The 45,951-nt window shown below is 64.1% G+C and carries 41 protein-coding genes; 18 read left to right on the forward strand and 23 right to left on the reverse strand.

The window, feature by feature from the left end; all coding sequences use genetic code 11:
- Window positions 1-161: 161 nt before the first annotated feature.
- Window positions 162-1,031, reverse strand: coding sequence for a helix-turn-helix domain-containing protein (locus LB538_RS27575; protein WP_224532412.1), 870 nt, complete (start codon window positions 1,029-1,031; stop codon window positions 162-164).
- Between the two features lie 106 nt (window positions 1,032-1,137).
- Between LB538_RS27575 and LB538_RS27580 the strand changes: the two genes are divergently transcribed.
- The 5 genes from LB538_RS27580 (at window position 1,138) to LB538_RS27600 (ending at window position 7,519) form a co-directional block, all read left to right on the forward strand.
- Entirely contained in the window at window positions 1,138-2,406 is a 1,269-nt protein-coding gene (locus LB538_RS27580) for an ABC transporter substrate-binding protein (protein ID WP_224532413.1), read from the forward strand.
- Window positions 2,407-2,588: 182 nt separating this feature from the next.
- The gene (locus LB538_RS27585; RefSeq protein ID WP_224532414.1) at window positions 2,589-3,449 is read left to right on the forward strand and encodes a carbohydrate ABC transporter permease; all 861 of its coding nucleotides are present in this window, start codon (window positions 2,589-2,591) and stop codon (window positions 3,447-3,449) included.
- The gene (locus LB538_RS27590) at window positions 3,446-4,282 is read left to right on the forward strand and encodes a carbohydrate ABC transporter permease (RefSeq protein ID WP_224532415.1); all 837 of its coding nucleotides are present in this window, start codon (window positions 3,446-3,448) and stop codon (window positions 4,280-4,282) included. The genes LB538_RS27585 and LB538_RS27590 overlap by 4 nt, the downstream gene beginning before the upstream one ends.
- Window positions 4,283-4,348: 66 nt before the next feature.
- Window positions 4,349-5,434, forward strand: a complete 1,086-nt coding sequence (locus LB538_RS27595; RefSeq protein WP_224551775.1) for an ABC transporter ATP-binding protein — start codon at window positions 4,349-4,351, stop codon at window positions 5,432-5,434.
- 57 nt (window positions 5,435-5,491) lie between these two features.
- Window positions 5,492-7,519 carry an aldo/keto reductase gene (locus LB538_RS27600; RefSeq protein ID WP_224532417.1) on the forward strand — a complete coding sequence of 676 codons (2,028 nt, stop codon included), beginning with the start codon at window positions 5,492-5,494 and terminating at the stop codon, window positions 7,517-7,519.
- A 168-nt stretch (window positions 7,520-7,687) separates the two neighbouring features.
- Here LB538_RS27600 and LB538_RS27605 read toward each other — a convergent pair whose 3' ends face one another.
- Complete coding sequence (locus tag LB538_RS27605; protein ID WP_224532418.1) at window positions 7,688-7,975, reverse strand: GIY-YIG nuclease family protein; 288 nt, start codon at window positions 7,973-7,975, stop codon at window positions 7,688-7,690.
- A 207-nt stretch (window positions 7,976-8,182) separates the two neighbouring features.
- Window positions 8,183-8,611, reverse strand: coding sequence for an Lrp/AsnC family transcriptional regulator (locus tag LB538_RS27610; RefSeq protein WP_095769876.1), 429 nt, complete (start codon window positions 8,609-8,611; stop codon window positions 8,183-8,185).
- Between the two features lie 128 nt (window positions 8,612-8,739).
- On the opposite strand from LB538_RS27610, the gene LB538_RS27615 reads away from it, so the two are divergent.
- Window positions 8,740-9,843 carry a saccharopine dehydrogenase family protein gene (locus tag LB538_RS27615; RefSeq protein ID WP_224532419.1) on the forward strand — a complete coding sequence of 368 codons (1,104 nt, stop codon included), beginning with the start codon at window positions 8,740-8,742 and terminating at the stop codon, window positions 9,841-9,843.
- A gap of 158 nt (window positions 9,844-10,001) precedes the next feature.
- Here LB538_RS27615 and lpdA read toward each other — a convergent pair whose 3' ends face one another.
- The 4 genes from lpdA to LB538_RS27635 form a co-directional block, all read right to left on the reverse strand.
- Window positions 10,002-11,399 (reverse strand): dihydrolipoyl dehydrogenase, encoded by a 1,398-nt coding sequence (gene lpdA, locus LB538_RS27620; protein WP_224532420.1) that lies wholly within the window; start codon window positions 11,397-11,399, stop codon window positions 10,002-10,004.
- Window positions 11,400-11,634: 235 nt separating this feature from the next.
- Window positions 11,635-13,002, reverse strand: a complete 1,368-nt coding sequence (locus tag LB538_RS27625) for a dihydrolipoamide acetyltransferase family protein (protein WP_224532421.1) — start codon at window positions 13,000-13,002, stop codon at window positions 11,635-11,637.
- 16 nt (window positions 13,003-13,018) lie between these two features.
- A complete protein-coding gene (locus LB538_RS27630; protein ID WP_140845359.1) occupies window positions 13,019-14,032 on the reverse strand; it encodes an alpha-ketoacid dehydrogenase subunit beta in 1,014 nt (337 codons plus the stop codon).
- A gap of 2 nt (window positions 14,033-14,034) precedes the next feature.
- A complete protein-coding gene (locus LB538_RS27635) occupies window positions 14,035-15,267 on the reverse strand; it encodes a 3-methyl-2-oxobutanoate dehydrogenase (2-methylpropanoyl-transferring) subunit alpha (protein WP_095769878.1) in 1,233 nt (410 codons plus the stop codon).
- A 464-nt stretch (window positions 15,268-15,731) separates the two neighbouring features.
- Here LB538_RS27635 and holA point away from each other — a divergent pair, with 464 nt between their 5' ends.
- Window positions 15,732-16,775: a DNA polymerase III subunit delta gene (gene holA / locus LB538_RS27640; RefSeq protein ID WP_224532422.1), complete on the forward strand. Its 1,044-nt coding sequence runs from the start codon at window positions 15,732-15,734 to the stop codon at window positions 16,773-16,775.
- A gap of 14 nt (window positions 16,776-16,789) precedes the next feature.
- On the opposite strand, the gene LB538_RS27645 is transcribed toward holA, so the two are convergent.
- Together LB538_RS27645 and LB538_RS27650 are read right to left on the reverse strand one after the other, a co-directional pair.
- Entirely contained in the window at window positions 16,790-17,575 is a 786-nt protein-coding gene (locus tag LB538_RS27645; RefSeq protein ID WP_224532423.1) for a DUF2182 domain-containing protein, read from the reverse strand.
- Window positions 17,576-17,606: 31 nt separating this feature from the next.
- Complete coding sequence (locus LB538_RS27650; protein WP_224532424.1) at window positions 17,607-18,233, reverse strand: DUF1326 domain-containing protein; 627 nt, start codon at window positions 18,231-18,233, stop codon at window positions 17,607-17,609.
- A 369-nt stretch (window positions 18,234-18,602) separates the two neighbouring features.
- Between LB538_RS27650 and LB538_RS27655 the strand changes: the two genes are divergently transcribed.
- Window positions 18,603-18,887, forward strand: a complete 285-nt coding sequence (locus tag LB538_RS27655; RefSeq protein WP_224532425.1) for a GIY-YIG nuclease family protein — start codon at window positions 18,603-18,605, stop codon at window positions 18,885-18,887.
- A gap of 275 nt (window positions 18,888-19,162) precedes the next feature.
- Here LB538_RS27655 and LB538_RS27660 read toward each other — a convergent pair whose 3' ends face one another.
- The 5 genes from LB538_RS27660 to mnmE all read right to left on the reverse strand — a co-directional run bounded on the left by LB538_RS27660 (window position 19,163) and on the right by mnmE (window position 24,955).
- Window positions 19,163-20,056, reverse strand: a complete 894-nt coding sequence (locus LB538_RS27660) for a ParB/RepB/Spo0J family partition protein (RefSeq protein WP_224532426.1) — start codon at window positions 20,054-20,056, stop codon at window positions 19,163-19,165.
- Between the two features lie 64 nt (window positions 20,057-20,120).
- A complete protein-coding gene (locus LB538_RS27665) occupies window positions 20,121-20,918 on the reverse strand; it encodes a ParA family protein (RefSeq protein WP_095769880.1) in 798 nt (265 codons plus the stop codon).
- A gap of 17 nt (window positions 20,919-20,935) precedes the next feature.
- The gene (rsmG, locus tag LB538_RS27670; RefSeq protein WP_224532427.1) at window positions 20,936-21,577 is read right to left on the reverse strand and encodes a 16S rRNA (guanine(527)-N(7))-methyltransferase RsmG; all 642 of its coding nucleotides are present in this window, start codon (window positions 21,575-21,577) and stop codon (window positions 20,936-20,938) included.
- Window positions 21,574-23,448, reverse strand: a complete 1,875-nt coding sequence (mnmG, locus tag LB538_RS27675; protein ID WP_224532428.1) for a tRNA uridine-5-carboxymethylaminomethyl(34) synthesis enzyme MnmG — start codon at window positions 23,446-23,448, stop codon at window positions 21,574-21,576. Before mnmG ends, rsmG begins: the two co-directional genes overlap by 4 nt.
- A gap of 199 nt (window positions 23,449-23,647) precedes the next feature.
- Window positions 23,648-24,955 carry a tRNA uridine-5-carboxymethylaminomethyl(34) synthesis GTPase MnmE gene (gene mnmE, locus LB538_RS27680; RefSeq protein WP_224532429.1) on the reverse strand — a complete coding sequence of 436 codons (1,308 nt, stop codon included), beginning with the start codon at window positions 24,953-24,955 and terminating at the stop codon, window positions 23,648-23,650.
- A 129-nt stretch (window positions 24,956-25,084) separates the two neighbouring features.
- Between mnmE and LB538_RS27685 the strand changes: the two genes are divergently transcribed.
- The gene (locus LB538_RS27685) at window positions 25,085-27,100 is read left to right on the forward strand and encodes a thioredoxin domain-containing protein (protein WP_224532430.1); all 2,016 of its coding nucleotides are present in this window, start codon (window positions 25,085-25,087) and stop codon (window positions 27,098-27,100) included.
- 171 nt (window positions 27,101-27,271) lie between these two features.
- Here the strand turns inward: LB538_RS27685 and rho are convergent, their stop codons facing one another.
- From rho to hemE, 3 genes are all read right to left on the reverse strand, one after another.
- Window positions 27,272-28,537 carry a transcription termination factor Rho gene (gene rho / locus LB538_RS27690; RefSeq protein WP_095769513.1) on the reverse strand — a complete coding sequence of 422 codons (1,266 nt, stop codon included), beginning with the start codon at window positions 28,535-28,537 and terminating at the stop codon, window positions 27,272-27,274.
- Window positions 28,538-28,714: 177 nt separating this feature from the next.
- Window positions 28,715-29,251, reverse strand: a complete 537-nt coding sequence (gene hemJ / locus LB538_RS27695; RefSeq protein WP_224532431.1) for a protoporphyrinogen oxidase HemJ — start codon at window positions 29,249-29,251, stop codon at window positions 28,715-28,717.
- Window positions 29,248-30,276 (reverse strand): uroporphyrinogen decarboxylase, encoded by a 1,029-nt coding sequence (gene hemE / locus LB538_RS27700; RefSeq protein WP_224532432.1) that lies wholly within the window; start codon window positions 30,274-30,276, stop codon window positions 29,248-29,250. Before hemE ends, hemJ begins: the two co-directional genes overlap by 4 nt.
- Window positions 30,277-30,770: 494 nt before the next feature.
- Between hemE and LB538_RS27705 the strand changes: the two genes are divergently transcribed.
- The 7 genes from LB538_RS27705 to yihA all read left to right on the forward strand — a co-directional run bounded on the left by LB538_RS27705 (window position 30,771) and on the right by yihA (window position 36,227).
- Window positions 30,771-31,592 (forward strand): pyruvate, water dikinase regulatory protein, encoded by an 822-nt coding sequence (locus LB538_RS27705; protein WP_224532433.1) that lies wholly within the window; start codon window positions 30,771-30,773, stop codon window positions 31,590-31,592.
- A 242-nt stretch (window positions 31,593-31,834) separates the two neighbouring features.
- Complete coding sequence (locus tag LB538_RS27710) at window positions 31,835-32,434, forward strand: Maf-like protein (RefSeq protein WP_224532434.1); 600 nt, start codon at window positions 31,835-31,837, stop codon at window positions 32,432-32,434.
- Entirely contained in the window at window positions 32,427-33,260 is an 834-nt protein-coding gene (locus LB538_RS27715) for a shikimate dehydrogenase (protein WP_224532435.1), read from the forward strand. Before LB538_RS27710 ends, LB538_RS27715 begins: the two co-directional genes overlap by 8 nt.
- On the forward strand, window positions 33,260-33,853 hold the full coding sequence (gene coaE, locus LB538_RS27720; protein ID WP_224532436.1) for a dephospho-CoA kinase: 594 nt from the start codon (window positions 33,260-33,262) through the stop codon (window positions 33,851-33,853). The genes LB538_RS27715 and coaE overlap by 1 nt, the downstream gene beginning before the upstream one ends.
- 193 nt (window positions 33,854-34,046) lie before the next feature.
- Complete coding sequence (gene dnaQ, locus LB538_RS27725; protein ID WP_140546255.1) at window positions 34,047-34,751, forward strand: DNA polymerase III subunit epsilon; 705 nt, start codon at window positions 34,047-34,049, stop codon at window positions 34,749-34,751.
- A 154-nt stretch (window positions 34,752-34,905) separates the two neighbouring features.
- A complete protein-coding gene (locus LB538_RS27730) occupies window positions 34,906-35,544 on the forward strand; it encodes a CatB-related O-acetyltransferase (protein ID WP_140845343.1) in 639 nt (212 codons plus the stop codon).
- Window positions 35,545-35,558: 14 nt separating this feature from the next.
- Window positions 35,559-36,227, forward strand: coding sequence for a ribosome biogenesis GTP-binding protein YihA/YsxC (yihA, locus tag LB538_RS27735; protein WP_224532437.1), 669 nt, complete (start codon window positions 35,559-35,561; stop codon window positions 36,225-36,227).
- Window positions 36,228-36,257: 30 nt separating this feature from the next.
- Here the strand turns inward: yihA and LB538_RS27740 are convergent, their stop codons facing one another.
- The gene (locus LB538_RS27740) at window positions 36,258-38,615 is read right to left on the reverse strand and encodes a DNA translocase FtsK (RefSeq protein WP_411909066.1); all 2,358 of its coding nucleotides are present in this window, start codon (window positions 38,613-38,615) and stop codon (window positions 36,258-36,260) included.
- A gap of 344 nt (window positions 38,616-38,959) precedes the next feature.
- Window positions 38,960-39,658 carry a TetR/AcrR family transcriptional regulator gene (locus LB538_RS27745; RefSeq protein ID WP_095769503.1) on the reverse strand — a complete coding sequence of 233 codons (699 nt, stop codon included), beginning with the start codon at window positions 39,656-39,658 and terminating at the stop codon, window positions 38,960-38,962.
- 132 nt (window positions 39,659-39,790) lie between these two features.
- Between LB538_RS27745 and LB538_RS27750 the strand changes: the two genes are divergently transcribed.
- Both LB538_RS27750 and LB538_RS27755 read left to right on the forward strand, forming a co-directional pair.
- Window positions 39,791-40,984: an HlyD family secretion protein gene (locus LB538_RS27750; RefSeq protein WP_224532439.1), complete on the forward strand. Its 1,194-nt coding sequence runs from the start codon at window positions 39,791-39,793 to the stop codon at window positions 40,982-40,984.
- A 116-nt stretch (window positions 40,985-41,100) separates the two neighbouring features.
- The gene (locus LB538_RS27755; protein ID WP_411909067.1) at window positions 41,101-42,714 is read left to right on the forward strand and encodes a DHA2 family efflux MFS transporter permease subunit; all 1,614 of its coding nucleotides are present in this window, start codon (window positions 41,101-41,103) and stop codon (window positions 42,712-42,714) included.
- 239 nt (window positions 42,715-42,953) lie between these two features.
- Here LB538_RS27755 and msrB read toward each other — a convergent pair whose 3' ends face one another.
- The 4 genes from msrB to LB538_RS27775 form a co-directional block, all read right to left on the reverse strand.
- Complete coding sequence (gene msrB / locus LB538_RS27760) at window positions 42,954-43,457, reverse strand: peptide-methionine (R)-S-oxide reductase MsrB (protein WP_095769500.1); 504 nt, start codon at window positions 43,455-43,457, stop codon at window positions 42,954-42,956.
- A 233-nt stretch (window positions 43,458-43,690) separates the two neighbouring features.
- Entirely contained in the window at window positions 43,691-44,248 is a 558-nt protein-coding gene (locus LB538_RS27765; RefSeq protein ID WP_224532440.1) for a fasciclin domain-containing protein, read from the reverse strand.
- Window positions 44,249-44,453: 205 nt separating this feature from the next.
- The gene (locus LB538_RS27770; protein ID WP_224532441.1) at window positions 44,454-45,170 is read right to left on the reverse strand and encodes an anti-sigma factor domain-containing protein; all 717 of its coding nucleotides are present in this window, start codon (window positions 45,168-45,170) and stop codon (window positions 44,454-44,456) included.
- Window positions 45,167-45,706 carry a sigma-70 family RNA polymerase sigma factor gene (locus LB538_RS27775; protein WP_095769497.1) on the reverse strand — a complete coding sequence of 180 codons (540 nt, stop codon included), beginning with the start codon at window positions 45,704-45,706 and terminating at the stop codon, window positions 45,167-45,169. Before LB538_RS27775 ends, LB538_RS27770 begins: the two co-directional genes overlap by 4 nt.
- Window positions 45,707-45,951 lie beyond the last annotated feature (245 nt).

A 45,951-nucleotide genomic window follows, 5' to 3' on the forward strand; every position in this document is an offset into this window, starting at 1 on the left:
CCGAAAGGACGACCAGGATTCATTCGGTCTCCTTCCCACTTCAACCATACACCAGAACCAACACACAGGATTCTAGGTCTACGCGGTGCGCTTCGCTTCCCGCTCCGCCCTAGAATGACGATCGCGATGGGCGACGACGGGTGGGCGACCGTCGGCCATTTTTACCGCGCCCCGCCCGCCCGGCGGAAATCGGAAGGCGACATGCCGGCGAGCTTGCGGAACGATTTGTTGAAGGCGCTGAGCGAGCCGAAGCCCGAGTCCATGGCGACCCTCAGCACATTGGCGTCCTCATGCATCAGCAGCGCCTGGGCGTAGCTCAACCGCAGCAGGTTGACATATTCGTTGAGCGTCATGCCGGTCGATTTCTTGAACAGGCTCATTGCGTATTTGGGATGGATATCGGCGGCCGCGGCGATGGTCACGCAGTCGATGTCGTAGAGGAAATTCTCGGCGATGAAATCGCACATGCGCCCGACATTGCGGGAGGACTGCTGGTCAAAGGCATTGCCGGCGCCTTGGCCAGCCACCCTTTCCGGAACCAGCCGGTAAGGCTCGAAGCGTACCCGCTCGAGCCGCAGCAGCAGCTCGTTGACGGCATGCTCGGCCTTGGCCGGATCGCCCGAGCGCGCATATTCGTTCCAGCGCTTGAAATTGTCGTTGTCCGACTGGTCGGTCGCATTGGTCACCAGCGTCGCGCCGGTCATCAGCCGATGGCGTATGTCGGCCGGCAGATGCAGACGGAAGAAATGCACCAGCGGCAGATGCGCGCCGGCATAGACGGCGTCGTCGGAAAGATCGTCCATCTGGTGCGGCAGGCCGCCCCAGAACAGGCACATCTCGCCCGCCGAAAGCGAAATCTCATGCTCGGCCATGCGGTAATGCACGCGGCCCTGCACGATGAAATTCACCTCGACCTGGGCGTGCCAGTGCGGTTTCAGCATCACCAACGGGTGGTTGTAAAACATCTGCAGCACGAGCGGCAGTCCTTCGACGCTGCTCGCGCCAGGCTGGTAGAACGGACGCTCCGGCATCTTACTTTCCGCCAACTTCTCATTCCCTTCGACGGGGACAAGCCTTCCGCGCCGCATAGTCTAGCCACGCTCACAGTGAGAGAGCAAATGAAATGGGAGGATTTCAATGCGCACTACACTGACCTGCGCCGCGCTTATGCTTGCCCTGGGCTCCGGCCCGGCGCTGGCGCAGTCCGGCGAGATCACCATCTGGAGCTGGAACATCGCCGCCTCGTCGTTGAAGGCGACGGTCGAGGGCTTCAACAAGAAATACCCCGACATCAAGGTCACGGTTCAGGATCTCGGCAACCAGCCCACCTATGACAAATCGATCGCCGGCTGCGCCGCCGGCGGCGTCGGCCTGCCCGATATCGTCTCGATCGAGAACGGCGAGGCGGAGAATTACTGGAGCCAGTTCCCGGACTGCTTCGTCGACTTGCACACGCTGGGCTACACGGCGGAAGACCAGAAGAAATTCCCCGACTTCAAGCGCACCGAGCTCGAAGTCGGCGACAAGGCCTATGCCATGCCCTGGGATTCCGGCCCGGTGGCCGTCTTCTACCGCCGCGACTTCTACGAGAAGGCAGGCGTCGACCCGGCCTCGATCAAGACCTGGGACGATTTCATCGCCGCCGGCAAAAAGATCCAGGACGCCAATCCGGGCGTGTCGATGACCAATGCCGATTTCAACGGCGACACCGAATTCTTCCGCATGATCTCCAACGAGCAGGGTTGCGCCTATTTCGCCGAGGATGGCCAGTCGATCACCGTGGCCGAGCCGAAATGCGTCGACGCCATGACCAAGGTCAAGGAGATGAAGGACGCCGGCATCGTGTCGTCGGCCGACTGGTCGACCAAGATCACCAACAACACCGCCGGCACCGTTGCCAGCCAGGTCTATGGCGGCTGGTATGAGGGCACGATCCGCACCGAATCGCCGAAGGAGAGCGGCAAATGGGGCGTCTACCTGATGCCGAGCCTGACCGCCGACGGCCCGCGCGCCGCCAATCTCGGCGGCTCGTCACTGGCCATCACCTCGGCCTCGAAGAACAAGGAAGCGGCTTACGCCTATCTGAAATACACGCTTGAGACCAATGACGGCCAGATCACCATGCTGAAGGATTTCGGCCTGGTGCCGTCGCTGATCTCGGCGCTCGACGATCCTTACGTCTCGCAGCCGCAGCCCTATTGGGGCGGCCAGGCGGTGTGGAAGGATATCCTGGCGACGCTGCCCAAGGTGGTGCCGAGCCGCGGCACGCAATTCCAGAGCGACGCCGAGATCATCGTCCGCGCCGTGCAGACCAAATACCTGGCCAACGGCTATCCCGACGCCAAGGCCGCGCTCGACGACGCCGCCAAGCAGATCGCCGCCGCGACCGGCCTGCCGGTTAAGTAGGGCGCCACTTTGCCTTCTCCCCTTGTGGGAGAAGGTGGATTGGCGCGCAGCGCCAAGACGGATGAGGGGTGTTCCAGCGGAGTGAGACGTTGGCGTTCCCTGGAACACCCCTCATCCGGCCGCTTCGCGGCCACCTTCTCCCCCAGGGGGAGAAGGGAAAGACAGACGAAAGGAGGAAGCTGATGCGCACCCAGAACGCCACCGCGTACCGCTTCCTCACGCCCTATCTTTTGATCTTCGCCATCTTCTGGATCTGGCCGATCATCTCTTCCTTCATCATCTCCTTCCAGGCGACCCGCACCGTGCCGTGGCGCTTCGCGCCGGCCTTCAACTGGGGTCGGCTTATCGGCGACCCCGCCTTCTACAATGCGCTGAAGAACACGCTTCTGATCCTGGTCATCCAGGTGCCGGTGATGATTGCGCTGGCGATCGTCATGGCGGTGCTTCTGAACTCGCCGCTGCTTAAAGCCCGCGGCCTCTACCGCTTCGCCTTCTTCGCCCCGGTTGTAGTCGGCGAGGTCGCCTATTCGGCCGTCTTCCGGCTGATGTTCAGCCTCGATTTCGGCATCGTCAACAAGCTCCTGGAGAGCGTCGGCATCTCAAAGATCGACTGGTTCTCCAACGAAACGCCGGCCATGGCGCTGATCATGATCGCGGTCACCTGGCGCTGGGCCGGCTACAACGCCATCATCATCCTCGCCGGCCTACAGTCGATCCCGGAGGATGTCTATGAGGCGGCGACGCTCGACCGCGTCAGCAGGCTGAAGCAGTTCTTCTACATCACCTTGCCGCTGCTGAAGCCGGTCATCGTCTTTTGCGCCGTGCTGTCGATCATCGGCACCATGCAGCTCTTCACCGAGCCGTTCCTGATCACCGAGCGCGGCGGCCCGGGTGGCGGCACCGAGACGCTCGGCCTGCTGCTCTACCGCCAGGGCTTCCGCTCGCTCAATTTCGGCTACGCCTCGGCCGTCGCCTATACCATGGCCGGGCTGGCCATCGCCATCACCCTGGTGCAGCTCTGGCTGATGAGGGAACCGAAATGACCTCGCGCTCGCAAAGACGGCTCGGCCGCGTCATTGCGCTGCATCTTTTCCTGACGCCGCTGGCGCTGGTCTGGCTGTTTCCGCTGTGGATGATGGTGGTGTTCTCCACCATGCCCGATAACGGCATCTTCAGCCCCGGCATCGAGCTCCTGCCGCACGACAATTTCCTCGACAATGTCGCCAACCTGCAGCGCGACACCAATTTCATTGGCGCCATCGGCATCTCGGTCTCGGTGGCGGTGACCTACACGGTCCTTTCGGTGCTGCTCACCTCAATGGCCGGCTGGGCGCTGGCGCGTTACGAATTCCACGGCAAGGGCGCGGTCGTCGCCATCATCTTCGGCACCATCACGCTTCCCTATGCGGTGGTGCTGATCCCGCAATTCATCATGGTGGCGCGCGACTTCGCCTTGGCCAACACCTGGATCGCGCTGATCGTGCCGCCGCTGTTCAATTCGCTGGGCGTGCTCTTCATGCGCCAGGCTTTCTCGATGATGCCGGCCGAACTGTTCGACGCCGCCCGCGTCGAAGGCGTCAAGGAATGGCGCATCTTCCTGTTCGTGGCGATGCCGCTGGCCCGCCCGATGCTGGCGGCGCTTGCGATCATCCTCTTCCTCGCCTCGTGGAACAACTATCTGTGGCCGCTGCTGATCAACAGCCAGCCGGGCGCAATGACGGCGCCGGTGGCGCTCGGCACGCTGATCGGCCTGACCAAGGTTTCGTGGGGCGGCATCATGGCCGGCGCCGTGATGCTGACGGTGCCGATGCTGATCGTCTTCGTGCTCTTGCAGCGCCATTTCATCGCCGGCATCGCCGCCGGCGCGGTCAAATAGGAGAGCGTGAAATGCCTCGCAGACTGGAACACAGAATGATCCAACCTAGCCATATCTCGCTCTGACATGGCGGCCGTCACCCTCACCAATGTCGTCAAACGCTTCGGCATCTTCGAAGTCGTCCACGGCGCCAACATCGACATCGCCGACGGCGAATTCGTCGTCTTCGTCGGCCCCTCCGGCTGCGGCAAGTCCACGTTGCTCAGGATGATCGCCGGGCTGGAGGACATCAGCGGCGGCGATATCGCCATCGGCGGCAAGGTGATGAACGATGTCGAGCCGGCCGACCGCGGCATCGCCATGGTGTTCCAGTCCTACGCGCTCTATCCGCATATGACGGTCGAGCAGAACCTCAGCTTCGGTCTCAGGATGAACGGCAATCCAAAGGCCGACACCGAGCGCCGGGTGAAGCGAGCGGCGGAAATCCTGCGCATCGACGAATTGATGCAGCGCCGGCCGAAGCAATTGTCCGGCGGCCAGCGCCAGCGCGTCGCCATCGGCCGCGCCATCGTGCGCGAGCCGCAGGTCTTCCTCTTCGACGAGCCGCTGTCCAATCTCGACGCCGAGCTGAGAGTCCAGATGCGGGTCGAGATCTCGCGCCTGCACAAGGAGCTCGGCGTCACCATGATCTATGTGACGCATGACCAGACCGAGGCGATGACGCTGGCCGACCGCATCGTGGTGCTCAAAGCCGGCAATGTCGAGCAGATCGGCGCGCCGCTCGATCTCTATGACGACCCGGCCAACCGCTTCGTCGCCGGCTTCATCGGCTCGCCGAAGATGAATTTCCTCAGCGCCAAGGTTGTCGAGACGACGAACAGCGCCGCGATTATCGAGCTCGCCCATCACGGCGGCGCCCGATTGCGCAAACCGCTTTGCGAGACTTTTCCCGCCCTCGGCGCCGAGGTGGTGCTCGGCGTCAGGCCGGAGCATTTCTTCGAGGCCGGCGAGGGCGATTGCGACATCCCGGTCAAGGCCGACGTCGCCGAGCATCTGGGCTCGGTGAGCTATGTCTACGCCAATGCCGGACCCGAGGAGCTGATCGTCGAGCGCGAGGCCTCGCGCCAGCGCGCCAGCGGCGACCATTTCACGGTCTCGATCAAGGCGGAACGGGCGCTGCTCTTCGACAAGGCGGGCGCAAGGATCCGCTGACCCGCAAATTTTCTTTGCCGGCATGCCAGGCGTGGCGGCGACCATGGAGAATTCGACATGACATCTGGAAAAATCCGCTGGGGCATTCTCGGACCCGGCAGCATCGCGAAATCCTTTGCCGGCGGCGTGGCGGGATCGCGCAACGGCGAGCTGGTCGCGCTCGGCGCCCGCAATCCCGCCAAGCCGGGCTTGGCCGAAACCTTTCCGGGCGCGCGCATCCTCGACGGCTATGAGGCGCTGCTCGCCGACAAAAACGTCGATGCGGTCTACATTTCGATCCCGCATCCTGGCCATGCCGAATGGGCGGTCAAGGCCGCCGAGGCCGGCAAGCATGTCTTGTGCGAAAAGCCGCTGGCGCTGACCGCCTTCGAGGCCGACGCCATGATGCATGCGGCGCGCAAAGCCGGCACGTTTCTCGGCGAGGCCTTCATGTACCGCCTGCACCCGCAGACGTTGAAGCTGGTCGAGCTGATCAAATCGGGCGCCATCGGCGAGGTGCGCATGATCAAGTCGAGCTTCGGCTTCGCCATGCCGGGCTTCATGCCGGAACATCGGCTCTATGCCAACGACATGGCCGGCGGCGGCATCCTCGATGTCGGCGGCTATCCGGTGTCGATGGCGCGGCTGATCGCGGGCGCCGCCGCCGGGCAGCCTTTCCTCGAGCCGGACAAGGTCGTGGGCGCTGCCCATCTCGGCCAATCGGGCGTCGATGAGTGGGCCTCGGCCCTGCTCACGTTCCCCAACGGCATCGTCGCCGAGATCTCCTGCAGCATCTCGCTCAACCAGGACAATGTGCTGCGCATCTTCGGCACCAAGGGTCAGATCGAGGTGCCCGATTTCTGGTTCGCCGGTGGCAACCGCGACGTCGGACCGGGCCGGATCGAGGTGATCCGGTCCGGGGCGGCTCGCGAGGTGATCAGCCTCGACGAGACCCGCCACCTCTACTCCTTCGAGGTCGATGCCGCCGGCGAGGCGATCCTGGCCGGACGGCAGGAGTTCGCCTGGCCGGGCATGGGCTGGGCCGACAGCCTCGGCACGCTGCGCGTCCTCGACAAATGGCGTGCCGCGGTCGGGCTGGAATATGACATCGAAAAGCCGGCTAAGCGCGTCAACACCCTCTCTGGCCGGCCGCTGCGGACCGATGGCAAGGCAATCAGCAAGCGCGCCATTCCCGGCCTGCCGCGCGCAGTGTCGCTGCTGGCGCTCGGCTTCGAGGATTTCCGCACCTTCTCCTCCGGCTCGATCCTGCTCGACGCCTATTTCGAGGCCGGCGGCAATCTGTTCGACACCGGTTATGTCTATGGCGCCGGCTACACCGAGACGCTGCTTGGCCAGTGGCTCAGGAATCGCGGCGTGCGCGAGCAGTCGGTGATCATCGCCAAGGGCGCGCATTCGCCGCTCTGCTATCCCGATGTGATTGCGAAGCAGCTGGCGCAGTCGCTCGACCGGCTGCAGACCGACCATGTCGACATCTATTTCATGCATCGCGACAATCCGGACGTGCCGGTCGGCGAGTTCGTCGATGCCATGGACGCAGAGGCCAGGGCCGGCCGCATCCGCGGCCTGTTCGGCGGCTCCAACTGGACGATGGAGCGCATGGACGAAGCTATTCGCTATGCCGAGAAGAACGGCAAGCAGAAGCCCGGCGCGCTCTCCAACAATTTCTCGCTGGCCGAGATGCTGGAACCGATCTGGGCCGGCTGCGTCACCTCTTCCACGGATGACTGGAAGGCCTGGCTGATGGCAAGGCAGATGCCGAACTTCGCCTGGTCGAGCCAGGGCCGCGGCTTCTTCACCGACCGCGCCGGCCGCGACCGGACCGACAATGAGGAGCTGGTGCGGGTCTGGTATTCGGAAAAGAATTTCGGCCGCCGCGACCGCGCCATCGAGCTGGCGCGCAAGCTCGGCAAGAGCCCGATCCATGTCGCGCTCGCCTACGTGCTGGCGCAGCCCTTCCCCTCGGTCCCGCTGATCGGCCCGCGCACACTGGACGAGCTCGAGGACAGTCTTAGGGCGCTGGATATCAAGCTGACGCCGGAAGATCTGGCGTGGCTGGATGAGGGGCCAGAGAGACGGAGGGCTTAGGGGCCTAACCTTCCGCCTTGCGGCTTTGTGAGGGATGCCGAGACGGCAGAAGGGCCTGTCCCGCTAACCTGTTCTTCGTCATTCTAGGGCGGAGCAAGGAGCGAAGCGACGCGCGCAGACCCTAGAATCCATGCCGTGACGGTAGAGAGCCGCCACGGTTCAGGACATTCACCAGCCAATTCCGCGAAACAGCTCGAACCATTCCGGGTTGCTCTTCTCGATCAGTTCAATCTTCCATTGCCGTGGCCAGCGCTTCAATGACGTCTCACGCTGAATGGCATCGGCGATATCGAAGTACTCCTCGTACCAGACCAAACGCTGCACGCCGTAGCGGCTGGTGAAGCTGGAGCCTTGGCCGGTCTTGTGCTCCGGCATCCGACGAGCCAGATCATTGGTGACACCGATATAGATCGTGCCGCCTTTCTGGCTTGCGGTCATGTAGACGTAGCCTGTCATGCTGAGATCCTACGTAGCGCTATCGCCAACGGCCATTTTTGGGCCGTTGCATTCTACGGCCAAAGTCACGGCATGGATTCTAGGGTCTGCGCGCGTCGCTTCGCTCCTTGCTCCGCCCTAGAATGACGAAGGTGCGCCGGCGCTCTACGCGAGGCATCCCCTCTGTCGCCTTCGGCGACATCTCCCCTCAAGGGTGGAGATTTGGCGCTACCGATCCACCCGCGTCGACAAAATAATCGACGACGACGTCCGCTCGACCCCATCCATCGCCCCGATCCGGTCTAGCAGCGCGTCGAGGTCGCGGATCGATGGCGCGTCGACGATGACGATCATGTCGAAATTGCCGCTCACCGAATGCACCGTGCGGACCGGCGGCATCGCCGCGAGGCTGCGCACCACCTTGTCGGCGAGCTTCGGCGTCACGGTGAGCAGCACATGCGCCTTGACCAGCCCTTGCTCATAATCGGGCGACAGCCTGACTCCGTAGCCGGTGATGATGCCGCGCTGCTCCAGCCGCTCGATGCGGCTCTGCACCGTGGTGCGCGACACGCCGAGCTGGCGCGCGAGCTCGGCGGTCGAGGCGCGGGCGTTGGCGCGCAACAAAGTAAGCAGGGCTTGTTCGGCTTCACTGATCATTTCGACGAAACATTTCGGCATATCGCTCAAACTTAAGCTTCATATTGCCAGATTCCACGCTTCCTTTCGACAGGCAAGCTGCGAAGATTCCCGCCAAATCGAAATCAGCATTGGCAGGGGATATGATCATGAAGAACATCGTTGTCGTCGGCGCCGGCAAGATCGGCTCGACCATCGCCGAAATGCTGAACGCCACGGGCGACTATCGCGTCACGCTCGTCGACCGCTCCGCCACCCAGCTCGCTGCCGCCGAACTGCCCGCCGGCGTCGCGACTCAGGAGCTGGACATCGCTGCCGCGGGCGAGCTGGAAAAGATCCTTGCCGGCAAATTCGCCGTGCTCAGCGCCGCGCCCTTCCACCTCACCACGCGCATTGCCGAGGCCGCCGCCGCCACCGGCGTGCATTATCTCGACCTCACCGAGGACGTCGTCTCGACCCGCCGCGTCAAGGAGCTGGCGCGTGACGCCAAAAGCGCGTTCATCCCGCAATGCGGCCTGGCGCCGGGCTTCATCTCGATCGTCGCCAACGACCTCGCCAGCCGCTTCGACACGCTGGAAAGCGTGCGCATGCGCGTCGGCGCGCTGCCGCAATATCCGTCCAACGCGCTGAACTACAACCTCACCTGGAGCACCGACGGCGTGATCAACGAATATTGCGAGCCCTGCGAGGCGATCGTCGAGGGCGAGCTGATCGAGGTGCCGCCGTTGGAGGAGCGTGAGGAATTCTCGCTCGACGGCGTCACCTACGAAGCCTTCAACACTTCGGGCGGTCTGGGCACTTTGGCCGAGACGCTGAAGGGCAAGGTGCGCACGCTGAACTACCGCACCATCCGCTATCCCGGTCACGCTGCGATCATGAAGGCGCTGCTCAACGACCTTGGGCTCCGCCACCGCCGCGACGTGCTGAAGGACATTTTCGAAAGCGCCCTGCCGGCGACGCTGCAGGACGTGGTCATCGTCTTCGTCACCGTATCGGGACGCCGTAACGGCCGCCTGCTGCAGGAGACCTACGCCAACAAGATCTATTCGCAGCGCGTCGGCAACATCGTGCGCAGCGCCATCCAGATCACCACCGCCTCCGGCATCTGCGCCGTGCTCGACATGCTGGCCGACGGCAGCCTGCCGGCGAAGGGATTTGTGCGCCAGGAAGACATCGCCCTCGACGCCTTCCTCGCCAACCGCTTCGGCCGCGCCTACGCCCAGCACGAGATGGTAAGCCGGCTGGCGAGCTGAGGTCTCTTCCTTCTCCCCTTGTGGGAGAAGGTGGATCGGCGCGCAAGCGCCGAGACGGATGAGGGGTGTTCCAGCGGAGTGAGAGGCTTGCTTTCCCTGGAGCACCCCTCATCCGTCGCCTTCGGCGACACCTTCTCCCACAAGGGGAGAAGGGGGAGCTAGACATGCAGCGCGTGGCCCAGCGCCTTCAGCGCCGCTTCCTGGAATCCCTCGCCCTGCGTCGGATGCGCGTGGACCGTGCCGGCGATGTCCTCCAGCCGTGCGCCCATCTCCAGCGCCAGCCCAAACGCCGCCGATAGTTCCGACACGCCCTGCCCGACCGCCTGGATGCCCAGCACCAGATGGTTATCGGCACGCGCCACGACCCGCACGAAACCGTCCTCGCCCTGCTTCGTCATCGCGCGCCCATTAGCGGCGAAGGGGAACTGGCCGATCTTGATCTCGCCGGCGAGCGCCTTCGCTTCTTCGGGCGACAGCCCGGCGGTGACCAGCTCCGGATCGGTGAAGCAGATCGCCGGAATGGCGCGCTTGTCCCAGCTTCTTTTGTGGCCGGCGACGATTTCGGCCACCATCTCGCCCTGCGCCATCGCCCGGTGCGCCAGCATCGGCTCGCCGGTGACGTCACCGATGGCAAAAATGCCGCGCATCGAAGTGCGGCACTGGTCGTCGATGCGGATGAATTTTCCCGCCATGTCGAGGTCGATCTGCTCCAGCCCCCAGCCTTCGGTCAGCGGCTTGCGGCCGACCGTGACCAGGATCCTGTCGGCGGCGATCTTGGCGTTCTTGCCGTCGGCCGTCTCGACCAGCAGCGCGTCGCCCTTGGCCGACAGGCCTTTGGCATTCGCCCCTGTCATTACCTCGACGCCGAGCTCGCCGAGCCGTTTCAGCACCGGTCTTGTCAGCTCGGCGTCATATTGCGCGAGCACCCGCGGCAAGGCCTCGACCACGGTGACCTTCGCACCCATCCTGGCGAAGGCCATGCCGAGCTCCAACCCGATATAACCGCCGCCGACGACCGCGAGCTTGTTCGGCATTTCGCCGAGATCCAGCGCTTCGGTGGACGAGATCACCGGGCCGCCGAAAGGCAGGAAGGGCAATTCTACCGGCGCCGAACCAGTGGCGATGACGACGGTCTCGGCGCGGATCACCTGGGTCCCGGTTTCGGTCTCGACCTCCACGGTCTTGCCGTCCCGGAAGCTTGCCCAACCATGCACGGTCTTCACCCTGGCCTTCTTCAACAGGCCGGCCACGCCGCTGTTGAGTCGGCTAACGATCCCATCCTTCCAGCCGACAGTTTTCGCAAGATCGAGCGTCGGCGCGGGGACCTTGATGCCCAGCGGATCCTTGCCGCCGGCCATATGCGCGATCTTCCCGAACTCTTCCGCGGCATGGATCAGCGCCTTCGACGGGATGCAGCCGACATTGAGGCAGGTGCCGCCCGGCTTGCCGAACTCGACGATGACCGTGTCGACGCCAAGCTGGCCGGCACGGATGGCGCAGACATAACCGCCCGGCCCGGCGCCGATGACGAGCAGCTTGCAGGAGATTTCTTTCATGACGGCTGCTTCCTTTCGGCGGAGGCGGCGACGCGCCTTTTCCTTCTCCCCTTGTGGGAGAAGGTGGATCGGCGCGACAGCGCCGAGACGGATGAGGGGTGTTCCAGGGAAAGCCAACGTCTCACTCCGCTGGAGCACCCCTCATCCGTCGCCTTCGGCGACACCTTCTCCCACAAGGGGAGAAGGGGGAGCGCGCATTTCGGCGCCGCGACGTTCGAGACCGACCCCATCTCCCTCAATCCACGAAGATCAGCGCCGGCGTCTCCAGCAGCGCCTTGATGCGCTGCACGAAAACCGCGGCATCCCAGCCGTCGATGACGCGATGGTCGAAGCTGGAGGACAGGTTCATCATCTTGCGCGGGATGAACTGCGTGCCGTCCCACACCGGCCGCACCATGATCTTGTTGACGCCGACGATTGCCACTTCCGGGTAATTGATGACCGGCGTCGTCGCCACGCCGCCCATGGCGCCGAGCGAGGTGATGGTGATGGTCGAGCCGGAAAGCTCCTCGCGGCTCGCCGTGCCGGCCTTCGCCGCATCGGCCAGCCGGTTGACTTCCGCAGCACTATCCCACAGGTCGCGCGCCTCGGCATGTTTCACCACCGGCACCACCAGCCCGTTCGGCGTCTGCGCGGCGATGCCGATATGGACGCCTTCATGCCGGTGGATGATGCCGGCGTCGTCGTCGAACAGCGCGTTGAGGTTCGGCTGCTCGCCGATCGCCTTGACCATCGCCCGCATCAGGAAAGGCAGCAGCGTCAGCTTCGGGCGATCGGCGCGCTTCTCCCTGTTGAGGGTGGCGCGCAAGTCTTCCAATGCTGTGACGTCGATCTCCTCGACATAGGTGATATGCGGGATGCGCGATTTGGCGAGCGCCATCTTTTCGGCGATCTTGCGCCGGAGCCCAACGACCTTGATGTCCTCGACGCCGTCTTTCCGGGCAAGCCCGGTGGCGCGGGCGACTTGCGGGCCGCGCGCGAGGAATGCGTCGATGTCCTCATGGCTGATGCGCCCGGCCGGACCGCTGCCCGCAACCTGGCGCAGATCGATGCCGGCTTCCTTGGCGCGCAGGCGGACGGCAGGCGAGGCCAGCGGCTTCTCGCCTTCCGCGCGCGGCGCGCCCGAAAGGCTGGGCATGGCGCGATCCTTCTTAACGCCGTCGTCCTCGGGCTTGTCCCGAGGATCTGCCGACCTGCGTGGATGCGACGCCAGTTCCGGCGAACCAGCGGATCCTCGGGACAAGCCCGAGGATGACGGCGCTGCGTTTTGCGCAGGGGAAAGACGATCGCCATGGCTCGCTCCAGCGGGGATGCCGTCGGCACCACTCTCGCCTGGCGACGTGTTTTTCACATTGCCTTCGCCGGCCACCTTCAGCCGCACGATCGGCGAGCCGATCGCCACCGTGTCGCCGATCTCGGCGCCGAGCCACAGGATCTCGCCGTCGACCGGCGAGGGGATCTCGACGGTTGCCTTGTCGGTCATGACGGCGGCGAGAACCGTGTCCTCGCGCACGAGGTCGCCGACCTTGACGTGCCATTCGACAAGCTCGGCCTCGGCGACGCCTTCGCCGACATCGGGAAGCTTTATGACGTGCTCGCCCATCTCAGGCCTCCCCACTCTAAGCTTCCAATGTTTCGATCAGCGCGCGCCCGACCCGCGCCGGGCCGGGGAAATAGTCCCACTCCTGCGCATGCGGATAGGGCGTGTCCCAGCCGGCGACCCGCGCCACCGGCGCTTCCAGATGGTAGAAGCAGTTCTCCTGCACGAGCGCCACCAGCTCGGCGCCGAAGCCCGAGGTGAGCGTCGCCTCGTGCACGACGACGCAGCGGCCGGTCTTCTTCACCGAGGCGACGATCGCCTCGAGGTCGAGCGGCAGCAGCGTCCTGAGATCGATCACTTCGGCGTCGATGCCGGTCTCCTCGGCCGCGGCCTGCGCGACATAGACCATGGTGCCGTAGGCAAGCACCGTCACCGCAGATCCCGGCCTGCGGATCGCCGCCTTGCCGAGCGGGATCGTGTAATGGCCGTCCGCGACCTCGCCCAGCTCATGCTTCGACCACGGCGTCACCGGCTTGTCGTGGTGGCCATCGAACGGGCCGTTGTAGAGCCGCTTCGGCTCGAGGAAGATCACCGGGTCCGGATCCTCGATCGCCGCGATCAGCAACCCCTTGGCGTCATGCGGGTTGGAGGGCACGATAACCTTCAGGCCGGAGACATGCGTGAACAGCGCTTCCGGGCTCTGGCTGTGCGTCTGGCCCCCGAAAATGCCGCCGCCGGTCGGCATGCGTACCACGATCGGGCAGGTGAAATCGCCGTTCGAACGGTAACGCAAGCGCGCCGCCTCCGATACGATCTGGTCGTAAGCCGGATAAACATAATCGGCGAATTGCACCTCCACGCAGGGCTTCAGCCCATAGGCGGCCATGCCGATGGCCGAGCCGACGATGCCGGATTCGCTGATCGGCGCGTCGAAGCAGCGGCTCTTGCCGTATTTGGCCTGCAGGCCCTGCGTGGCGCGGAAGACGCCGCCGAAGAAGCCGACATCCTCGCCATAGACGATGACTTGGCTGTCGCGCCCCATCGAAACGTCCATGGCGTCACGGATCGCCTCGATCATCGTGCGTCTCGGCATGGTCAGACCCCCGCCTGCTGACGCTGGCGCCTGAGATGCGGCGGCATCTCGGCATAGACGCCCTCGAACATGTCGCGCGTCGACGGCTTGCCGCCGGCATGCAGCGTGCCATGGCTTTCGGCCTCCTTCTGCGCCGCGATCACCGTTTCGAGAATCTCGGCCTCCGCCTGGGTGTGGCGCTCCTCCGACCAGACTTGCTTGTGGATGAGGTGGTTCTTCAGCCGGATCACCGGATCGCCGAGCGGCCAAGCATCGGATTCCGCCTTCGGCCGGTAGGCCGACGGGTCGTCCGAGCTCGAATGCGCGCCGGCGCGGTAGGTGACATATTCGACCAGCGTCGGCCCGAGATTGGCGCGCGCCCGCTCCGCCGCCCATTTGGCCACCGCATGCACGGCGAGATAGTCGTTGCCGTCGACGCGCAGCGACGGGATCCCGAAGCCGAGCCCCCGCGCTGCGAACGTGCCGGAGCCGCCGCGCGCGATGCCCTGGAAAGTCGAGATCGCCCACTGATTGTTGACGACGTTGAGCACGACAGGCGCCTTGTAGGTGGAAGCAAACACCAGCGCCGCATGGAAGTCGGACTCCGCCGTCGAGCCGTCGCCGATCCACGCTGCCGCAATCTTGGAATCATTGGAGATCGCCGAGGCCATCGCCCAGCCGACCGCCTGGATATATTGCGTCGCCAGATTGCCGGAGATCGAGAAGAAGCCGTGCTCCTTCGACGAATACATGATCGGCAGTTGACGGCCCTTCAGCGGATCGGCCTCGTTGGAATAGATCTGGTTCATCATGGTGACCATCGGATAGCCGTCGGCGATCAGAAGGCCGGCCTGCCGGTAGGTCGGGAAATTCATGTCGCCCGGCTTGAGCGCCTTGCGGAAAGCGCAGCTCACCGCCTCTTCGCCCAGATGCTGCATGTAGAAGGAGGTCTTGCCCTGGCGCTGCGCCATCTGCATGCGCGCATCGAAGGTCCTGAGCGTCATCATATGGCGCAGGCCTTCGAGCAGCTCCTCGTCGCTGAGCAGCCCGGCCCACGGCCCGACCGCTTCGCCGGCGCGGTTCAGCACCCGGATGATGGAAAAAGCCATGTCGCGGATGCTGCGCGGATCGACCTCGATCTCCGGACGCGGCACCGAGCCCGCCTTGGGAATGGTCACATTCGAGAAATCCGGCGTGCCGCCGGGCCGAACCTCTGGCTCGGGCACATGGAAGCGCAACAATCCAGCGTCGGCCATGAGCTCACATCCTCCAATGTTGCCGGTGCGATATTTGCACATCCGCGCCGCCAGACCAGTGCCAATTCGCCGGACCTCGCCACGGCCATCCTCCCCGGACGTCAGCTCGGTTGAGCAATGCGGCACAGACGCCAAGATGCAGATATGGCGGCGAAATTTCTTGTCGATGTTTTCACGCCGCGCGCAATTTGGCGGAAGTTTGCGGGGCGATTGCCGCCAGAAAATGCGATTGGGAGGTGGAGCCGGGCGCGGCCTTCCCCTTCTCCCCTTGTGGGAGAAGGTGTCGCCGAAGGCGACGGATGAGGGGTGTTCCAGATGCCACCAGCGTCTCACTCCGCTGGAACACCCCTCATCCGTCTCGGCGCTGTCGCGCGATCCACCTTCTCCCGCAAGGGGAGAAGGTAAGTGCGCTGCCGGCCGCTTCTCCGTTCACTCGGCCCCCGCCCCGTGCTAACTCACCCCGCATGGCACAGAAGAAAGGATACGAGGTCGATTCGTGGCTGGCGAAGCCCGATCCGGCCATGGCAATCGTCCTGCTTTACGGCCCTGACCGCGGCCTTGTCGCCGAGCGGGCGAAAACCTTCGCCGCGAAAACCGGCCTGCCGCTCGACGACCCCTTCTCTGTCGTCAGGCTGGACGGCGCCGAAGTCGACCGCGATGAGGGGCGGCTGCTCGACGAAGCCCGCACGGTGCCGATGTTTTCCGACCGGCGGCTGCTTTGGGTGCGCAATGCCAGCGGCCAGAAGGCGCTGGCCGACGACATCAAGGCGCTGACCGCCGAGCCCGCGCGCGACGCCATCATCCTCATCGAAGCCGGCGACCTGAAGAAAGGCACCGGCCTGCGCGCCATCGTCGAGGCCGCCGGCAACGCCATTGCCTTGCCTTGCTATGCCGACGAGGCCCGCGACCTGGATTCGGTGATCGACGACGAATTGCGCAAGGCCGGCATGTCGATGACCTTGGACGCCAGGCAAGCGCTGCGCCGCAATCTCGGCGGCGATCGTCTCGCCTCGCGCGGCGAGATCGAGAAGCTGGTGCTCTACGCGCATGGCCACAAGGAGATCGGCGTCGACGACGTCAACGCGCTGTCGGGCGACGTCTCCGGCGCTTCCTTCGACGCCGCTGTCGACGCCATGCTGGACGGCAAGGTCGGCGATTTCGACATCGCCTTCAACCGTCACTGCCAGTCCGGCGGCCATCCGTTCCTGGTTTTGTCATCGGCGATGCGGCAATTGCAGGCGATCCAAGCGATGCGCGGCCAGATGGAGACCGGCGGCCGCAACGCCGCTTCGGTCGTCGCCGGCGCCCGCCCCCCGGTCTTCTTCTCGCGCCGCAAGCTGGTGGAAAAGACGCTGGAGCGCTGGAACGTCGAGGCGCTCGCACGTGCGCTCGGCCGGCTGCAGACGGCGGTGCTGCAGACGCGCAAGCGCCCCGACCTGTCGGAAGCGCTGGCACGGCAGGCGCTGCTTGGCATTGCGATCGAGAGCGCGAGGCTGGGGCAAAGGTAGCTGCCTGCCGCTGCTCAATTCATCATCATAGCCGTCGGCTGAAAGGTCGGCAGCGCCTGGGGAAACACCAGCACCGCCGCGCCGTAAAGGAGCAGGGCGACGCCCGACACCTTGGCTATGCCCTTTCCCGCCGGGAAGGTCTTTTCCGCAAAGACCAGCAGCGTGACCACGGCCATTGCGGCGACGTTCATGATCCCGAGCGGGAAAAGTGCCAGAAACAAGAGCCAGCAACAGCCCAGACAAAAGGCGCCGTGCTCAAGGCCCATGCGGACCGCGCCCCAAGAACCATCGCGCCAGGAGGTCAGGATGAAACCGATTGGCGTGCGGCATTTGGCCAGGCACAGATCCTTCAGTGGCGAGAGCTGGTAGGCGCCGGCAATGATCAGCAGGGCGCCGCCGATGCGCGCGGCCGTCGCCGTGGACAATCCCGCATGATCGGCAAGCGTCTCGGCGCCTGCGGCGCCGGCAAAGGCCAAAACGCCCACCGTGCCCCAAACCAGCATATAGCCTGCCACGAATACCCAGGTAGCGACAAAGGCCTCGCCGCGACCTCGTTTGCCGGCTTGGACCTGATGGAAGGTCAGGATCATGGGCGCCGCCGTCGGAAACATCATGGCAATCATCATGTTCATCCAGACGGCAAGAAACAGCGGCGCCCCCATGCCCATGGTGGGTGAGTACATCTGCACGCGCATATCTGCGTCCGCGCCGATCCGCTGCCGGATGAGCAAGACCCACGCCGCCGCGGCGACCGCGCCCAACAGGGCGAGAATGATGTTTCGCTGCAATGTCAGCGTCATGGGCGAGGCCGTTCCGACCATGCGTGCGGGACTATTGCTGGCCGGACCAATTGATCGGAGCGTAGTGCGCGTTCCGGCGGGAATTGTCCCAACTTATGCCATGGTCGCTGAAAGTATTGCCTTCCATTCCCATCGCCATACCGAGCCAGTCGGGATTGACGGGATGGCCGGAGGCCACCCACATCTCGCCGTCCTCGCGCATTGTCGGCAACGGTTCGACCGCCAACTGCATCACGCCGGCAATCTCCACCGACCGCTTCTTGCCGTCGACCTGGTATCTGATCGGCACCTTCTTGGCTCCGAGATTGGTGCTGATCATCGGCGCGAAGGCGGCCATCGGCCCGCCCGCGGCGCCGGTGAAGATGGCGCCCAGCGCTTCGGTCTGCCCGTCATCCGCACGGTCATCGATATAGGCGGCGGCCGTCCAATTGCCCTCCGCCATCGGGCCTGGCGTGTGAGCAACCATCGCGACATTGAGCCCGTCCAATCGAACGTCCCCAAAACTGCCCTCGTCGATATGAAAGACGAGAGCGACGTCGCAAACGCCTTTCGTCGGCTTCGATGTCAGCTGCGCCTGGGTGGACAACAGGCAAGGACATACGACGTCGCAGCTGCAGTTTTCGAAGTAATTTCCGGACAATTGCCAACTGACCGCCATTTACACCTCCCATTGTGTCAGGCGTGTCCGGCTTTGGCGAGGCGGTGCCGTTTCACGGAGAACGGCAGATAGCCCTCACCGCGACTGATCGGCACGCCGGGCAGTAATTTAAGGTCAAGCTAATAAAGGGTACGCCGTTGCCGTGGACTGTCAAGGCGCGGGCTGCGGTGCCTCGGCGGTGGGCAAGCGCTGGCGAGACAGGTGGCGGGCGGCCCGATGAAAACCGCCGCAGCATACCCGTCGTCATTCTAGGGCGGAGCAAGGAGCGAAGCGACGCGCGCAGACCCTAGAATCCATGCCGTGACTTTGGCCGTAGAATGCAACGGCCCAAAAATGGCCGTTGGCGATAGCGCTACGTAGGATCTCAGCATGACAGGCTACGTCTACATGACCGCAAGCCAGAAAGGCGGCACGATCTATATCGGTGTCACCAACCTTGCTCGCCGGATGCCTGAGCATAAGTCCGGCCAAGGCTCCGGCTTTACCAGCCGCTACGGCGTGCAGCGTCTGGTCTGGTACGAAGAATATTTCGACATCACCGATGCCATTCAGCGTGAGACGTCATTGAAGCGGTGGCCACGGCAATGGAAGATTGAACTGATCGAGAAGACCAATCCGGAATGGTTCGAGCTGTTTCGCGGGGTTGGCTGGTGAGCGTTCTGAACCGTGGCGGCTCTCAACCGTCACGGCATGGATTCTAGGGTCTGCGCGCGTCGCTTCGCTCCTTGCTCCGCCCTAGAATGACGATAGAGGGGAACGGCGCTCCTTCACGGCCCCCCTCTGCCCTTGCCTCCACCTTCGCCAGTTCACCACCGCCAACAAAAGGGGCCGGCGGATCGCCAGTCCCTTGTCTATCACGGATATATCAGGCGTATCCAGCGTTCAGCCAAAACCTCAGCCACAGCCGAATACCGTTACGCCTCGGCCCCCTACCGCTCGTCCTTCAGGCGCCGGCAGAGCTCGTCGAGCTGTTCCAGCGAGCGGTAGTTGACCTTGAGCGTGCCGCCCTTGCCCTTGTGCTCGATGCTCACGATCATGCCGATTGTGTCGGTCATCAGCTTCTCGAGCGCCAGCGTGTCGGGGTCCTTCTCGGGCGGGCTCGCGGGGGATTTCACCTTGGCTGGCGTCGGGCCGGCGGGCATTTGCGCCAAGGCTTCGGCCTGGCGCACCGAAAGCCCTTCCTTGACGATGCGCTTGGCGAGCCCGGCCGGGTCTTCGGCGGTGACCAGCGTTCGGGCGTGGCCGGCCGACAAATCGCCGTCGACCAGCATGTCGTGAATGACGTTGGGCAGCTTCAACAGCCTCAGCGTGTTGGCGACATGGCTGCGGCTCTTGCCGATCACCTGGCCGAGATCGGCCTGCGTGTAGCCATGCTCGTCGATAAGCTGCTGGTAGCCTTGCGCCTCCTCGACAGGATTGAGGTCGGCGCGCTGGACGTTCTCGATGATCGCCAGCTCCAGCGCGGTGCGGTCGTTGACGTCGCGCACGATTAGCGGGATTTCGGTCAGACCGGCGCGCTGCGCCGCCCGCCAGCGCCGCTCGCCGGCGATGATCTCGTAGCGGCCGGGCTGCGACGGCGAGGGGCGCGCCACGACCGGCTGCACCACGCCGTGCTCGCGGATCGACTGGGCGAGATCGGTGAGCTCGGCATCGCCGAAATGCCGGCGCGGATTCTTCGGGTTCGGACTGACGAACTCGATCGGCACCTTGCCGTCGGCCGCCACCGCCGCGTTCGGCTTTTCGGGCGCCGCCGGACGATCGATTTCGCCGATCAGCGCCGCGAGGCCGCGGCCCAGTCTTTTTCTCGATTGGTCTTCGCTCATGAGTTTGTCCAGATCGTTTCGGAATCGAATCGGCTGATTAACCAAGCCGCGCGATGATGGTTGCTCAGGCGGCGCGCAGCTTGCGCTCGCGGCGGATCACCTCGGAGGCGAGCTGCAGATAGGCCTGGCTGCCCGAGCATTTCAGGTCGTAGAGGATCGCCGGCTTGCCGTAGGACGGCGCTTCGGACACGCGAACATTGCGTGGGATGATCGTCTCATAGACCTTGTCGCCCATATGGGTGCGCACATCCTGCACCACCTGGTTGGCGAGGTTGTTGCGCCCGTCATACATTGTGAGCACGATGCCCTGGATGGTGAGATCCGGATTGATGGTATTGCGCACCTGCTCGACCGTCTCCAGCAACTGGCTGAGACCTTCCAGCGCGAAGAACTCGCATTGCAGCGGCACGAGAACGGAATCCGCCGCCGCCATTGAATTCAAAGTCAAAAGGTTGAGCGAGGGCGGGCAGTCAATCAGCACATAGCCGAACGGGGCTGAACGCTCGGAGGCGGCGCGCAGCGCATTGCGCAACTTGAGCACGCGGTCGGGCGCCGAGGCGATTTCCATCTCGATGCCGAGAAGGTCGAGCGTCGAGGGTATGATGGAGAGGCCGGGCACCGCCGTCGGCACCGCGGCCTGCTCCAGCTCGAGCTCGCCAGTCAGCACGTCATAGGACGAAACCGTGCGATCCTTGCGGTCGATGCCCAGCCCGGTGCTGGCATTGCCCTGCGGGTCAAGGTCGACGATCAGCACGCGCTCGCCGATCGCGGCCAGCGCCGTGGCCAGGTTGATGGCCGTCGTCGTCTTGCCGACCCCGCCTTTCTGGTTGGCGACAGTGATGATACGCGGTCCGGTTTTCATGGATTTATGCCAGTAATTCATTGCTGTTTCGCTGGGCGCAAGTCGGTGATGTCGAGGATGACGCCTTCGGCGTCGGTCATGCTCGAATGTTCTACCAGATCGAAGCCCCAGCGGTGAGTGCTTTCTTCCACCTCGGCGCGGTAATCCCGGCCTTTGTGAAAGAGCGCGCGCGCGCCCCTGGTCAGCCAGGGCGCCGATAGGTCGAGTAGGACCGGAAGCGCCGCCAGCGCCCTGGCCGTGACGATTTCTGGCGTGGAAACAAGCGCATAGTTGTCATCAATGCGCCTGGCCACGACACGCGCCGGCAGATCGAACTGGCCTATGACGGATTGCAGGAACGACGCCTTCTTGCGGTTGCTTTCGACCAGGGCGATCGATGCGCCGGGGCGCTCCGCCAGCAGGAAAGCCAGCACTAGGCCGGGAAAACCGCCGCCCGAGCCGAGATCCACCCAGCGCTTTGCGGTGGGCGCGATTCGCACAAGCTGGGCGCTGTCCAGGATATGGCGGCGCCACACATCGTCCAGCGTCGACGGCGCCGCCAGATTAATGCTGCGGTTCCATTTCAGGAACAGCTGTTCGAAAGCCTGCAGCCGCTCGAATGTTTCACGTGAAACTGGACCCGCTGCCTTTTGCAGGCCCGCCCAGGCATCCCCGCTCACGCCACGTCCCTTCGCGCCGCGAACTCGGCGTTGCGGACATGCGCGACAATGATGGCAAGCGCGGCGGGCGTCATGCCTTCCATGCGCTGCGCATCGGCAATCGAACGCGGCTGGCGCGCCTTCATCTTCTGCTTCAGCTCGTTCGACAGGCCCGGAACGTCCGAGAAATCAAGCGCCTCGGGGATGAGCCGCGATTCCTCATGCCTGATCTGTGCGGCGTCGGCTTGCTGGCGATCGAGGTAAACTGCATATTTCGCCTCCGTTTCGAGCCGCTCCGCCGTCTTGGTGTCCAGTTCGGCAAAGCGCGGCTCGACCCTTCTCAGCCAGGCCATGTCGACGCCCGGATGCGCCAACAGCGTATAGGCCGAGCGGCGCACGCCGTCTTTGTTGATCTCCAGCCCGTGCCGTGCCGCTTCGTTCGGCGTAAGCGTCACGGACTTTGCCAGCGCGCGGGCTTCGTCGAGCTTCTGCGCCAGCGCGCCAAAACGCTGCAGCCGCTCCGACGACACGATGCCGAGTTTTTCCGCCAGCGGCGTCAGCCGCTCGTCGGCGTTGTCGGCGCGCAGCGACAACCGGAACTCCGCGCGCGAGGTAAACATGCGATAGGGCTCGGCGATACCCCGGCTGGTCAGATCATCGACCATCACGCCGATATAGGCCTCGGTGCGGCTGAGCACGAACGGCTCATCGCCAGATGCCGCCCGCGCGGCGTTGATGCCGGCGAGCAGGCCTTGCGCGCCGGCCTCTTCATAACCGGTCGTGCCGTTGATCTGCCCGGCCAGGAAAAGGCCGGCGACGCGCTTCGTCTCCAGCGTCGTCTTCAGCTCGCGCGGATCGACATGGTCGTATTCGATGGCATAGCCGGGCTGCAGCATCGTCGCCTTTTCCAGCCCGGGGACCGTCTTCAGCATGTCGAGCTGCACGTCTTCCGGCAGCGAGGTCGAGATGCCGTTCGGATAGACGGTGTCGTCGTCGAGGCCTTCGGGCTCGAGGAAGATCTGATGGCCCTCGCGGTCGCCGAACTTGACGATCTTGTCCTCGATCGAGGGACAGTAGCGCGGCCCGATGCCTTCGATCGAGCCGGAATACATGGCCGAACGACCGAGATTGGCGCGGATCAGCTCATGCGTCGCCGGCATGGTCCGAGTGATGCCGCAATGGATCTGCGGATTGGCGATTTTGTCCGTCATCAGCGAGAACGGTACCGGATCCTCGTCGGCGGCTTGGGCATCCAGCGAGGCCCAGTCGATGGTGCGGCCGTCGAGGCGAGGGGGCGTTCCGGTCTTCAGGCGATCGAGCTTGAAACCCGCGCGCGCCATCGTCGCCGACAGGCCTAGACTTGCCTGCTCGTTCATCCGCCCGGCGACGATCTTCCTTTCGCCAATATGGATCAAACCGCGCAGGAACGTGCCGGTGGTCAGCACCACCGCGCCGCAGGCCAGCCGCCGGTCGCCCGAAACCAGCACGGCCGCGACGCTACCGTTTTCGATCTCAAGGTCGAGGACTTCGCCCTCGATCACGTCGAGATCGTTCTGCTGCCGAATCGCTTCCTGCATTGCCAGGCGATAAAGCTTGCGGTCGGCCTGGGTGCGCGGACCACGGACAGCGGGGCCCTTGCGGCGGTTGAGCAGGCGGAACTGGATGCCGGCGGCGTCGGCGATGCGCCCCATGAGCCCGTCCATGGCGTCGATCTCGCGCACGAGATGCCCCTTGCCGAGACCGCCGATCGCCGGATTGCACGACATGACGCCGATCGTCTCGAAACGCAGCGTCACCAGCGCGGTCCTGGCGCCGGCGCGCGCGGCAGCACTCGCCGCCTCGCAACCGGCATGGCCGCCGCCCACCACCACCACATCATAGTGATTGGTCATTTCCAAGAATCCGCTTTCAGAGATTGGGTTGACAGATGTCCCCGACGGCGGCTGGTGTCAAGGAGAGGTGCACTCGTTTCACGTGAAACAATGAATGGCGAGCTTTGCCATCCCCAGCGACAACTGCGAAGCTGGCAGCGGCGGCGGTGTTTCACGTGAATCATTGCGGGGTAGCGCCCCAACCCGTGTTTCACGTGAATCACTTACCGATGCAGAACTGCGAGAAGATGACGTCGAGCAAATCTTCGACATCGACCGCGCCGATGATCCGGCCAAGGCGCTCGGCGGCCAGCCGTAGTTCCTCGGCGCGCAGCTCCTGGCTTTGGCCCGACAGTGCCGCCCGCAGGAAATCCACTGCCTCTTTGAGCAACTCTACATGGCGCAGCCTGGATGGCAGCACGTCACCCACCTCGCCAACCGCGGCGGCGGCGCGGGCCCCGATCTCGTTCAGAAGGCGGTCCAGACCGCTGCCGTTCTTGGACGAAATCACGAGGTCATATTTCCCGGCGCCGGCATTGGCGATATCCGACTTCGTTCCGATCCTCAACAACGGAGCCCCACCTGGGATATCGCCAACGGGCGCCGGATCGGCCATATCCTCCAGCAGCAGAACGAGATCCGCCACGTCGGCCTTGGCCCGCGCCCTTTCGATACCGATCGACTCGACCTTGCCCGCAGTCTCCCGCAGCCCGGCCGTGTCGACAAGTCGCACCTTCAGCCCGTTAAGGTCCATCACCACCTCGAGCAGATCGCGCGTCGTGCCCGGTTCATCGGTGACGATCGCCGCTTCGCGCCGCGCCAAGGCGTTGAACAGGCTGGACTTGCCGGCATTCGGGGCGCCGAGGATCACGACTTCGAAACCATCGCGAATGATCTCCGCGGCCTTGAAACCTCCGATGTGGCGATCGATTTCCCCGATCATTACCGACACGTCGGACCAGACCGCCTCCGAAACGGAACCCGGCACATCCTCTTCCTCGGCGAAGTCGATCTCCGCCTCGATCATGGCTCGCGCATGGATCAGCCGGCGGCGCCAGCTCGAATAGAGTTCGCTTTGCGCGCCTTCGGCATTGCGCAGGGCGAAGCGGCGCTGCGCCTCCGTCTCGGCATTGACCAGATCGGCGAGCGCTTCGGTCTCGACGAGGTCAAGCTTGCCGTTGAGAAAGGCGCGCCGGGTGAATTCTCCTGGCTCAGCATGCCTCACGCCTTCAAACTGCGTGATCGTCTCCAGCATCTTTGCCGCAACGGCGCGGCTGCCATGGACCTGGAACTCGGCAACGTCCTCCCCGGTGAAGCTGCCGGGACCTGGGAAGAACAGAACGAGGCCGTGGTCGATGATCGAGCCGTCCGCCGCCCGGAGCCTTCGTAACGTGGTAAACCGATCCTTAACGGATCCGGCTATCGTTTCGACCACGAATCGAGTTTTGGGGCCGGAAATTCGGATGACGGCGATGCCTGCCGGCAAGCGGCCGCTCGACAGCGCAACGATCGAATCCTTCGAAGCCATTGGGGAAACCATTTGCCGGACCTGCCGAACCGCCTAGATTGAAAGGTAGAGCACGGCCGAAATCCGCTTCACACTTTTCGGCATCATGCTTCAGCGTTGATGCATCAGACCCAAAAAAGAGCGTCCATCGTGACCTTACCCGCACGAAACCTGCTTGCCGAAGAGGCCAGCCCTTATCTGCAGCAGCACAGCGACAATCCTGTCCATTGGCGCGGCTGGTCGCCTGCGGCCCTTGCCGAAGCGAAGCAGCTCGGGCGGCCGATCCTGCTCTCCATCGGTTACGCCGCCTGCCACTGGTGCCATGTCATGGCGCATGAAAGTTTTGAGAACGACGCCGTGGCCGCCGTCATGAACCGGCTCTACGTGAATATCAAGGTCGATCGCGAAGAGCGGCCCGACATCGACCAGATCTATATGGCGGCGCTGCACGCCATGGGCGAGCAGGGCGGCTGGCCGCTGACCATGTTTCTGACGCCCGACGGCAAGCCTTTCTGGGGCGGCACCTATTTCCCGCGCGAGGCGCGTTACGGAAGACCCGGCTTCATCCAGGTGCTGGAAGCGGTCGACAAGGCCTGGCGCGAGAAGCAGCAGAGCCTCGCCGAAAGCGCCAACGGGCTGACCGCCCATGTCGAGCAGCGGCTTGCCGGCGCGACGGGCAAGGCGGTGCTCGATCGCGGCACGCTGGCCGATCTCGCCACCCGCATCGGCGGCATGATCGATCGCGATCTCGGCGGCTTGAAGGGCGCGCCGAAATTCCCAAACGCGCCCTTCATGCACACGCTTTGGCTGTCCTGGCTGCGTGACGGCGAGGCCGCGCATCGCGACGCGGTGCTCGCCAGCCTCGAAAAAATGCTCGCCGGCGGCATCTACGATCATGTCGGCGGCGGTCTCAGCCGCTACTCCACCGACGCCGAATGGCTGGTGCCGCATTTCGAGAAGATGCTTTACGACAACGCCCAGCTCATCCGCCTATGCAACTGGGCCCATGCGGCCACCGACAACGTCTTGTTCCGGGTACGAATCGAAGAGACCGTCGGCTGGCTGCTGCGCGAGATGCTGGTCGAAGGCGGCGCCTTCGCCGCCAGCCTCGATGCCGACAGCGATGGCGAGGAGGGGCTTTTCTACACATGGAACCGCGACGAAGTCGAAGCCGCGCTCGGCGACGATACGTCGACCTTCTTCCGGTATTTCGAGCTCGCCGCGCCGCATGGCTGGGAAGGCAAGCCGATCATTCGCCAGAGCGAGGCCCAGCAAGCTCAAGGCATCGCCGACTATGCGAAATTGGCGTCTCTGAAGGCAAAGCTGTTGGGCGTCCGCGAAGGACGGGTCAGACCGGGCCGCGACGGCAAGGCGCTCACCGACTGGAACGGGCTGATGATCGCGGCGCTCGCCGAGGCGGGCCGTTCACTTGGGCGGCGCAACTGGATTGACGCCGCCGCAAAAGCCTTCGGCCATATCGTCGAGGCCGGCGAGGACGGACGGCTGCCGCATTCCATGCTAGGCGCGAAGAGGCTTTTCCCGGCGCTGTCCAGCGATTATGCCGCCATGACCAACGCGGCGATCGCGCTGTTCGAGGCGACCGGCGATCCGGCCTATTCCGATCGCGCCCGGCAGTTCATCGGCGAGCTCGACCGCTGGCACCTGGATGAACAAAAGAGCGGCTACTGGCTGACGGCGTCGGACAGCGGCGACGTTCCGATCCGCATCCGCGGTGATGTGGATGAAGCAATCCCGTCCGCCACCAGCCAGATCGTCGAGGCGCTGGTGCGGCTGTCATCGCTCACCGGCGACCTCGCTCTCTGGGAAAAGGCGTGGACGACCGCCGAGCATGCAATGGGCCGCGCCTCGCAGCAGGCCTACGGCCAGGCCGGCATCGTCAACGCCTGTGCCTTGGCGCTCGAGCCGCTGAAGCTCGTCATCATAGACAAGCTAGATACCCCAAGCCTCGTTCCGGCTGCGAATCGGAATCCGGACCCGCGCCGCGTCGACATCGTCGTGCCAATTGGTACGGAAGCGAATCGACCGTTGTTGCCGGGCGGCGTGTTGCCGCCGACGGACAAGGCCGGCGCCTGGTTCTGCAGCGGGCAGGTGTGCCTGCCGGCGGTGACCGATGCGGAGGAGTTGGAGAATCTGTTGCGGCGATAGTGCCTTTCCCTTCTCCCCTTGTGGGAGAAGGTGTCGCCGAAGGCGACGGATGAGGGGTGCTCCAGGGAAAGCCAGCGTCTCATTCCGCTGGAACACCCCTCATCCGTCTCGGCGCTGGGCGCCGATCCACCTTCTCCCACAAGGGGAGAAGGAGGAAGGGCATCGCCCCAATCACGTATTCATCGAATCGAAGAAGTCGGCGTTGGTCTTGGTCTGCTTGAGCTTGTCGATGAGGAACTCGATCGCGTCGGTCGTGCCCATCGGCGCGAGGATGCGGCGCAGCACGAAGATCTTCTGCAGGTCCGCGCGCGGCACCAGCAGGTCTTCCTTGCGGGTGCCCGATTTGAGGATGTCCATCGCCGGGTAGATGCGCTTGTCGGCCACCTTGCGGTCGAGCTGGATTTCGCAGTTGCCGGTGCCCTTGAACTCTTCGAAGATGACTTCGTCCATGCGGCTGCCCGTATCGATCAGCGCGGTGGCGATGATGGTGAGCGAGCCGCCTTCCTCAATATTGCGGGCGGCGCCGAAGAAGCGCTTCGGGCGCTGCAGCGCGTTGGCGTCGACACCGCCGGTCAGCACCTTACCGGATGACGGCACCACGGTGTTGTAGGCGCGGCCGAGACGCGTGATCGAATCGAGCAGGATGACGACGTCGCGGCCGTGCTCGACCAGGCGCTTGGCCTTCTCGATCACCATTTCGGCGACCTGCACGTGGCGCGCCGCTGGCTCGTCGAAGGTCGAGGAAATCACCTCGCCCTTCACCGAGCGCTGCATGTCGGTCACTTCCTCCGGGCGCTCGTCGATCAGAAGCACGATCAGATAGCATTCCGGGTGGTTGGCGGTGATCGAATGGGCGATGTTCTGCATCAACACCGTCTTGCCGGTGCGCGGCTGCGCGTTGATCAGCGCGCGCTGTCCCTTGCCGATCGGCGCGACCAGGTCGATCACGCGCGGCGAGATGTCCTTGGAGGTCGAATTGTCGATCTCCATCTTCAGCCGCTTGGTCGGGTAGAGCGGCGTCAGATTATCGAAGTGGATCTTGTGCCGGATCTTCTCCGGGTCGTCGAAATTGATGGTGTTGACCTTGAGCAGCGCGAAATAGCGCTCGCCCTCTTTCGGGCTGCGGATCGGTCCTTCAACCGTATCGCCGGTCTTGAGCGAAAAGCGCCTTATTTGCGACGGCGAGATATAGATATCGTCGGGACCCGGCAGGTAGTTTGCGTTGGCCGAGCGCAGGAAGCCAAAACCGTCCTGCAGCACCTCGACCACGCCTTCGCCGATGATCTCGACATCCTGGGCGGCGAGCTTCTTCAGGATCGCGAACATCAGCTCCTGCTTGCGCATGACGCTGGCGTTCTCCACCTCGAGCGTCTCGGCATAAGCGATCAGCTCCGGCGGCTTCTTGTTCTTGAACTCTGCGAGTTTCATTTCTTGCATTAGATAGACTCTGGGTAGGCTTTGGAGAGGGAAATCGGCTGGATGCGACAAATGTCGGGCGCGGCCGAAAGCGAGAAAAGGGGCGGCGCATGACGGGAAGGAAGACCCGTCTTGTATCGTCGCTCGACTGAAAGAGCAAGCCGCCTTTTGCTGGGCCTGGCCGGATCCGGGAAGGCCTCAGAACGGCTTCACGACGACCAGGATGACGATGACGATCATCAGCAATGTGGGGATCTCATTGACGATCCGCCAGTGCCTCGCCGGCTTTTCGTTCTTGTCCTCGGCAAATTTCCTGACCGCGCCGGCGAGATAGCCATGCAGCCCCGACAAAATGAGCACCAGCGCAATCTTGGCGTGCAGCCAGCCGCCCTGGAATCCAAAGCCCTTCCAGGCAAGCCAAAGCCCGAACACCCAGGTCGCGGTCATCGCCGGATTGATGATCCCTCTGAGCAGCCGGCGCTCCATCACCTTGAAGGTTTCGGACTGCACCGAGCCCCTTTCGGCATCGACATGGTAGACGAAGAGACGCGGCAAATAGAGCATGCCGGCCATCCAGGAAATGACCGCGATCACATGGATCGCCTTGGCCCACGGATAGAAGCTGTCGGGTGCCGCGAGATAAAGCAGCGCCGTCAGCACGACGAGCAGGGCAATGCCGATCGCCATGCGCTTCATCGCCTGGCCAGTGCTGTTCTCGCTGCTTACATCGTTCATCGGCGGCTTCTCACCATTTTCACCATCGCCTCGACATGCGCCACCGGCGTTTCCGGCGTGATGCCGTGGCCGAGATTGAAGATCAGCGGCCCGTCACCCAAAGTCCTCAGAATTGCCTCGACGCCGTCAGAGAGCGCCTTGCCGCCGGCGACCAGGCGCAACGGATCGAGATTGCCTTGCACCGCTCCGTCGCGCTGCAGCTCCTTCGCCATCGACAGCGGCACGGTCCAGTCGAGACCGAGACCGGCAATGCCGGTCTTTCTCCTGTAGTCGCGATAGCGCTCGCCCGCGCCCTTCGGGAAACCGATCACCGGCACCTCGGGGTGAACCGCCTTCACTTGGGCGACGATCTCGGCGACCGGCTCGATGCAGAAAGCCTCGAAGGACGGCTCGTCCAGCACGCCCGACCATGAATCGAAAATCTGCACCGCATCGGCGCCGGCCTCGATCTGGCGGATGAGGTAGGCGGCCGAATGATCGGCCAAAATCTTCAGAAGCCGCCCGAACGCCTCGGGCTCGCGATAGGCGAATAGCCGGGCAGGGCCCTGGTCGGGTGTGCCGTGGCCGGCGATCATATAGGTCGCCACCGTCCAGGGCGCGCCGCAGAAGCCGAGCAGCGTCGTCTCATCGGGCAGTTTCGCCCGCAACCGGCGCACGGTCTCGTAGACCGGTTCGAGATTCACGTGAAACATGTCGCCGTTCAGCGCCGCAATCTCGGCCGCCGAGATCGGCTTCAGGACCGGTCCGCGGCCCTCCTCGAAGCGGACATCCCGCCCCAGGGCATTGGGCACGACGAGAATGTCGGAGAACAGGATCGAGGCGTCGAAGCCGAAGCGCTCGATCGGCTGCAGCGTTACCTCGACGGCAAGGTACGGATCGTAGCAGAGATCGAGGAAGGATCCCGCTCGCTTCCTGGTCTCGCGATACTCCGGAAGATAGCGGCCCGCCTGACGCATCATCCAGAGCGGCGGCGGTGAAACCGTCTCGCCCTTGAGGACGTCGAGCACGATCCGTTTCCCAGCCATCCTGCGCTGCCCTCTCTACAGCGCCGCGCGTCCTTAGACGCGCAAAGGACGCTGTAGCGCTTTCATTTAGCGCATGATCCTTTCCGAACCTCTGGTTCGGGGTCATGCGCGCCCCTCTTAAATCAAATATCTATTTTAAAAGAGTCTTCTGATTCTAAGAGTCTGTTGGTTGTGATGGTTGCGACCTGTCCAGCCTGCGGCTCGAAAAGGCCAGTCAGCATATTGTCGCGTACTCGCTTTCGCAATTTGGAGGGTTCTGGGGACGAAGCGGATTCCAGCTTTGGAGTCAAAAGCTTGGACTTACCGTTCCGAACCTCGCCCTGTGGATGAGATCGGCCAAGAAAACTTGATCCCCGGTTTTGTCCCCAGCGCCGCGACAAAGCCTACAGCTGGTCGAATTGTGGACAAGCGGTCATCTGATACAGTCGCTTCCTTGCCCAAGGCCTGCCCATCCAGCCTTGTCCACAATTGCCCACAGCCTGGACCCACCCCCTGTGAACAAACCTCAGAGCTTCTTCCATCTGCATCTGATCTCCGACGCCACCGGCGAGACACTGCTGGCGGCCGGCCGCGCGGCGTCCGCGCAATACAAGGATGCGCGCGCCATCGAGCACATCTATCCGCTGATCCGCACGGAAAAGCAGATCGCCAAGGTCTTCGAGGACATCGAGGAGGAGCCAGGCATCATTCTCTATACGGTGGTCGACCAGAAGCTGGCGCGTTCGATCGATGAGCGCTGCGCTGCCATGGGCCTGCCTTGCGTCTCGGTGCTGGAACCGGTGCTGACCGTCTTCCAGTCCTATCTCGGCACGCCGGCCGGTCGCCGCGTCGGCGCCCAGCACGTGCTCGACGCCGAATATTTCCGCCGCATCGATGCGCTGAACTTTACCATGGAGCATGATGACGGCCAGCTGCCGGCCAATATGGACGATGCCGACATCGTGCTGATCGGCATTTCGCGCACCTCGAAGACGCCGACCAGCATCTATCTCGCCAATCGCGGCATCAAGACCGCCAATATCCCGATCGTGCTCGGCGTGCCGCTGCCCGAAAGCCTGATCGCCGCTAAGACGCCTTTGGTCGTCGGCCTGGTCGCCACGGCCGAGCGCATCTCGCATGTGAGGCAAAACCGTATCCTCGGCAACAGCGCCGCCTTCGTGCCGACCGATTATGTCGACCGCGCCGCGATCAACGAGGAGCTCGCCTATGCCCGCCAGCTCTGCACGCGGCATGGCTGGCCGATGATCGACGTCAGCCGCCGCTCCATCGAGGAAACGGCCGCGGCGATCGTTGCCCTGCGGAGCAAGACGCGCTAGGGCAAGCGATGTAAGTGAGCACTCCGTCCAACACCCCTCATCCGACCGAGCTTCGCTCGGCCACCTTCTCCCACAAGGGGAGAAGGAAGAACGCGGCGCCAGCGTCCTGCGATTACCGCCAGGCGGCGATTTGCGGTGACGTTGGACTTTCCTTCTCCCCTTGTGGGAGAAGGTGGATCGGCGCGACAGCGCCGAGACGGATGAGGGGTGCTGGACGGATCGCAACGGTTGAATGAACCATCATGCCTGAAAAGATCATCCTCGCCTCCGGCAGCCCATTCCGAAAAGCCATGCTCGACAGCGCCGGCCTCGACATCGAGGCGGTGCCGGCAAATGTCGACGAGCGCGCGCTCGAGGCTCCGCTGAAGGACAGCGGTGTTTCACCGGAGGACGTCGCGTCGATCCTGGCCGAGGCCAAGGCGACCGAGGTCAGCGAGCGCAAGCCGGGCGCCCTGGTGCTCGGCTGCGACCAAACCCTGTCGCTGGGCGACGAGATTTTTCATAAGCCCGCCGACATGGAAGGCGCCCGCCGCCATCTCCTGGCCTTGTCCGGCAAGACGCATCAGTTGAACAGCGCCGCGGTGCTTTGCCGCGACGGCGCAGTGCTGTGGCGCCATGTCGGCGTCGTGAGCCTCACCATGCGCAAGCTCGACCCCGGCTTCATCGGCCGGCACCTGGCCCGCGTCGGCGTCAAGGCGCTTTCCAGCGTCGGCGCCTATCAGATCGAGGGCGAAGGCATCCAGCTGTTCGAGAAGATCGAGGGCGACTATTTCACCATCGTCGGCCTGCCGCTTTTGCCCGTGCTGAAGGAATTGCGCGCCTTGGGGGCCATCGATGGCTGAGGCAAAAGCATTTGTCACCGGACATCCAATCGCCCATTCGCGCTCGCCGAAAATCCATGGTTATTGGCTGGCACAATACGGCATCGACGGCAGCTACCAGGCGATCGACGTCGCGCCGGCGGATTTCGCCGCTTTCCTGAACTCCCTCGGCGATAACGGCTACCGCGGCGGCAATGTCACCATTCCGCACAAAGAAGCCGCTTTCGCCGGAGTAGCCCGCCGAGACCATGCGGCCGATGAAATCGGCGCGGTCAACACGCTGTGGTTCGAGGATGGCCTTCTCTGGGGCGGCAACACGGACGGCTATGGCTTCGCCGCCAACCTCGACGACCATGCGCCGGGCTGGGCGGCCAATGGGCCGGCCGTGGTTCTGGGCGCCGGCGGCGCCTCCCGCGCGGTCATCCACGCGCTGAAGGAGCGTGGCGTCAAGGATATACGCATCGTCAATCGGACGCTCGCGAGAGCCGAGGAACTCAGCCGCCATTTCGGCGCCGGGGTCTCGGGGCATGGCGCGGGCGCGCTCAGTGAGCTGCTTGCCGATGCCGGCCTGCTGATCAACACCACCTCGCTCGGCATGCATGGTGACGCCACGCTCTCCGCCGATCCGGCCGGCTTGCCCGGCCATGCCATCGTCATCGACATTGTCTATGTGCCGTTGGAAACGCCCTTGCTTGCCGCCGCCAGGACGCGCGGCCTGAAGACGGTCGATGGTCTCGGCATGCTGCTGCATCAGGCCGTGCCAGGTTTCGAACGCTGGTTCGGCAGGAAACCCGAAGTGACGCCCGAATTGCGGCGCATGATTGTCGCCGATATCGAGGGCCGTTGATGATCGTGCTTGGCCTCACCGGATCGATCGGCATGGGCAAGTCCACCACGGCGAAAATGTTCGCCGAGGCCGGCGTGCCGGTGCATGATTCCGACGAGACCGTGCATCGCCTTTATTCCGGCAAGGCCGCCCCTCTGGTCGAGGCGGCTTTTCCGGGCACGACGCAGGTGGGCGCGGTCGACCGGGTCAAGCTCGCCGAAAAAGTGCTCGCCGATCCGGCCGCGCTGAAGCGGCTCGAGGCAATCATTCACCCGCTGGTGCGCGCCGACGCCGATGTGTTTCTCGCAAAGCATCGCGCCGCTGGCGCGCGGCTTGCCGTGCTCGACATCCCGCTGCTGTTCGAAACCGGCGGCCGCAACCGTGTCGACAAGGTCGTGGTCGTCACCGCGTCGCCCGAAATCCAGCGCGAGCGCGTGCTCGCCAGGCCGGGCATGAGCGAGGAGAAGTTTTCATCCATCCTCGCCAGGCAGGTGCCCGACGCCGAAAAGCGCCGCCAGGCCGATTTCATCATCGATACCGGCCATGGCTTCGACGCCGCGCGAAAGAGGGTCGAGGCGATCGTCGCCGAACTCTCAGGGGAAAAGTCCGGCTAAGCCGGCTCCTGACATTACAGCGCCGCGCCCGTTCGGACGCGCAAAGGACGCTGTAACGCTTTGATTTTGCGCATGAACCTTTTCCCAAAATCGATTCCGATTTTCGGAGGTCAGGCGTTAGGCCTTCGCCAGTCTCCATTGCCATTTTGTTCTGGTGTATGATTCTGCTCGTTTGGGAAGCGAACTGATTCGAATGCGTGAGATCATCTTCGATACGGAAACCACTGGCCTCGATTTGCGCGACGACCGCATCATCGAGCTTGGCGGCGTCGAGCTGGTCAACCGCTTCCCGACCGGCCGCACCTTCCACAAATTCATCAATCCGCAGGGGCGCGCGATCCATGCCGAGGCGCAGGCCGTGCACGGCATCAGCGCCGCCGACCTGGTCGGCAAGCCGACCTTCGCCGAAATCGCGCAGGAATGGCTCGACTTCACCGACGGCGCCCGGCTGATCGCCCACAACGCAACCTTCGATATCGGCTTCCTCAATCTAGAATTCAGCCGGCTTGAGCAAGCTGCCATCGATCCCGGCCGCGTGGTCGACACGCTGGCGCTGGCGCGCCGCAAGCATCCGATGGGACCGAACTCGCTCGACGCGCTCTGCCGGCGCTACGGCATCGACAACACCCGCCGCACCAAGCACGGCGCGCTGCTCGACTCCGAATTGCTGGCCGAGGTCTATATCGAGCTCATCGGCGGCAAGCAGGCGGCGCTGGTGCTGGAGTCCGTGGCGGTGCACATGAACGGCGCAGGCGAGGTGGCCGATATCGACATCTCGATCGGCGCGAGACCCATCGCCCTGCCGCCGCGGCTCAGTGAAACGGATCGGGCGGCGCATGCGGGGCTGGTCGCGACGCTCGGCGAAAAGGCGCTGTGGCTGAAAGTGGCGGTGGGTTGATCGGGCGCTATTCGCGCTGACGTTGGAGACAGCGCCCTTTCCAATCCGATCGCGATCTGTCGCGGCAGCCATTGAACGGTTGGTCGCGTCGAAGGATCGCGTTAGTTTGATCGCGCGCGCCGACCGCGCCCAAACCCGCCCGCAAAGGACCGCGATGACCGGACCCAATCCCAACGTCAAGCATCCGATTGCGATGCATCCGCGCGTCGGCTTCCTGAAGGGACTGGTGACGTCGCCCAACATCGAGATCGGCGACTTCACCTATTACGACGACCCTGACGGTCCCGACAAATTCGCCGAGAAATGCGTGTTGCATCACTACGACTTCATTGGCGACAAGCTGATCATCGGCAAGTTCTGCGCCATAGCCGAAGGCGCGCGTTTCATCATGAACGGCGCCAACCACGCCATGTCGGGCTTCTCGACCTATCCGTTCAACATCTTCGGCCATGGCTGGGAGGAAGGCTTCGACCCGCAGACCTGGTCGAAGGAGATCCGCGGCGACACCACGATACGCAATGACGTGTGGATCGGCATGGATGCGGTGATCATGCCGGGTGTGACGGTGGGCGACGGCGCCATTGTCGCGGCGAAATCGGTTGTCACGCACGACGTGCCGCCTTATGCGATCGTGGCCGGCAATGCGGCCAAGGTGGTGAAGATGCGCTTCGACGAATTCACGGTGCGGCGGCTATTGAAGGCGGCCTGGTGGGACTGGCCGGTCGACAAGATCAGCCGCAACCTCAATGCCATCCGCGGCGCCGACATTTCCAGGCTGGAGGCAGCGGTTTGAACGCGCCCGAAAAAATGACAAACGACAAGACCCCGAACGAAACGGCGATCAGCCCGGAGCTGTTCACCCGTGGCTGGGTCTTCATCCGCGGCGTGCCGTCGATGAAATTCCTGCCGCCGGAAGGCCCGCCGGAGATCGCCTTCGCCGGCCGTTCCAATGTCGGCAAATCGTCGCTGATCAACGCGCTGGTCGGGCACAAGGGCCTGGCGCGGACGTCGAACACGCCGGGCCGCACGCAGGAGCTCAACTATTTCGTGCCCGACGGCTTTTCCGGCGAGGGCGCCGACTTGCCGCCGATGGCGCTGGTCGACATGCCGGGCTACGGCTATGCCAGCGCGCCAAAGGACAAGGTCGATGAGTGGACCAAGCTGATCTACGAATATCTGCAGGGCCGCGTGACGCTGAAGCGCGTCTATGTGCTGATCGACGCGCGCCATGGCATCAAGGCCAAGGACGAGGAAGTGCTGACCCTGCTCGACAAGGCGGCAGTGTCCTACCAGGTGGTGCTGACCAAGACCGACAAGATCAAGGCCGCGGGCGTGCCGAGGCTGATCGAGGAGACGCTGGCCAAGATCAAGAAGCGGCCGGCGGCGTTTCCACTGGTGCTGGCCACCTCGTCGGAAAAAGCCGAGGGCTTGGACGAGCTGCGCGCCGCCATCGCCCTGGTAGCGAACGGCGGCTGACGCCGCCCGCCAGGGACCGATCCCTCAGGATCAATCCATCTCGTCGCGTTCCGGCTCGCGATCGCGCCGGCCGCTGAGGATCTCGCGCTTGCCGACATGGTTGGGAGCGCCGACCAGGCCTTCTTTCTCCATGCGCTCGACCAATGAGGCGGCGCGATTGTAGCCGACGCCGAGGCGGCGCTGGATGTAGGAGGTCGAGCACTTCTTGTCGCGCTTGACCACCTTGACGGCCTCTTCGTAGAGCGAGTCGCCATCCTCCTCGGCCATCGCGCTTTTGTCGAAGACCGGGCCGGTGTCGGCCGCTTCCTGTTCTTCTTCCTCGTCGGCGGTAACGGTGTCGAGATATTCGGGACGTCCCTGCGCCTTCAGATGCGCCACGACATGCTCGACCTCGACATCGGAAACGAAGGGGCCATGCACGCGCGAAATGCGCCCGCCGCCTGCCATGTGCAGCATGTCGCCCTGGCCGAGCAGCTGCTCGGCGCCCTGCTCGCCGAGGATGGTGCGGCTGTCGATCTTCGACGTCACCTGGAAGGAGATGCGGGTGGGGAAATTGGCCTTGATCGTGCCGGTGATGACATCGACGGACGGGCGTTGCGTCGCCATGATCAGATGGATTCCGGCGGCGCGTGCCATCTGCGCCAGCCGCTGGATGGCGCCTTCGATCTCCTTGCCGGCCACCATCATCAGGTCGGCCATCTCGTCGACGATGATGACGATGTAGGGCATCGGCGCGAGGTCGATCGCGCGCTCCTCGAACAGCGGCTCGCCCGTGCCTCTCTCGAAGCCGGCCTGCACCTGCATGGTCACGACCTCGCCCTTGTCGCGGGCGCCGGCCGCGCGCTGGTTGTAGCCGTCGATGTTGCGCACGCCGAGGCGCGCCATCTTGCGGTAGCGGTCCTCCATCTCGCGCACCGCCCATTTCAGCGCCGTGACGGCCTTCTTAGGATCGGTGACGACCGGCGTCAGAAGATGCGGGATGCCATCATAGACGGAGAGCTCCAGCATCTTGGGGTCGACCATGATGAGACGGCATTCCTGCGGTTTCATCCTGAAGAGCAGCGACAGGATCATGGTGTTGATGGCGACCGACTTGCCCGACCCGGTGGTGCCCGCCACCAACAGATGCGGCATCTTGGCGAGCTCAGCGATGACCGGTTCGCCGCCGATAGTCTTGCCGAGGCCGAGCGCCAGCTTGCAGGAGGTGTTGCGGAAGCCGGCCGAGCCGATCAGCTCGCGAAAATAGACCGTCTCGCGCGTCTCGTTGGGCAGCTCGATGCCGATGACATTGCGGCCCGGCACCACGGCGACACGCGCCGATACAGCCGACATGGAGCGGGCGATATCGTCGGCGAGCCCGATGACGCGGCTGGATTTCACACCCGGCGCCGGCTCGAACTCGTAGAGCGTGACGACCGGCCCCGGCCGGACATGGATGATCTCGCCCTTGACGCCGAAATCCTCCAGCACGCTTTCGAGCAGATCGGCATTCTGCTCCATCCGCTCCTGCGACATGTAAAAGCCCTGGCCCTCCGGCGGCATCTGCAGAAGCTCTTCCGAAGGAAGCTCGTAGCCGCCCATCGCGGATAGCGGCTCGACCTCGCCGGCCATGGGCAACGATGGTGCCTGCCTGGCTTTCCTGGCGCTTGCCGGGGCGGAGATCGGCATGGGCTTGGCAGGCGCCGGTTGGGCGGCCGCCGGAGCCGGCACGGGCGCCAAGATCGGACTTGCCTCCGCCGTGTTGGAGCGCCATTCGATGACCCGGTAAAATGACGTCGCCTCGCCCGGGAAGGCGGCACGGGGCTGGACGGGTTGCGCGGCCGGACGCTGCGCCGGCACCGGCTTCATCAATGGCTGCGCCGGAACGGCAGGCGCCTGCCCGGCCTCAGTCAGACGCGCCCGCGCCAGGCGCTCGGCAAGAAAGGGCATGCCGAACTCGAAAAAGGCATGATCGGAAAGATAGGACCAGCGCAATCCGCTCAGGCGCGGTTTTAGTGTCGGAGCAGCAGCCTGGCTCGGCGCGGCCGCTGCGGCCGGGACGATGGCAGGGGCAACAGTGGCTGGTGCGCGGATCGACCCGGTTTGCATCGGCGCCGAGGCGGGAGCGGCGGAACTTTTCCGGACCGGAGCGGCTGGCGGCGGAGCCGGAGGCGCAGGCCGGACGGGCTCGGCGGCGGATGCCTTGCCCTGAGCGGCATCCTCCGGCGGAGCGGCTCGCCTGGCGAGGTCGGTGTCCGGCGTGCGCGTGAACCGCACATTGGGCGCAAGGAAGAAATAGTTCTGCCAGGTGGGGAGGGCGAAATCGTCGCCGGCCGAATCGCCGGCCGAGTCGGACGATGCGTTACGAGCGGCGGCCGATTCGCCCCCGGGCAGGACTCGCAGCGGCACGACCTGTCCTGCTTGCGGGACTGCGCCATGGCGCCCGGTTTCCCGCGGATTGCGATGTTCGTCGTCGCTGTCGTGGGCTGAGGCGCCGGGATGATTGGCACGGGGGAAACGCATGGATGTCATACTCGAGACTCGCCGATTGAACGTATCCCGAGACATAGGAAGCGATGGTTAACAGGTTCTTCCGAAAGCGCCTGCCGGACGAAGCCGATCGATATTTTGAGAGGGGGGTCTTCAGGCCGGTCTTCGCGGTCGAGGCAGACCGCACCGATGGATTTCGCGGCGACGCCTCGCGACCCCTTCAGCTTCGCCCTTTGCGCTCCGGAATCCGCATGCCCGAACGGTCAGGCCGATTGCAACGCCCGTTCCTCGGCGAAGAATTTTTCCGTGGCATAGGCCTTGAGAAACACTTCGACGCCGGAGGTCACGACGTGCTCGATCTCCGCCTGGCTCGGCGCTTTGGTGCGATAGGAAAAGATGCACTGGCGGAACAGGCCGGCGAGGCAAAGCTCGGTGAACTGGTAGGCGGCAAGGTCGACGTCGGCGATCTGAAGCAGGCCGCGTTCGACGGCTTCGTTGAGGAAGGCCATGACCTTGTCGTGGCCGCGCTTGGGGCCGCGTTCGTAGAAGCGCGCGCCAAGCTCCGGAATCCGATCGGCCGCGCCGACCACGGTGCGCTGGGCCTGGATGACCTTGGCCGAGGTGATCTTCAGCGAAAGCACGGTGCCGAACTTCACCAGCGTCTTGCGCAGGTCGTCGAAATGGTCGAGCACTTCATACATGTTCTTGAAGATGGTGCCGCGCTCTTCCTCGATGAGCGCCTCGAACAGCTCTTCCTTGTTTTGAAAATAGACGTAGATCGTGCCCTTGGAGACGCCGGCCTCGCGCGTGATGTCGTTCATCGAGGCCGCTTCAAAACCCTTGTCTATAAAGACGCGGCGGGCGCCCTCGATGATCTGGGCCCGTTTTACGGGATCCTGCCCGGCCGCCGGGCGGCCCTTGCGTAAGTCGAGCAGATCGCTATCGGCTGTCGTGTCGACCATGGAAGTCGTTCCTTGAAAAATATTTCGAACCGCTCGGTTCGATTTCCTCTTGATATGGTCCTCTTTCCGCGCTATGTCAATCTCCAATTCGAACCGAACGGTTCAGTATGACTGACATCCAGAGAGATCGCTATGTCCTCGAACGCGCCCGCCACCGCCGAAGTCCGCTCTTTTCCCAACGCCAAGATCCAGCCTTCGACCGAAGCGCCGGAAGTTCCTGTCCAGCCCGCCGCTCCTGTTGCGACGCCGGCGGCTGAAGCACCCGCCAAGAAGAAGCGCTCTGTCCGCTCTTTCCTGTTACCGATCATCGGCCTTGCCCTGCTCGGCGCCGGCTCCTGGTATGGGTATAACTATTGGATCGACGGACGGTTCATGATCTCCACCGACGACGCCTATGTCCAGGCCGATATGTCGTTCGTGTCGCCGAAAATATCCGGCTATATCGACAAGGTGCTGGTGAGCGAGAACCAGCAGGTCAAGGCCGGCGATCCGCTGTTCGTCATCGACAATGGCGACTACAAGATCGCCGTGGCCCAGGCCGAGGCGCAGATCGCCACCTTGGCGAAGACGCTCGACCGCATCGACGCCCAGACCAAGGCGGCCCAGGCTTCGCTGTCGCAGGCCCAGGCACAGAAGGTCGCGGACCAGGCCGCCGCCGACAATGCGGCGCGCGCCCAGCTGCGGGCGGCGCAACTCGTCAAGACCCATGTCGGCACGCAGGCCCAGCTCGACGACGCCCAGACCGCGCTCGACCAGGCCAAGGCGGCGCTTGTCGGCGCCGATGCCCAGATTGCGGCGGCGCAGGCTAATATCGGCGTGCTGGAAGCGCAGCGCGCCGAGTCGGCCTCGACGCTCGCCTCGCTGCAGCTCACCCGCGACAAGGCCCTGCGCGACCTGTCCTTCACCGTGCTGAAGGCTCCCTATGACGGCGTCGTCGGCAACCGCTCGGTCGAGCAGGGCGATCTCGTCAGCCCCGGCCAGAAGCTCGCCGTCGTCGTGCCGATGGACAAGCTCTACATCGTCGGCAACTTCAAGGAGACGCAGCTCGGCCGGATGGTGCCCGGCGAAAAGGTCCGCATCACCGTCGACGCTATCGACGGCCAGACCTTCGAAGGCACGGTTTCCTCGCTGGCGCCGGCTTCGGGCGCGGTGTTCTCGCTGCTGCCGCCGGAAAACGCCACCGGCAACTTCACCAAGGTGGTGCAGCGCGTGCCCGTGCGCATCGACGTCCCGGCGGACGTGCTGAAGGCCGGCAAGCTGCGCGCCGGGCTGAGCGTCGTCGTCGCGGTCGACAGCCGCACCGCGCCGGCTTCGACGACCAACTGATTGGGGGGCGGCCCGGCGGCCGATCGAGCGCCGGGCCGTCCAGCCTGCTTATCGTTTTCGACGCAATTCGGGACCGCCACGCGCTCGTCCCAGGAATTGCCCGGGGAGGCCATGACATGGCAACCGCAACCATCACCGCAGGATCAATGCCCGGACGTCCGGTCGCTGCCGCGCCGGCCCTGCCCGCGGACCATATGCCCGTGCGCCGCGTCGTCGCCTTCCTGGCGATGGTGTTCGGCATGTTCATGGCGATCCTGGACATCCAGATCGTCTCGGCCTCGCTCTCGGAAATCCAGGCGGGCCTGAGCGCCAGCTCCGACGAGATCCCGTGGGTGCAGACCGCCTACCTGATCGCCGAGGTGGTGATGATCCCGCTGTCCGGCTTCCTTAGCCGCATGCTGTCGACGCGCGTGCTGTTCACCACCGCGGCGGCCGGCTTCACCGCGGCCAGCGCGCTTGCCGCGACCGCCACCAATATCGACCAGATGATCGTCTACCGCGCCATCCAGGGCTTTATCGGCGGCGGCATGATCCCCAGCGTCTTCGCGGCCGCCTTCACCATCTTCCCGCCTTCCAAGCGCGCCGTCGTGTCGCCGATGATCGGCCTGGTGGCGACGCTGGCACCGACGATCGGCCCGACGGTGGGCGGCTATATCAGCCACGCCATGTCCTGGCACTGGCTGTTCCTGATCAATGTCGTGCCCGGCATCATGGTGGCGACGGCCGCCTGGTCGCTGATCGACTTCGACAAGCCCAACCTGAAACTGTTCTCGAAGTTCGACTGGTGGGGCCTGGTCGGCATGGCCGCTTTCCTCGGCTGCATGGAATATGTGCTGGAGGAAGGCCCGAACCATGACTGGCTGCAGGAGCCGGCAGTGTTTGCCTGCGCCATCATCATGACCATCGGCGGCGTCATCTTCTTCTGGCGCGTCTTCACCGCCGAGGAGCCGATCGTCGACCTGAGGGCCTTCAGCAACGTCAACTTCGCCTTCGGCTCGCTGTTCTCCTTCGTCGTCGGCATCGGCCTCTACGGGCTCACCTATCTCTATCCGGTGTTCCTGGGGCGTATCCGCGGCTACGATTCGATGATGATCGGCGAGGCGCTGTTCGTCAGCGGCCTGGCGATGTTCTTCACCGCGCCCATTGCCGGCATCCTGTCGAACAAGATCGACCTCAGGCTGATGATGATGATCGGCTTCGTCGGCTTCGCCACCGGCACCTGGTGGATGACGCATCTCACGGCCGACTGGGATTTCTATGAGCTGTTGATCCCGCAAATCCTGCGCGGCTGCTCGATGATGCTGTGCATGGTGCCGATCAACAACATCGCGCTCGGCACGCTGCCGCCGGAACGGCTGAAGAATGCGTCGGGCCTGTTCAACCTGACCCGCAATCTCGGCGGCGCCGTCGGCCTCGCGGTGATCAACACGGTGCTGATCGACCGCAACGCCTTCCACTATGCGCGGCTCTCCGAGCATGTGCAGTGGGGCAGCGAGGCGGCGCAGACCAAGCTGCAGAACATGACGCAGAATTTCGAGCAGACCGCAGGTCTCGACGCAGCAAGCGCTGCGATCTCGAAGCTGTCCGCCATGGTGCACCAGCAGGCGGCGCTTTTGTCCTTCATGGACGTGTTCATGATGCTGACGGTGCTGTTCGCCTCGCTCGGATTTTTCGTGCTGTTCATCAACAAGCCGGCCCCGCAGGGCGGCGGTGGCGGCGGAGGCCATTGAGGAGCCGGAACCCCCGCCTGGCGTCCTCAACGCGTGACCCCGGAAACCGGTGACGATTTCCGGGGTCATTCTTTTTGGAGAGATTGAAAGCGACTCCAAGGTGGGTTGAGATTCAGGTCAGGCCGAGTCGAAAATGGTGGGTTCCGAGAACCGGAGCGGAGCGTACTTTTCGTACGTGAGCACCGGAAGCGCAGGAAGCTGCCATTTGCAGGCCGGCCTCACCTGAATCTCAACCCACCTCAGGCTGAAGCCGGCTTGAAGCTCAGCGCCACGCCGTTGATGCAGTGGCGCAGGCCGGTGGGCGGCGGGCCGTCATCGAAGACATGGCCGAGATGGCCGCCGCAGCGCCGGCAATGGACCTCGGTGCGGGTCATGCCGAGCGAGCGGTCTTCGGTCTTGCCGATGGAGTTCGGGATCTCCTGCCAGAAGCTCGGCCAGCCGGTGCCGGAATCGAATTTCGTCTCCGACGAATAGACCGGCAGGTCGCAGCCGGCACAGGCGAAGATGCCCTTGCGATGCTCGTTGAGCAACGGGCTGGTGCCGGGATATTCGGTGCCTTGCTTGCGCAGCACATCGAAGGCCTCGTCCGAAAGGATGGCGTGCCACTCGGCATCGGTCTTGGTGATTTCGAACGTCTCGGCGGCGAGAGCGGGCTTCGGTCCGCCGGCACGCAGCATCGCTGCGGATCCGACGATGAGAGCGGTGGCGGCGGCCCCGCTCCAGAGAAAATCACGACGGTTCATGGCCGTTCCTCCTGACGCATTTTGCCAAGATAGAGCCCGCGCCGGAAATCAAAAGCCGGTGACGCCCCATCTCCTCGTTCGAGCAATTCCGGACAGAACCTTCCTGGAACGCTCCGGATGCTGCTCCGCGCCGCCCTTGCGGGACGGGCGCGGAGCACACCCCTGCCGGCGGCGCGGATCTTGAATGATACGGCCAGCGCTCAGCCATGTCTTCGCCGGCCAGGCCCGCTTTGTTACATCTTCGGCAAGAGAACCTTGTCGATGACATGGATGACGCCGTTCGACTGGCGGACATCGGCGATGGTGACATGGGCGACATTGCCGTTCTCGTCGGTGACGGTGACCTTGCCCTTCTCCGCCTTCAGCGTCAGGTCGCAGCCGCCGACCGTCTTGACCTGGTGGGCGCCGCCATCGGCCTTGGCCATCTTGGCGACGTCGGCGGCCAGCGCCTTGGCGGCGACGACATGGCAGGTCAGCACCTTGGTCAGCTTGTCCTTGTTCTCGGGCTTGAGCAGCGTGTCGACCGTGCCGGCCGGGAGCGCCGCAAAGGCCCCGTTGGTCGGCGCGAAAACGGTGAACGGACCGGCGCCCTGCAGCGTGTCGACCAGGCCGGCGGCCTTGACGGCGGCGACCAGAGTTGTGTGGTCCTTCGAATTGACGGCATTCTCGATGATGTTCTTCTTGGCATACATCGGCGCGCCGCCGACCATCGGATTGGCGGCGTAGGCAATGGTGCCGAGCGCCGAAAGGCCAAGTGTAGAGGCAAGCAAAAGGGTGGCGAGCTTACGCATAGTGTCAGTCTCCTCGGGTTGTTTCTTCCCGTCCTTGGGAACGCGAGGAGATACGGGCCCGAAAAACGTTAGTTTCACGAAGGGCGCGATTTTTTATTTCGACGCTTTATTCCGCCCGCGTCATCGATGGTGACAGGGAACTTTTCCCCGCCTAGCGAAGGAGAATATAGACTTCAGTTAGTCTTCGATGATGGGCTGACCAGGGTCAGATTCCCTTCAGGTCACCCGCGGCGACGACCGGACCGGTCGGCTGGCCGGTCGGCGAACCGCCGGAGGGTTCGAGGCTGACGGCGAGCACGGCGCCTTGCGCCAGCTTCTGCTGGACGGCGGGCGTGACCGCCATGCGCGCGGTCGGGCCGGCGGGGATGACACCCATCGAGACCGGCGCGTTCTTGCCCTCGATCATCCACAGCTCGAAATCCTTGCCGGCGCCGCGGTCGCCGGAGACCAGCGATAGGCCGACCTCGTGGCGGGCGGCGTCATAGACGGCAAGATATTTGACGTTGCTGTTGTCGGCGGCCAGAGAGGCGACCAGCCTGGTCTCGGGCGGCTGGACCGGCTGGTTGACGTAAGGCAGGGCGACATAGACGGCCAAAGCGGCGACGGCCGCCGCGGCGAGGCCGCGCCAGAAGGCAAGGCTCGCCCACAGGCCGCCGCTGGGCGCCGTGGACGCGGACGAAGCGAACAGGCGGCGGTCGATTGCCACTTTCACGGAAGCCGGCGGCTCGACCGCGGCATAGGCGGCGGCCATGGGCGCGAAATGGGCTTCCCAGGCGTCGACCAGGCGGGCGAACGACGCCTCGGCATCGATGCGACGGGAAGCGATCTGGCGCTCGTCGGCTGCCAGGACGCCGAGAACGTATTCGGCGGCGAGCAGATCGTCGCCTCCACGTTCCGGTCCGTTGTCCTCTGCCAGCGTCATCTTTCCAGGCATTCTCTCAGTTTCAGCAGGCTTCGCCGCAGCCAAGTCCGCATCGTGTTCAGCGGAACCTTGAAGCGCTCCGCCAACTCGGCATAGCTCTCGCCGCCCAGATAGGCGCCCCGGACGGCCGCCGCCCGGTCTTGCTCCAGTTCGTCGAGGCAATGGTAGATGCGTTCGGTCTCGCCGCCCGCCACAGCCATGGCCTCGGGTCCCGGCGCCGGATCGGCGACGTCGAGGGCCGTATCGATGTTGGCAGAAGGACTGCGCCGCGACCGGATGCGATCGATCGCATGATTGCGCGCAACGGCCACCAGCCAGGAAATCGGGCTCAGATCGGAAACCGCGAAACGATCCGCCTTCGTCCAGATTTTGACGAAGACCTCCTGCAGCGCTTCTTCCGCATCTCCCCTGTCCCGCAATACACGAAGGCAGACGCCGAAAAGTTTCCCGCTGGTCTGCTTGTAGAGCAGATCGAACGCCGCCCGGTCCTTCATCGAAGTCCGGACGATCAGCTTGCTGATATCCTGCGGCGCCATGCAGGCAAATTAGAAGATTGCGATCTAATTGCAACGGCGGCGGAAGCGTTGTCCACCAGCGGCCACGGGCCGATCCTACGCGGCTCGATGGAGAAGCTTTCAGGACGGCTGAAGCGGCGGGCTGAAGCCTCCCAACCTCGTCATTCCAGGGCGGAGCAGCCGCGCAGCGGCGTCGCGAAGACCCTGGAATCCATTCCGTGACCTTAGTCAAAAGTGCAGCGGAGCAGAATTCTGCACCGCGGCGG

The sequence above is a fragment of the Mesorhizobium sp. Ca11 genome, from assembly GCF_020165275.1.
GTDB lineage: Bacteria > Pseudomonadota > Alphaproteobacteria > Rhizobiales > Rhizobiaceae > Mesorhizobium.

Bases quoted from the DNA above. Each gene is read 5' to 3' on its own strand.
- coaE (WP_224532436.1), top strand. From the start codon at position 33,260: ATGATCGTGCTTGGCCTCACCGGATCGATCGGCATGGGCAAGTCCACC.
- LB538_RS27580 (WP_224532413.1), top strand. From the start codon at position 1,138: ATGCGCACTACACTGACCTGCGCCGCGCTTATGCTTGCCCTGGGCTCC.
- LB538_RS27765 (WP_224532440.1), bottom strand. From the start codon at position 44,248: ATGCGTAAGCTCGCCACCCTTTTGCTTGCCTCTACACTTGGCCTTTCG.
- LB538_RS27575 (WP_224532412.1), bottom strand. From the start codon at position 1,031: ATGCCGGAGCGTCCGTTCTACCAGCCTGGCGCGAGCAGCGTCGAAGGA.
- hemE (WP_224532432.1), bottom strand. From the start codon at position 30,276: ATGGCTGGGAAACGGATCGTGCTCGACGTCCTCAAGGGCGAGACGGTT.
- LB538_RS27655 (WP_224532425.1), top strand. From the start codon at position 18,603: ATGACAGGCTACGTCTACATGACCGCAAGCCAGAAAGGCGGCACGATC.
- LB538_RS27745 (WP_095769503.1), bottom strand. From the start codon at position 39,658: ATGGTCGACACGACAGCCGATAGCGATCTGCTCGACTTACGCAAGGGC.
- LB538_RS27630 (WP_140845359.1), bottom strand. From the start codon at position 14,032: ATGCCGAGACGCACGATGATCGAGGCGATCCGTGACGCCATGGACGTT.
- LB538_RS27750 (WP_224532439.1), top strand. From the start codon at position 39,791: ATGTCCTCGAACGCGCCCGCCACCGCCGAAGTCCGCTCTTTTCCCAAC.
- LB538_RS27590 (WP_224532415.1), top strand. From the start codon at position 3,446: ATGACCTCGCGCTCGCAAAGACGGCTCGGCCGCGTCATTGCGCTGCAT.
- LB538_RS27585 (WP_224532414.1), top strand. From the start codon at position 2,589: ATGCGCACCCAGAACGCCACCGCGTACCGCTTCCTCACGCCCTATCTT.
- LB538_RS27775 (WP_095769497.1), bottom strand. From the start codon at position 45,706: ATGGCGCCGCAGGATATCAGCAAGCTGATCGTCCGGACTTCGATGAAG.
- mnmE (WP_224532429.1), bottom strand. From the start codon at position 24,955: ATGGCTTCGAAGGATTCGATCGTTGCGCTGTCGAGCGGCCGCTTGCCG.
- LB538_RS27755 (WP_411909067.1), top strand. From the start codon at position 41,101: ATGGCAACCGCAACCATCACCGCAGGATCAATGCCCGGACGTCCGGTC.
- LB538_RS27595 (WP_224551775.1), top strand. From the start codon at position 4,349: ATGGCGGCCGTCACCCTCACCAATGTCGTCAAACGCTTCGGCATCTTC.
- dnaQ (WP_140546255.1), top strand. From the start codon at position 34,047: ATGCGTGAGATCATCTTCGATACGGAAACCACTGGCCTCGATTTGCGC.
- LB538_RS27715 (WP_224532435.1), top strand. From the start codon at position 32,427: ATGGCTGAGGCAAAAGCATTTGTCACCGGACATCCAATCGCCCATTCG.
- LB538_RS27635 (WP_095769878.1), bottom strand. From the start codon at position 15,267: ATGGCCGACGCTGGATTGTTGCGCTTCCATGTGCCCGAGCCAGAGGTT.
- LB538_RS27600 (WP_224532417.1), top strand. From the start codon at position 5,492: ATGACATCTGGAAAAATCCGCTGGGGCATTCTCGGACCCGGCAGCATC.
- LB538_RS27615 (WP_224532419.1), top strand. From the start codon at position 8,740: ATGAAGAACATCGTTGTCGTCGGCGCCGGCAAGATCGGCTCGACCATC.
- msrB (WP_095769500.1), bottom strand. From the start codon at position 43,457: ATGAACCGTCGTGATTTTCTCTGGAGCGGGGCCGCCGCCACCGCTCTC.
- LB538_RS27645 (WP_224532423.1), bottom strand. From the start codon at position 17,575: ATGACGCTGACATTGCAGCGAAACATCATTCTCGCCCTGTTGGGCGCG.
- mnmG (WP_224532428.1), bottom strand. From the start codon at position 23,448: ATGACCAATCACTATGATGTGGTGGTGGTGGGCGGCGGCCATGCCGGT.
- rho (WP_095769513.1), bottom strand. From the start codon at position 28,537: ATGCAAGAAATGAAACTCGCAGAGTTCAAGAACAAGAAGCCGCCGGAG.
- lpdA (WP_224532420.1), bottom strand. From the start codon at position 11,399: ATGAAAGAAATCTCCTGCAAGCTGCTCGTCATCGGCGCCGGGCCGGGC.
- yihA (WP_224532437.1), top strand. From the start codon at position 35,559: ATGACAAACGACAAGACCCCGAACGAAACGGCGATCAGCCCGGAGCTG.
- LB538_RS27665 (WP_095769880.1), bottom strand. From the start codon at position 20,918: ATGAAAACCGGACCGCGTATCATCACTGTCGCCAACCAGAAAGGCGGG.
- holA (WP_224532422.1), top strand. From the start codon at position 15,732: ATGGCACAGAAGAAAGGATACGAGGTCGATTCGTGGCTGGCGAAGCCC.
- LB538_RS27660 (WP_224532426.1), bottom strand. From the start codon at position 20,056: ATGAGCGAAGACCAATCGAGAAAAAGACTGGGCCGCGGCCTCGCGGCG.
- LB538_RS27610 (WP_095769876.1), bottom strand. From the start codon at position 8,611: ATGATCAGTGAAGCCGAACAAGCCCTGCTTACTTTGTTGCGCGCCAAC.
- LB538_RS27625 (WP_224532421.1), bottom strand. From the start codon at position 13,002: ATGGGCGAGCACGTCATAAAGCTTCCCGATGTCGGCGAAGGCGTCGCC.
- hemJ (WP_224532431.1), bottom strand. From the start codon at position 29,251: ATGAACGATGTAAGCAGCGAGAACAGCACTGGCCAGGCGATGAAGCGC.
- LB538_RS27770 (WP_224532441.1), bottom strand. From the start codon at position 45,170: ATGACGCTGGCAGAGGACAACGGACCGGAACGTGGAGGCGACGATCTG.
- LB538_RS27605 (WP_224532418.1), bottom strand. From the start codon at position 7,975: ATGACAGGCTACGTCTACATGACCGCAAGCCAGAAAGGCGGCACGATC.
- LB538_RS27710 (WP_224532434.1), top strand. From the start codon at position 31,835: ATGCCTGAAAAGATCATCCTCGCCTCCGGCAGCCCATTCCGAAAAGCC.
- LB538_RS27730 (WP_140845343.1), top strand. From the start codon at position 34,906: ATGACCGGACCCAATCCCAACGTCAAGCATCCGATTGCGATGCATCCG.
- LB538_RS27650 (WP_224532424.1), bottom strand. From the start codon at position 18,233: ATGGCGGTCAGTTGGCAATTGTCCGGAAATTACTTCGAAAACTGCAGC.